General features: G+C 68.9%; 54 protein-coding genes (1 of these 54 cut by a window edge). 24 read left to right on the top strand and 30 right to left on the bottom strand.

All coding sequences use genetic code 11. The annotated features are described in order from the left end of the window. Positions 1–94 precede the first annotated feature (94 nt). The 3 genes from trpS to NGR01S_RS09060 are packed head-to-tail and all read left to right on the top strand — an operon-like array spanning position 95 to position 2,836. Positions 95–1,129, top strand: a complete 1,035-nt coding sequence (trpS, locus tag NGR01S_RS09050) for a tryptophan--tRNA ligase (protein ID WP_063035739.1) — start codon at positions 95–97, stop codon at positions 1,127–1,129. Positions 1,130–1,172: 43 nt separating this feature from the next. Next, the gene (gene yhjD / locus NGR01S_RS09055) at positions 1,173–2,201 is read left to right on the top strand and encodes an inner membrane protein YhjD (RefSeq protein WP_245664502.1); all 1,029 of its coding nucleotides are present in this window, start codon (positions 1,173–1,175) and stop codon (positions 2,199–2,201) included. Between the two features lie 35 nt (positions 2,202–2,236). After that, complete coding sequence (locus tag NGR01S_RS09060) at positions 2,237–2,836, top strand: MFS transporter (protein WP_063035740.1); 600 nt, start codon at positions 2,237–2,239, stop codon at positions 2,834–2,836. Between the two features lie 66 nt (positions 2,837–2,902). On the opposite strand, the gene NGR01S_RS09065 is transcribed toward NGR01S_RS09060, so the two are convergent. From NGR01S_RS09065 to NGR01S_RS09085, 5 genes are all read right to left on the bottom strand, one after another. Next, positions 2,903–4,204 carry a D-alanyl-D-alanine carboxypeptidase family protein gene (locus NGR01S_RS09065; RefSeq protein ID WP_063035741.1) on the bottom strand — a complete coding sequence of 434 codons (1,302 nt, stop codon included), beginning with the start codon at positions 4,202–4,204 and terminating at the stop codon, positions 2,903–2,905. 87 nt (positions 4,205–4,291) lie between these two features. Next, complete coding sequence (locus NGR01S_RS09070; protein WP_063035742.1) at positions 4,292–5,389, bottom strand: adenosine deaminase; 1,098 nt, start codon at positions 5,387–5,389, stop codon at positions 4,292–4,294. A 95-nt stretch (positions 5,390–5,484) separates the two neighbouring features. Beyond that, a complete protein-coding gene (locus tag NGR01S_RS09075; protein WP_063035743.1) occupies positions 5,485–6,837 on the bottom strand; it encodes a thymidine phosphorylase in 1,353 nt (450 codons plus the stop codon). 129 nt (positions 6,838–6,966) lie between these two features. Further along, positions 6,967–7,968 carry an LLM class flavin-dependent oxidoreductase gene (locus NGR01S_RS09080; RefSeq protein ID WP_063035744.1) on the bottom strand — a complete coding sequence of 334 codons (1,002 nt, stop codon included), beginning with the start codon at positions 7,966–7,968 and terminating at the stop codon, positions 6,967–6,969. 215 nt (positions 7,969–8,183) lie between these two features. Next, complete coding sequence (locus tag NGR01S_RS09085) at positions 8,184–8,594, bottom strand: cytidine deaminase (RefSeq protein ID WP_063035745.1); 411 nt, start codon at positions 8,592–8,594, stop codon at positions 8,184–8,186. A 180-nt stretch (positions 8,595–8,774) separates the two neighbouring features. On the opposite strand from NGR01S_RS09085, the gene NGR01S_RS09090 reads away from it, so the two are divergent. The 5 genes from NGR01S_RS09090 (at position 8,775) to NGR01S_RS09110 (ending at position 13,136) form a co-directional block, all read left to right on the top strand. Beyond that, on the top strand, positions 8,775–9,035 hold the full coding sequence (locus tag NGR01S_RS09090; protein ID WP_063035746.1) for a GreA/GreB family elongation factor: 261 nt from the start codon (positions 8,775–8,777) through the stop codon (positions 9,033–9,035). Positions 9,036–9,683: 648 nt separating this feature from the next. Beyond that, on the top strand, positions 9,684–10,082 hold the full coding sequence (gene sdhC, locus NGR01S_RS09095) for a succinate dehydrogenase, cytochrome b556 subunit (RefSeq protein ID WP_084480572.1): 399 nt from the start codon (positions 9,684–9,686) through the stop codon (positions 10,080–10,082). Positions 10,083–10,085: 3 nt separating this feature from the next. Then, positions 10,086–10,517: a succinate dehydrogenase hydrophobic membrane anchor subunit gene (locus NGR01S_RS09100; protein ID WP_063035748.1), complete on the top strand. Its 432-nt coding sequence runs from the start codon at positions 10,086–10,088 to the stop codon at positions 10,515–10,517. A gap of 16 nt (positions 10,518–10,533) precedes the next feature. Next, positions 10,534–12,363, top strand: a complete 1,830-nt coding sequence (gene sdhA, locus NGR01S_RS09105) for a succinate dehydrogenase flavoprotein subunit (RefSeq protein ID WP_084480575.1) — start codon at positions 10,534–10,536, stop codon at positions 12,361–12,363. Further along, positions 12,363–13,136, top strand: coding sequence for a succinate dehydrogenase iron-sulfur subunit (locus tag NGR01S_RS09110; protein ID WP_063035749.1), 774 nt, complete (start codon positions 12,363–12,365; stop codon positions 13,134–13,136). The genes sdhA and NGR01S_RS09110 overlap by 1 nt, the downstream gene beginning before the upstream one ends. Positions 13,137–13,258: 122 nt before the next feature. Here NGR01S_RS09110 and NGR01S_RS09115 read toward each other — a convergent pair whose 3' ends face one another. The 5 genes from NGR01S_RS09115 to NGR01S_RS09135 all read right to left on the bottom strand — a co-directional run bounded on the left by NGR01S_RS09115 (position 13,259) and on the right by NGR01S_RS09135 (position 18,023). Further along, positions 13,259–13,633, bottom strand: coding sequence for a HepT-like ribonuclease domain-containing protein (locus NGR01S_RS09115; RefSeq protein WP_063035750.1), 375 nt, complete (start codon positions 13,631–13,633; stop codon positions 13,259–13,261). Then, positions 13,630–14,160, bottom strand: coding sequence for an XRE family transcriptional regulator (locus tag NGR01S_RS09120; protein WP_084480577.1), 531 nt, complete (start codon positions 14,158–14,160; stop codon positions 13,630–13,632). Before NGR01S_RS09120 ends, NGR01S_RS09115 begins: the two co-directional genes overlap by 4 nt. 260 nt (positions 14,161–14,420) lie before the next feature. Continuing rightward, positions 14,421–15,719 (bottom strand): cytochrome P450 family protein, encoded by a 1,299-nt coding sequence (locus NGR01S_RS09125; RefSeq protein WP_063035751.1) that lies wholly within the window; start codon positions 15,717–15,719, stop codon positions 14,421–14,423. A gap of 277 nt (positions 15,720–15,996) precedes the next feature. Next, positions 15,997–17,601, bottom strand: coding sequence for an FAD-dependent monooxygenase (locus NGR01S_RS09130; protein WP_084480579.1), 1,605 nt, complete (start codon positions 17,599–17,601; stop codon positions 15,997–15,999). A 134-nt stretch (positions 17,602–17,735) separates the two neighbouring features. Then, positions 17,736–18,023 (bottom strand): hypothetical protein, encoded by a 288-nt coding sequence (locus tag NGR01S_RS09135; protein ID WP_063035753.1) that lies wholly within the window; start codon positions 18,021–18,023, stop codon positions 17,736–17,738. 519 nt (positions 18,024–18,542) lie between these two features. Between NGR01S_RS09135 and NGR01S_RS09140 the strand changes: the two genes are divergently transcribed. Next, positions 18,543–19,424 carry a helix-turn-helix domain-containing protein gene (locus NGR01S_RS09140; protein ID WP_063035754.1) on the top strand — a complete coding sequence of 294 codons (882 nt, stop codon included), beginning with the start codon at positions 18,543–18,545 and terminating at the stop codon, positions 19,422–19,424. After that, a complete protein-coding gene (locus NGR01S_RS09145) occupies positions 19,421–19,627 on the top strand; it encodes a DUF397 domain-containing protein (protein ID WP_063035755.1) in 207 nt (68 codons plus the stop codon). Before NGR01S_RS09140 ends, NGR01S_RS09145 begins: the two co-directional genes overlap by 4 nt. A gap of 181 nt (positions 19,628–19,808) precedes the next feature. Here NGR01S_RS09145 and NGR01S_RS09150 read toward each other — a convergent pair whose 3' ends face one another. Further along, a complete protein-coding gene (locus tag NGR01S_RS09150) occupies positions 19,809–20,258 on the bottom strand; it encodes an AAA family ATPase (protein ID WP_218020750.1) in 450 nt (149 codons plus the stop codon). A gap of 282 nt (positions 20,259–20,540) precedes the next feature. Between NGR01S_RS09150 and NGR01S_RS09155 the strand changes: the two genes are divergently transcribed. Genes NGR01S_RS09155 through NGR01S_RS09165 form a run of 3 tightly spaced genes read left to right on the top strand, consistent with a single transcriptional unit; the run spans position 20,541 to position 23,103 of the window. Continuing rightward, positions 20,541–21,458 carry a metal ABC transporter substrate-binding protein gene (locus NGR01S_RS09155; RefSeq protein WP_063035756.1) on the top strand — a complete coding sequence of 306 codons (918 nt, stop codon included), beginning with the start codon at positions 20,541–20,543 and terminating at the stop codon, positions 21,456–21,458. Then, entirely contained in the window at positions 21,455–22,189 is a 735-nt protein-coding gene (locus tag NGR01S_RS09160; RefSeq protein WP_063035757.1) for a metal ABC transporter ATP-binding protein, read from the top strand. Before NGR01S_RS09155 ends, NGR01S_RS09160 begins: the two co-directional genes overlap by 4 nt. Before the next feature lie 5 nt (positions 22,190–22,194). Then, the gene (locus tag NGR01S_RS09165; protein WP_063035758.1) at positions 22,195–23,103 is read left to right on the top strand and encodes a metal ABC transporter permease; all 909 of its coding nucleotides are present in this window, start codon (positions 22,195–22,197) and stop codon (positions 23,101–23,103) included. Positions 23,104–23,395: 292 nt separating this feature from the next. Here the strand turns inward: NGR01S_RS09165 and NGR01S_RS09170 are convergent, their stop codons facing one another. The 7 genes from NGR01S_RS09170 to NGR01S_RS09200 form a co-directional block, all read right to left on the bottom strand. Then, positions 23,396–24,079: a JAB domain-containing protein gene (locus NGR01S_RS09170; RefSeq protein ID WP_084480583.1), complete on the bottom strand. Its 684-nt coding sequence runs from the start codon at positions 24,077–24,079 to the stop codon at positions 23,396–23,398. Positions 24,080–24,170: 91 nt separating this feature from the next. Then, complete coding sequence (locus NGR01S_RS09175; protein WP_063035759.1) at positions 24,171–24,368, bottom strand: type II toxin-antitoxin system VapB family antitoxin; 198 nt, start codon at positions 24,366–24,368, stop codon at positions 24,171–24,173. Positions 24,369–24,543: 175 nt separating this feature from the next. Then, positions 24,544–25,791: a SatS C-terminal domain-containing protein gene (locus NGR01S_RS09180; protein WP_063035760.1), complete on the bottom strand. Its 1,248-nt coding sequence runs from the start codon at positions 25,789–25,791 to the stop codon at positions 24,544–24,546. Between the two features lie 129 nt (positions 25,792–25,920). Next, a complete protein-coding gene (locus tag NGR01S_RS09185) occupies positions 25,921–26,268 on the bottom strand; it encodes a YbaB/EbfC family nucleoid-associated protein (protein WP_063035761.1) in 348 nt (115 codons plus the stop codon). Positions 26,269–26,326: 58 nt separating this feature from the next. Next, the gene (locus NGR01S_RS09190; protein WP_063035762.1) at positions 26,327–26,677 is read right to left on the bottom strand and encodes a hypothetical protein; all 351 of its coding nucleotides are present in this window, start codon (positions 26,675–26,677) and stop codon (positions 26,327–26,329) included. 61 nt (positions 26,678–26,738) lie between these two features. Next, a complete protein-coding gene (locus tag NGR01S_RS09195; RefSeq protein WP_063035859.1) occupies positions 26,739–27,827 on the bottom strand; it encodes a C40 family peptidase in 1,089 nt (362 codons plus the stop codon). Positions 27,828–27,831: 4 nt separating this feature from the next. After that, complete coding sequence (locus NGR01S_RS09200; RefSeq protein WP_063035860.1) at positions 27,832–28,146, bottom strand: type VII secretion target; 315 nt, start codon at positions 28,144–28,146, stop codon at positions 27,832–27,834. A 152-nt stretch (positions 28,147–28,298) separates the two neighbouring features. Here NGR01S_RS09200 and upp point away from each other — a divergent pair, with 152 nt between their 5' ends. Further along, positions 28,299–28,922 (top strand): uracil phosphoribosyltransferase, encoded by a 624-nt coding sequence (upp, locus tag NGR01S_RS09205; RefSeq protein WP_063035763.1) that lies wholly within the window; start codon positions 28,299–28,301, stop codon positions 28,920–28,922. Positions 28,923–28,929: 7 nt separating this feature from the next. Here the strand turns inward: upp and NGR01S_RS09210 are convergent, their stop codons facing one another. Together NGR01S_RS09210 and NGR01S_RS09215 are read right to left on the bottom strand one after the other, a co-directional pair. Continuing rightward, positions 28,930–30,429 carry a phospho-sugar mutase gene (locus NGR01S_RS09210; protein ID WP_063035764.1) on the bottom strand — a complete coding sequence of 500 codons (1,500 nt, stop codon included), beginning with the start codon at positions 30,427–30,429 and terminating at the stop codon, positions 28,930–28,932. Further along, positions 30,430–31,209: a purine-nucleoside phosphorylase gene (locus NGR01S_RS09215; protein ID WP_063035765.1), complete on the bottom strand. Its 780-nt coding sequence runs from the start codon at positions 31,207–31,209 to the stop codon at positions 30,430–30,432. It lies immediately after the preceding gene. A 92-nt stretch (positions 31,210–31,301) separates the two neighbouring features. Between NGR01S_RS09215 and NGR01S_RS09220 the strand changes: the two genes are divergently transcribed. Together NGR01S_RS09220 and NGR01S_RS09225 are read left to right on the top strand one after the other, a co-directional pair. Continuing rightward, positions 31,302–32,006: an enoyl-CoA hydratase-related protein gene (locus tag NGR01S_RS09220; RefSeq protein ID WP_063035766.1), complete on the top strand. Its 705-nt coding sequence runs from the start codon at positions 31,302–31,304 to the stop codon at positions 32,004–32,006. Between the two features lie 247 nt (positions 32,007–32,253). Next, the gene (locus NGR01S_RS09225) at positions 32,254–33,441 is read left to right on the top strand and encodes a M20 family metallopeptidase (protein WP_245664503.1); all 1,188 of its coding nucleotides are present in this window, start codon (positions 32,254–32,256) and stop codon (positions 33,439–33,441) included. A 327-nt stretch (positions 33,442–33,768) separates the two neighbouring features. On the opposite strand, the gene NGR01S_RS09230 is transcribed toward NGR01S_RS09225, so the two are convergent. Beyond that, positions 33,769–34,248 carry a gamma-glutamylcyclotransferase family protein gene (locus NGR01S_RS09230; protein WP_030522513.1) on the bottom strand — a complete coding sequence of 160 codons (480 nt, stop codon included), beginning with the start codon at positions 34,246–34,248 and terminating at the stop codon, positions 33,769–33,771. Between the two features lie 265 nt (positions 34,249–34,513). Here NGR01S_RS09230 and NGR01S_RS09235 point away from each other — a divergent pair, with 265 nt between their 5' ends. The 4 genes from NGR01S_RS09235 to NGR01S_RS09250 all read left to right on the top strand — a co-directional run bounded on the left by NGR01S_RS09235 (position 34,514) and on the right by NGR01S_RS09250 (position 39,808). Further along, positions 34,514–35,917 carry an NAD(P)H-quinone dehydrogenase gene (locus NGR01S_RS09235; protein WP_063035768.1) on the top strand — a complete coding sequence of 468 codons (1,404 nt, stop codon included), beginning with the start codon at positions 34,514–34,516 and terminating at the stop codon, positions 35,915–35,917. 455 nt (positions 35,918–36,372) lie between these two features. Beyond that, a complete protein-coding gene (locus NGR01S_RS09240; RefSeq protein WP_063035769.1) occupies positions 36,373–37,344 on the top strand; it encodes a hypothetical protein in 972 nt (323 codons plus the stop codon). 361 nt (positions 37,345–37,705) lie between these two features. Continuing rightward, positions 37,706–38,518 (top strand): DUF8176 domain-containing protein, encoded by an 813-nt coding sequence (locus NGR01S_RS09245; protein ID WP_157107179.1) that lies wholly within the window; start codon positions 37,706–37,708, stop codon positions 38,516–38,518. A gap of 84 nt (positions 38,519–38,602) precedes the next feature. After that, the gene (locus tag NGR01S_RS09250) at positions 38,603–39,808 is read left to right on the top strand and encodes an aminotransferase-like domain-containing protein (protein WP_063035771.1); all 1,206 of its coding nucleotides are present in this window, start codon (positions 38,603–38,605) and stop codon (positions 39,806–39,808) included. On the opposite strand, the gene glpK is transcribed toward NGR01S_RS09250, so the two are convergent. Further along, positions 39,790–41,286, bottom strand: a complete 1,497-nt coding sequence (glpK, locus tag NGR01S_RS09255; protein ID WP_063035772.1) for a glycerol kinase GlpK — start codon at positions 41,284–41,286, stop codon at positions 39,790–39,792. The two genes, NGR01S_RS09250 and glpK, sit on opposite strands and share 19 nt — an antisense overlap. A gap of 211 nt (positions 41,287–41,497) precedes the next feature. On the opposite strand from glpK, the gene NGR01S_RS09260 reads away from it, so the two are divergent. After that, positions 41,498–43,228, top strand: a complete 1,731-nt coding sequence (locus NGR01S_RS09260) for a glycerol-3-phosphate dehydrogenase/oxidase (RefSeq protein WP_063035773.1) — start codon at positions 41,498–41,500, stop codon at positions 43,226–43,228. Positions 43,229–43,256: 28 nt separating this feature from the next. Here NGR01S_RS09260 and NGR01S_RS09265 read toward each other — a convergent pair whose 3' ends face one another. The 4 genes from NGR01S_RS09265 to vapB form a co-directional block, all read right to left on the bottom strand. Next, on the bottom strand, positions 43,257–43,445 hold the full coding sequence (locus NGR01S_RS09265) for a hypothetical protein (protein WP_063035774.1): 189 nt from the start codon (positions 43,443–43,445) through the stop codon (positions 43,257–43,259). 113 nt (positions 43,446–43,558) lie between these two features. Continuing rightward, positions 43,559–44,338 (bottom strand): DNA-formamidopyrimidine glycosylase family protein, encoded by a 780-nt coding sequence (locus NGR01S_RS09270; protein ID WP_063035775.1) that lies wholly within the window; start codon positions 44,336–44,338, stop codon positions 43,559–43,561. A 152-nt stretch (positions 44,339–44,490) separates the two neighbouring features. Continuing rightward, a complete protein-coding gene (locus NGR01S_RS09275; protein WP_157107180.1) occupies positions 44,491–49,038 on the bottom strand; it encodes an ATP-dependent helicase in 4,548 nt (1,515 codons plus the stop codon). A 79-nt stretch (positions 49,039–49,117) separates the two neighbouring features. After that, positions 49,118–49,396, bottom strand: coding sequence for a type II toxin-antitoxin system VapB family antitoxin (gene vapB, locus NGR01S_RS31765; protein WP_063035776.1), 279 nt, complete (start codon positions 49,394–49,396; stop codon positions 49,118–49,120). A gap of 107 nt (positions 49,397–49,503) precedes the next feature. Here vapB and NGR01S_RS09285 point away from each other — a divergent pair, with 107 nt between their 5' ends. Further along, complete coding sequence (locus NGR01S_RS09285; RefSeq protein ID WP_063035777.1) at positions 49,504–50,055, top strand: histidine phosphatase family protein; 552 nt, start codon at positions 49,504–49,506, stop codon at positions 50,053–50,055. A gap of 10 nt (positions 50,056–50,065) precedes the next feature. Here NGR01S_RS09285 and NGR01S_RS09290 read toward each other — a convergent pair whose 3' ends face one another. Beyond that, entirely contained in the window at positions 50,066–51,904 is a 1,839-nt protein-coding gene (locus tag NGR01S_RS09290; protein ID WP_063035778.1) for a serine/threonine-protein kinase, read from the bottom strand. Between the two features lie 202 nt (positions 51,905–52,106). On the opposite strand from NGR01S_RS09290, the gene NGR01S_RS09295 reads away from it, so the two are divergent. Beyond that, entirely contained in the window at positions 52,107–52,451 is a 345-nt protein-coding gene (locus NGR01S_RS09295; protein WP_063035779.1) for a hypothetical protein, read from the top strand. Positions 52,452–52,469: 18 nt separating this feature from the next. Here NGR01S_RS09295 and lat read toward each other — a convergent pair whose 3' ends face one another. Together lat and NGR01S_RS09305 are read right to left on the bottom strand one after the other, a co-directional pair. After that, on the bottom strand, positions 52,470–53,828 hold the full coding sequence (gene lat / locus NGR01S_RS09300) for an L-lysine 6-transaminase (RefSeq protein WP_063035780.1): 1,359 nt from the start codon (positions 53,826–53,828) through the stop codon (positions 52,470–52,472). 85 nt (positions 53,829–53,913) lie between these two features. Then, on the bottom strand, positions 53,914–54,366 hold the full coding sequence (locus tag NGR01S_RS09305) for an Lrp/AsnC family transcriptional regulator (RefSeq protein WP_030522498.1): 453 nt from the start codon (positions 54,364–54,366) through the stop codon (positions 53,914–53,916). A 112-nt stretch (positions 54,367–54,478) separates the two neighbouring features. Here NGR01S_RS09305 and amaB point away from each other — a divergent pair, with 112 nt between their 5' ends. Then, positions 54,479–56,014 (top strand): L-piperidine-6-carboxylate dehydrogenase, encoded by a 1,536-nt coding sequence (gene amaB, locus NGR01S_RS09310; RefSeq protein WP_063035781.1) that lies wholly within the window; start codon positions 54,479–54,481, stop codon positions 56,012–56,014. Here the strand turns inward: amaB and NGR01S_RS09315 are convergent. Then, a protein-coding gene (locus tag NGR01S_RS09315) for a patatin-like phospholipase family protein (protein WP_245664504.1) crosses the window boundary here: on the bottom strand, positions 55,982–56,335 show its 3' portion. The gene runs 636 nt beyond the window's last position; 354 of the gene's 990 nt are visible here — the last part of the coding sequence; the start codon falls outside the window, past its right edge — the gene reads right to left on this strand; it ends in the stop codon at positions 55,982–55,984. The genes amaB and NGR01S_RS09315 overlap by 33 nt on opposite strands.

Here is a 56,335-nt window from a genome sequence, read left to right on the forward strand (position 1 = left end):
TAGCGCAGCGTAACCATGGAGGGCTCTCGCTCGTGCTCGATGGATACTGCGGGCGGAGCGAAATTCGGCACGAGCCGCATGCGAAGATCGGGGCATGTCCAGTCCTGCGCAGACCCCGGCCACCGGGGAACGTAAACAGCGGGTGCTTTCCGGTATCCAGCCGACCAGTGCCTCGTTCCACCTCGGGAACTATCTCGGTGCTCTGCAGTACTGGGTGAACATGCAGGACGAATACGACACGCTGTACTTCATCCCGAATATGCACGCGATCACGGTGGCGCAGGATCCCAAGGAACTGCGCCGCCGCACCCGGGTCGCCGCGGCGCAGTTGCTGGCGCTGGGTATCGACCCCGAGCGCTCGACCCTGTTCGTGCAGTCCCAGGTGCCCGAGCACGCCGAACTGACCTGGGTGCTGAACTGCATCACCGGGTTCGGCGAGGCGAGCCGGATGACCCAGTTCAAGGACAAATCGGTGAAACAGGGGGCGGAGAACACCACTGTCGGCCTGTTCACCTATCCGGTGCTCATGGCGGCCGATATCCTGCTCTACCGGGCCAATCAGGTGCCGGTGGGGGAGGATCAGCGCCAGCATCTCGAGCTCACCCGTAACCTCGCCCAGCGGTTCAACACCCGGTTCAAGAAGACCTTCGTGGTCCCGGAAGCTCATATCGTCAAGGGCACCGCGAAGATCTACGACCTGCAGGATCCCACCGCGAAGATGAGCAAATCCGCGAGTTCGGACGCGGGGCTGATCAACCTTCTCGACGACCCCGGGGTGACGGCGAAGAAGGTGCGCTCGGCGGTTACCGATACCGAGCGTGAGATCCGCTACGACGTCGAGCACAAGCCGGGGGTCAGCAATCTGCTGGTGATCCTGTCGGCGCTGACCGAGACACCGATCGTGACGCTGGAGAAGGGGTATGCCGGTCGCGGGTACGGCGACCTGAAAGTCGACGTTGCCGACGCACTGGTCGAATTTGTCACGCCGCTGCGTGCGAAAGTGGAAGAGTACATGGCGGATCAGGGTGAACTCGATCGCATACTCGCCACGGGAGCCGAGCGTGCGCGCGAGATCGCCGGCAACACTCTCGCACAGGTTTACGACCGGGTCGGCTTCCTGACCCACTGATACCGGTCCGCGGCCGTGCGTGTGGCGATGAGGGGCGCGAACAGTGCAGGTGATCGACAACGGCAAGGCCGCAGTCCAGCGCATGATCGGACAGCGGCCGTGGCTCGACCACCTGGTGCGCGCGGCCGGTAGATATCAGAGCCAGCGCGGCGACTACTACGCGGCCGGGATCACCTATTTCACTGTGCTCTCGCTGTTCCCGCTGCTGATGATCGCCTTCGCCATCGCGGGTTTCGTGCTCGCGGGCAATGCCGACCTGCTGAGCCAACTGCAGGAGAAGGTTGTCGAGAACATCCCGGGTGAGATGGGCGATCAGCTCAACGACTTGATCGACCAGGCGGTGAATTCGCGCGGGACGGTCGGTGTGCTCGGCCTGCTCACCGGGCTGTACTCGGGTCTCGGCTGGATGGCGAACCTGCGCAAAGCGCTCACCGAACAGTGGGAGCAGCCCTCGGACGGGGACAACTGGCTGCGCACCAAATTCTCGGACCTGGGTGCGCTGCTGGGGCTTTTTCTCGCCCTGGTGGTGTCGCTCGGGTTGTCGGCGGTGGCGTCGAGCCGGCTCGGCGTGCAGTTGCTCGAACTGGTGGGGCTCGACGAGATGCCCGGGGTGCGCTTGCTGCTGTGGCTGCTGTCCACGGTGCTCGCCATGGTGGCCTCATGGGCGCTGTTCGCCTGGATCATCGCCCGGCTGCCCCGCGAACCGGTCACCCTGCGCAGCGCCCTGAAGGCCGCGGCGCTGGCGGCAGTGGGCTTCGAGATCTTCAAGAACATCGCCGGGATCTATATGAGGTCGGTGCTGAACAGCCCGGCCGGTGCCGCCTTCGGTTCGATCATCGGCATCATGGTGTTCAGTTATGTGGTCTATCGGATCATTCTGTTCGCCACGGCCTGGGCGGCGACCGCGCGGGAGAACGAGCAATCGGCCTCGGTTCCGGTCCCCGCCCCGGCGCTGATCCGGCCGCGAATGGACAGCGGCCGGCCGGGGATGGTCGGTGGTGCCGCGCTGTTCGGCGCGGGTGCGCTCGCCACACTGGGAATCACCCGGCTGCGCCGCCGCCGGCGCGGCTGAGCGGCGCCAGTAGCGGCGTCACGGTGGCTCCGATCATGGTTTCGGCGGTGGGCGAACACAACTTCTCGATGCTGTTCTTCCTGTCCGCGCTCGGGTCGGCGGGCACCGGCGCGTTCCTGTTCTCCGAACGCGCCAGACTCCGCGGTGCCGAGGCGCTGGCGGTGGCGCGGGAACGGAACGCGCCCGACCTCATCTCCGATTCCGCCGCGGCGGTGTCGTACGACCCGTCCCGCGTTTCGGGCCTGTGGGCGGTGATCGTGGTATTCGGCACGGCCATGGCGGTCTACGCGCAGAGTATGAGTGGGCTTCCCCTGTCGGTCGAGAAGGTATCCGACGGCGGCCGGCTCTACAGTGTCCTGCTCGTCATCAATTCGCTTTTCATCATCTTCTTCGAGCTGCCGATCAGTACGCTGACGGCCCGGCTGAAGTGGAATTACGCGCTGGGGTCGGGGATCTTCGTCACCGGGCCCGGGCCCGGGCTCGCGGTCTGCGGCGCCGGCTCGAGCTGGACCGTGCGCATTATCGGATTCGTCCTCTTCTCGCTCGGCGAGGCCATATTCATCCCGCAGGCCGAACTGGATTTCCGGTGCACCGAAGTGCGCAAGCGGGCCGGCGATTTCTTCACTGCGGACTGAGTTCGGGCCGGCCGGGGGACGGTGAGGGACCCCCGGCCGGCCGGTGTTATTCGTAGAAGACTCGGGTCAACGCTGACGGGTGCGTACATGCCAGGTGCCGAGGAGCAGGATCGGCACCAGGATCAGCCCTCCGACCATGAGCAGCATCCACAGTTCGTCGAAGTCACCGCCGCCCGGGCCCTGCGCCGAATACGCCACCGAGTCCTCCGCCGGCGGTACCGCGAGCCCCGGTGCGGCGACCACCGATTCGTCATCGTCACCGGGGATATCGCCGACCTGCGCGCCCGGGCCGAGCGCGAAGCCGTAGTCGAGCAACCGGGCCGCCTGCTCCCACGGGCGGATCGGCAGCACATCGGCCTGGAGCAGGGTGACCGCCAGCCTGCGGCCGTCGCGTTCGGCGGCGGCGACGAAGGTCTGGCGGGCGTCGTCGGTGTAACCGGTCTTTCCGCCCAGTGCCCCCGGATAGTTGTAGAGCAGTCCGTTGTCGTTCGCGATCGGGAAGCCGGGATGGTCCTGGTCGTCGGGGATGCGCGGGTCCGGTGGGTAGCCGGGAAAGTCGAACTGTTCGGTGCCGATCATCTCCGCGAACAGCGGGATCTGCATGGCTTCCCGGAACAGCAGCGACAGATCGTAGGCGGAGGTGCTCATGCCGGGCCCGTCCAGACCGGAGGGTGTGGCCGCGCGGGTGTCGTAGGCGTGCAGTGATTCGGCGAGGTCGTTCATCTTCACCACCGCCACCTCGTCGCCGCCCAGTTGAGCGGCCAGCGCGTGCGCGGCGTCGTTACCCGACGCCATCACCAGGGCGTGCAGCAACTGCCGGTTGCTGTAGCGGCCGCCGGGACCGACCCCGACCCTGGTGCCCTCGACATCGGCGTCGGCCTGGGTGCCCACGACGACCTTGTCGAGGTCCAGGGTGCGCAGCGCGACGATGGACAGCAGTACCTTGATGGTGCTGGCCGGGCGGTACCGGCCGTGTGGGTCCTTGGTGGCCAGGACGGCGCCGGTGTCCAGGTCGGAGACCATCCAGGCGGTCGCGGAGATATCGGCGGGCAGCGCCGGCGCGCCGGTGGGCAGAACCACGCCGCATTCGCCGAGTCGTTTCCCGCCGATCGGGGAGTCCGGGACCGACAGTGGTGTCGGCGCCGGTTTGCCGGGTTCCGGAACTTCCGAGGAGTCGATCGCCGGTGGTGGTTGTGTCTTCTGCGGGCACGTATCGGTGACCGGGGTGGTGAAGGGAGTAGTGGTGGGTGGCGCGGGCTGCGCTGCCGCGCTCCCGCAGACGGTGAGCGGTCCGGCCGCGAGAACCGCGGCGGTGAGCACCGAACCCAGGAGGCGGGTGGTGCGCTGGTGTAGCAACCTGTTGTACATATCGACGCCGAGCCTAGAATCCCGGCGCGCGAGACGTGCGGCACGGGCTCCCACCGCTGGTTTCCGGACCGACCGGTATTCGCCGGTTCAGCCCAGCAGTACCGCGTATCCCGGTTTGATGATGTCGTCGATGATCCGCAGCCGCTCCGGGAACGGGATGAACGCCGATTTCATCGCGTTGATGGTGAACCGTTCCAGATCGCTCCAGCCGTAGCCGAAGGTCTGGTGCAGTTTGAGCATCTCCCGGCTCATGCTGGTGTCGCTCATCAGTCGGTTGTCGGTGTTCACCGTGACCCGGAAGCGCAGCCGAGCGAGCAGGTCGAACGGGTGTTTGTCCAGTGAGGGCACCGCGCCGGTCTGCACGTTCGACGAGGGGCACAGTTCGAGCGGTACACGGGTGTCACGCACATAGGCCGCCAGCCGGCCGAGCCGGGCGTCCCCGACCGCACCCGGCACCTCGATATCGTCGACGATCCGGACACCGTGCCCGAGCCGGTCGCAGCCACAGAACGCCAGCGCCTCGTGAATGGACGGCAGACCGAAGGCCTCACCGGCGTGGATGGTGAAATGCGCGTTGTTGACCCGCATGTACTCGAAGGCGTCCAGATGTCGGGTGGGCGGGTATCCGGCCTCCGCGCCCGCGATATCGAAACCGCACACACCCCGGTCACGGAAGCGGATCGCCAGTTCCGCGATCTCCCGGGACCGCGCCGCGTGCCGCATGGCGGTCAGCAGACAGCGCACCACGATGGGCTGTCCGGCCGCGGCGGCGGCCGCCTCGCCCGCGGCGAACCCGGCCAATACGTGTTCGACCACCTCGTCGAGGGTGAGATCCTTTTCGAGGTGTTGTTCGGGCGCGAACCGCACCTCGGCATAGACGACCCCGTCCGCGGCCAGATCCTCGGCGCATTCGCGGGCCACCCGGTGCAATCCCCGCGGGGTCTGCATGACCGCGACCGTATGGGTGAAGGTCTCCAGATAGCGTTCCAGCGAGCCGCTGTCGGCCGCGTCCCGGAACCAGCGCGCCAGGGCTTCGGCATCGGTCGCGGGAAGCCGGTCGTATCCGCAGTCCGCGGCCAGTTCGAGCACGGTGGCGGGTCGTAGACCGCCGTCGAGATGATCGTGCAGCAGCGCCTTCGGTGCCCGGCGCAGTGTGGCGAGATCCAGCGGCAGAGGTCCGGTCATATGCCGACGGTATCGCCGAATGTCGCGGCGGTCAGCCGGACGGCCCGAAACGTTCCACCTCTTCGGCGGGCGCTCACCTCGAATTCCCTTCGTGGTCAGCGGCCGGATGCGGATGGTTGTGCGCGGCACCCGGGCCGGACCGGGCGGGGCGCGTCGCCGGCGACCCGGTCGAGGACGAGCGGGCCGAGGGCGGGCCGGTCGGTGGGTCCGGTCTCGACGGTGATCGCCTCGGCCAAGGCCTCGAATGCGCGCGGGAACGCTTCCGGGGTGTCGGTGTGCAGGGTGAGCAGCGGTTGTCCGGCGGTGACCCGATCGCCGGGGCCCGCATGCCACCGCACACCCGCGGCGGCCTGGACCGGGTCGCCCTGCCGGGCGCGGCCGGCGCCCAGTCGCCAGGTGGCGATACCGACCCCACGCGCATCGAGGTGGGTCAGGGTTCCCGAGGCCGGGGCGGACAGCGTTTCGGTGTGCGCGGCCTTCGGTAGTGGGGCGGCCGGGTCGCCACCCTGGGCACGGATCATCGCGGTCCAGTGGTCCATGGCGCGTCCGTCGACGAGTGCGTCGGCGGGATCGGTGTCCAGACCCGCCAGCACGACCATCTCGCGCGCCAGCGCCACCGTCAATTCGACGATATCGGCCGGTCCGCCACCCGCGAGGACTTCGACGGCCTCGGTGACCTCGAGCGCGTTGCCCGCGGTGCGGCCCAGCGGGGTGTCCATGGCGGTGAGCAGGGCCACGGTCCGCACGCCCGCGTCGGCGCCGAGTTCGACCATGGCGGTGGCCAGCGCATGGGCCTCGTCTCGGGTGCGCATGAACGCCCCGGACCCGACCTTCACATCCAGCACCAGGGCGGCGGTGCCCTCGGCGATCTTCTTGCTCATGATCGAACTGGCGATCAGCGGAATGGATTCGACCGTGCCGGTGGTGTCGCGCAGGGCGTAGAGGCGTTTGTCGGCGGGCGCGAGATCGGCGCCGGCCGCACAGACCACGCAGCCCGCGGCCGGGTCGGTGAGGATCTCGCGCATCCGGGCCGGGTCGATATCGGCCCGCCAGCCCGGGATCGATTCCAGTTTGTCCAGCGTGCCGCCGGTGTATCCCAGTCCACGGCCGGACAGCTGCGGTACCGCCGCGCCACAGGCGGCGACCAGCGGAGCCAGCGGCAGGGTGATCTTGTCACCCACGCCGCCGGTGGAATGCTTGTCGACCGTCGGCCGCGGGAGATCGGTGAAATCCAGTCGCCGGCCCGATCGCAGCATCGCCTCGGTCCAGCGCGCGGTCTCGCGCCGGTTCATCCCGCGCAGCACGATCGCCATGGCCAGCGCCGCCATCTGCTCGTCGGCCATCTCGCCGCGGGTGAAGGCGGCTATGGCCCAGTCGATCTGCGCGTCGGACAGTTCGCCGCCGTCGCGTTTGGCCCCGATGATCGATACCGCGTCGTGTGCCGTCACGCCACCAGTCTGGCACCGCCGCGGCGCTGGTGCCGGGTGCGCCGAGCCGGGCCCGCTGTGGTCCGCGGGCCTCGCCTACCCGACCGAGGTGCACCTCACGGCGGACCGGCCGCCCGGTGGGGCCGGGCATTAATCCTGGAGCGCCCGCAGGGTCTCGAGGCGGTGCTGCACCGTGGGCCCCGTGGGGGTCACGATGATCTCGTCCGCTCCGGTGTCCTTCACCAGCGTGTCGAGCCGGTCGAGGACCTGCTCGCGGGTGCCGATCGCCTGGTCGGCGTTGCGGTCGTCGACGAAGGCGTTCTCCGCATCCGACCAGGGATACTCCTCCGCCTCGGCCAGGGTCGGTATCCGCTGCGGCAGCTGACCGGTGCGCATCCGCAGCTGGACCAGGCTCTGCGGCAGGGTACGGCGGCGGGCCTCCGCGGCGGAGTCGGCGACCACGGTCGCCACGGCGAGCATCGAATGCGGTTCGCTGAGCACCTCGGAGGGTCGGAACTCGCTGCGGTACAGCTCGAACACCAGCGGGGTGTTGCGGCCCCCCGCGAAGTGATGGGCGAACGCGAACGGCAGGCCCATCATCGCCGCCAGACGGGCACTGAAATCACTGGAACCCAGCAGCCATATCTCGGGGACGTCGCCCTTACCGGGCACCGCCTGGATACGATCGCCCTGCCCGCCGCGCAACGGCGGAATCGTTCCGAAGTAGGCGAGCAGTTCCACCACCTGTTTCGGGAAGTCCTCCACCGCCTCGGCCGCCGCGCCGCGCCGGATGGTGGCCGAGATGAGCGGATCGGTACCGGCGGCCCGGCCCAGCCCCAGGTCGATGCGGTCACCGTAGAGCGCCACCAGGGTGCCGAACTGTTCGGCGACCACCAGCGAGGAATGGTTGGGCAGCATCACCCCGCCGGAACCCACCCGGATCCGCTCGGTCGCCGCGGCCACCCCGGCGATCAGCACCGGCGGCGCCGAGCTCGCGATACCCGGCATGCCGTGGTGCTCGGCCACCCAGAACCGGCGGTACCCCAATCGCTCGGCCTCGCGGGCGACGGTCAGGGTGTCGGCGAGCGCCTGCCGATGTGATCCATCGGCGGCGACGGCGGCCAGGTCGAGCACGGAGAGGGGAACTGTCATACCCGGACCAACCCGTTCGGGCCCGCCGGGATTCCACGGCCGTCCGGTACCGGCAGGGCGGCCGCGCGCTTCGTCGGCTACCGATCACCTCGCACGGCGACGGCCGCACCGGTGGCGCACGTCTGCCTGCCGACGGACACGCCCGGCCACCACCGGATCGGTCGTACGCCGGCCGAAGTGTGGGCCGGTATCGGCGCGCTCCCGGCCCGGCGGCGTCAACTCGATGCGGGGGGTGTCCGGCCGGCGGCGAGGTCGTCGGGGCCGAAGGCGTCCGCCAGCAGCCGGCCGAGGGGCACCGGCCCGTCGAGGTGGTCGACGAGCAGTTCCTTCCCGCCGAATTCGTGGAGCACCTGGCGGCAGCGGCCACAGGGCAGCAGGATCGCGCCCCGCGAATCGCAGACCGAGACAGCGAGCAACCGGCCGCCGCCCGCGGTTATGTTGTTGCCGGCCAGCACGCATTCCGCGCAGAGCCCCAGCCCGTAGGACACGTTCTCGACATTGCACCCGACCGAGATCGTGTTGCCGTCCCAACCGGCCGCGCCGACCGGAAAACGGGAGTAGGGGGCATAGGCGCGTCGCATGGCGGTGTGCGCGCTGGTGCGAAGAAGATTCCAGTCGATATCCATAGCTGCTCCCGCGTCCGTGGGCGACCCATCCGGGTCCCGGCCCAGCCTGCCGCATCACCGTGTCCGGCGCGCGCCTGCGCGCACGAGCTGTTCCGGGGGAATGTGAAACACGTCGTTGCGCTCGGAGATATGTAGAGTGCCCGGCCGCTCGGTCCGGCACCCCTCACCAGGAAGGTGCGAATGACGCTTCCGAAGTTCCTCATCGTCATGGTGTATTCGAAGTTGCTGCTGTCCAGGCTCGACGCCTTCGACCAGGTCGAGGTGCGGATGGAGTACCAGATCGTGCCCGATCACGAGGCCGATCCGGCCGTCGGCAAGTACCCGCAGAGCGCACTGGCGAGTCAGGCACTACTGGGCCGGGTGCCCGGCGATATCGTCGAGACCGTTTTCAACTACGAGGCCGTGCGGCTACGGGTCGATTCGATCCACGAGGGCGACTGACCCCGGCGTGGTTCCACCGGCGGCCCGCTCCGGGGCGCGGCGGCCGGTGGGCGGGCCCGGCTCCTCCGCGCGCGCGGGCGGGCCGGCCGGCGCGCGGTCTGCGCAATTCCGGGGAATCCTGGGAAGTCTTTCCCGTCGCGGCGATCCGTCCGCTACTCTTGAGTAACTTCGTCTCTGGTAATGAGACATTTTGCACATTGCCGCTGCGCGCAATGGCAAGGTCGGCATTGTGCGCCGGGGTGCGTGCCGAAAAACGCGCGGTGCGCGCGTGCGCTGCGGACCGGATGTGGAATCCGTTGCGCACCTTGGTTTTACGGAACAATTCGACGTCGCGGGAAGGTTCTGGAAGTAGGCGATCGAGGGCGCGACGAAGCCGCCGCGGAACCTCTTCACTGCCCTACGAAGGTAAACCTAACCTGTGTGATCTGGGCGAAACGCGCGGCACGCCGAATTAGTTCCCCGATTGTCAGAGGATTAGAGTCCAGAACAGATCGGTTCAGGTTCGGCGGCGGCGAGCCCTATCGACAGCGGCCCCGGAGTCGGTCCCTGTCGGCCGCGGGTTGGTACGCCACCGAATATCCGGCCCGCCACACCGGTGCCGGGATCTGCGACCGGGTCCATCAACGATGTTGGAGGCACCGAAACTCTATGGCCACGATAGAAGCTCCGGCTCAGCCGAAGCGCAAAACGCTGTACCGAGGCGACCCCGGAATGTGGTCCTGGGCCCTGCACCGGATCACCGGTGTCACGGTTTTCTTCTTCCTTTTCGTGCACGTCCTGGACACCGCGCTCGTACGGGTCAGCCCGCAGATGTACGACGAAGCGATCGAGATCTACAAGACGCCGATCGTCGCGCTCATGGAGATGGGACTCGTTTTCTGTGTGCTGTTCCACGCGCTCAACGGTGTGCGGGTGATCCTGGTGGACTTCTGGTCCCAGGGACCGCGCTACCAGAAGCAGATGCTCTGGGGCATCATCGGGCTCCTGGTGGTGCTCCTGGTGCCCGCGATCGGTCGCATGTTCTTCCTACTGTTGACGGAGCACTGAGCCATGTCTGCACCTGTTCTCGGTAAGTCCTACGACCGTCCGGCGAGCCTGGACCTGCCCCGTTCGCCGCGTTCGCACGCCAGCGGGAACTTCGAGAAGTACGCGTGGCTGTTCATGCGCTTCTCCGGCGTCGCGCTGATCCTGCTGGTCCTCGGCCATATGGCCATCATGCTGCTGCTCGACGGCGGCGTGAAACGACTGAACTTCGCCTTCGTCGCCGGCCGGTGGGCCAGCCCGTTCTGGCAGATCTGGGATCTGGCCATGCTGTGGCTGGCGCAGCTGCACGGCGGTAACGGTCTGCGCACCGTGATCGCCGACTACTCGCGCAAGGATTCGACCCGGTTCTGGCTGAACACGCTGCTGGTGCTGTCGATGATCCTGATCATGGGCGTGGGCACCTACGTCATCTTCACCTTCGACCCCAATATCAGTTAGGAACGGGCCACCTCGCATGAGTGAGCGCAGCGAACGAACCGACGCCGCAGGTGAGAGCAGCGAACGAACCAGCGGACCCGTTGAAGCCCGACCTGTTCAGGAGCACCGCTACGACGTCGTGATCGTCGGTGCCGGTGGCGCGGGCATGCGGGCGGCCATCGAGGCCGGCCCGCGGGCGCGGACCGCGGTGCTGACCAAGTTGTACCCCACCCGCAGCCATACCGGCGCGGCCCAGGGCGGTATGTGCGCGGCCCTGGCCAACGTCGAAGAGGACAACTGGGAGTGGCATACCTTCGACACGGTCAAGGGTGGCGACTACCTGGTCGACCAGGACGCGGCGGAGATCATGGCCAAGGAGGCCATCGACGCGGTGCTGGACCTGGAGAAGATGGGTCTGCCGTTCAACCGCACGCCCGAGGGCAAGATCGACCAGCGCCGCTTCGGCGGGCACACCCGTGACCACGGCAAGGCCCCGGTCCGGCGCGCCTGCTACGCCGCCGACCGGACCGGTCACATGATCCTGCAGACGCTGTACCAGAACTGCGTCAAGCACGACGTCGAGTTCTACAACGAGTTCTACGTGCTGGACCTGGTGCTGACCGATACCGATCGCGGCCAGGTCGCGACCGGGGTGGTCGCCTACGAGCTCGCCACCGGTGAACTGCACGTCTTCCACGCGAAGTCGATCGTCTTCGCCACCGGCGGTTCGGGCCGGATGTACAAGACCACCTCCAACGCGCACACGCTGACCGGTGACGGTATGGCGATCGTGTTCCGCAAGGGGCTGCCGCTCGAGGATATGGAATTCCACCAGTTCCATCCCACGGGCTTGGCCGGGCTGGGCATCCTCATCTCCGAGGCGGTCCGCGGTGAGGGCGGCATCCTGCGCAACGCCGACGGTGAGCGGTTCATGGAGCGCTACGCGCCCACCATCAAGGATCTCGCGCCGCGCGATATCGTCGCCCGCTCGATGGTGCTCGAGGTGCTCGAGGGTCGCGGCGCCGGACCGAACAAGGATTACGTCTACATCGACGTGACCCACCTCGGTGAGGACGTGCTCGAGGAGAAGTTGCCCGATATCACCGAGTTCGCCCGCACCTACCTCGGTGTGGACCCGGTGAAGGAACTGGTACCGGTCTTCCCCACCTGCCACTACGTGATGGGCGGTATCCCCACCCGCATCCAGGGCGAGGTGCTGAAGAACAACACCGATATCGTGCCCGGCCTGTACGCCGCCGGCGAATGCGCCTGCGTCTCGGTGCACGGCGCGAACCGGCTCGGCACCAACTCGCTGCTCGATATCAATGTGTTCGGCCGCCGCGCCGGTATCGCCGCCGCGGAGTACGCGCACCGTGCCGAGTTCGTCGATATGCCGGAGAACCCGGCGCAGATGGTGCAGGACTGGCTGGCGCTGATCCTGTCCGACCACGGCAACGAGCGGGTCGCCGATATCCGCACCGAACTGCAGCGGTCGATGGACAACAATGCCTCGGTGTTCCGCACCGAAGACACGCTCAAACAGGCCCTCACCGATATCCACGCGCTCAAGGAGCGCTACGCCCGGATCACGGTCCAGGACAAGGGCAAACGCTACAACAGCGATCTGCTCGAGGCCGTCGAACTCGGCTTCCTGCTGGAGTTGGCCGAAGTCACGGTGGTCGGGGCGCTCAACCGCAAGGAGTCGCGTGGCGGGCACGCGCGCGAGGATTACCCGGACCGCGACGACGTGAACTTCATGCGGCACACGATGGCTTACAAGGAGGGTGCGGATCTCCTCTCCGATATCCGCCTCGACTTCAAGCCGGTGGTGCAGACCCGTTACGAGCCGATGGAGCGTAAGTACTGATGACCGCTGTAGCCGAGAATCCGACGGCCGCGAACCCGGCGCCGGTCCCCGAGGGTTCGACCATGATCACCGTCAAGGTGGCGCGGTTCAACCCGGAGGACGGTCAGGGCCAGCGCTGGGAGTCGTTCCAGGTACCCGCGCTGCCGACGGACCGCTTCCTCAACCTCCTCATCTACATCAAGTCCTACCTGGACGGCACCCTCACCTTCCGGCGCTCCTGTGCCCACGGCGTGTGCGGGTCCGACGCCATGCGGATCAACGGGGTGAACCGGCTGGCCTGCAAGGTCCTGATGAAGGACATGCTGCCGAAGAGTGGTAAGCCGGTCACCATCAGCGTGGAACCCATCCGCGGGCTGCCGGTCGAGAAGGACCTGGTCGTGGACATGGAACCGTTCTTCGACGCGTTCCGGGCGGTGAAGCCGTACCTCATCACCTCCGGTAACGAGCCGACCTTCGAGCGGATCCAGAGCCAGGCCGACCGCGCCCGGTTCGACGACACCACCAAGTGCATCCTGTGTGCCTGCTGCACCACGTCCTGCCCGGTGTACTGGCACGACGGCAGCTACTTCGGCCCGGCCGCGATCGTGAACGCGCACCGCTTCATCTTCGACAGCCGTGACGAGGCCGCCCGGGAGCGCCTGGACATCCTCAACGAGGTCGACGGTGTGTGGCGCTGCCGCACCACCTTCAACTGCACGGATGCCTGCCCGCGTGGTATCGAGGTCACCAAGGCCATCCAGGAGGTCAAGCGGGCGTTGCTGTTCGCCCGCTGAGCTATTCGGAATACCGAGGGTTGTTCTCCTTATATCGGGGGAGCAGCCCTCGGTTTCGGTCCGGTCACCGGTGTCGTGGCCGAGGCCGATTGAGCAGAAACAACCTGAGGCGAGGAGTCGGGTCAACTCACTGGACCGACCTCGTCATCCAATCTGCGTCGCGCACCCTCGATCTCGGAAGCAAGCTGCCGATATAGCTCCGGCGCATGTGTTTCCACTACCGACCAGACGATCTCATCGTCGATCAACCAGTAGTCGTGTGCGATTCGATTGCGCATCCCTTTGATCAGCCGCATTGGGACCCTCGGGTGAGTTGACAGCCAATCGTCTCCCAGCCGCTCGAGACCGGCAGCCAAGCGGATCACGCTGAACTGACAAGCTCGGGCCACAGCGACGTCGGAGTCGTAAGCATCTCGCCCCCTGGCGCATAGATCAGCTATTTCGATGAGCGTCGCACCCAAATAGAGTAGCCGCTCGTCCACGCGCCGTTCGGTCATGCGGCGAAGGCCAGCGGGAGATTATCGCGGTCGATTCCGCGATGTAGTAGCCGATTCCCGTCCACTTCGGTGGTTGTCACCACATCAACTCGGCAACCGAGAACTTCGGCGATGTCTTCGTCCAATTCGAAGATATCGACGACCGAGGCGCTGGGGTCGAGCTCGACCAGCAGGTCCAGGTCGGACCCCGGACGATCCTCCCCGCGCGCGACCGAACCGAATACCCAAGCTCGAACGACCGGATACCGGTCCAACACCCGCACGAATTCCGCCCGGTACTGTTCCAGTAGCTCACTTGGGCGCACGGTGTTCACGAGTCCCGTATCCAGCTGGAATCCGGCAGCCCCGAGAATCTGTTCCAGCATCGCCACGGAGGGCTGTCTGCGACCGGACTCGATGTTGGCGATGCTCGATTGAGCGACCTTTGCGCGCTGTGCGAGTTCACGCTGGGAAAGTCCTCGACGGGTGCGTGCGTCGAGGACGAGTTTCGCCGCGGTTGTCAGCGGCACCTTGCGCGATGCGACCACGCACCGATGATAGCGAATCCGCTATCAACAGCACAACCGTCCCAACTATCCTGATACCTCCGCACCGCCCGAGCGTGGGTTTGTGTGGGCGGTGCGGGCCTCGAGGGCGTGGTCCATGGAATCGACGGCCGGGTCGGATGAGCAGTCGCCGCGGTGGTCAAGTCGAGGTCGGGGGTGGGGCGGTTCGGCATGCGGGCCGGCCTGACGGAGCTGTGACTCGTAGAGCGCGAGGGCTTGATGTACGGCCAGCGAGTACCGGATCATCCGCGGTCACCGGCGTCGTGGCGGAGGCCGGTCGGTGGGGTGGGCCGGAAGGTGACGGGTAGGGCGGTGAGCGCCCGGTGGAACGGTCCGGGCCGCCACGCCAACTCCGTGGGCGCGACCGCGAGCTCCATATCCGGGACCGCGTCCAGGAGCTGATCGACAGCGTCTTGCACGATCAGGTACGCGAGCGTGCGGGCGGGGCAGGCGTGTGGTCCCGCGCTCCAGGCGAGGTGTGCCCGATTACCGGTGGGGTCGCCGCCGGTCAGAGCAGGGTCGGTGTTGGCGGCGGCGAGGCTGATCACCACGGGTTGCTGCGCCGGCAGCCAGGTATCACCGATCAGCAGCGGGGTGCGGGGGTAGGTGGTGCAGAAATTTGCGATGGGTGGGTCGTGGAACAGCACCTCGTCGAGGGCGTCGCGGGTGGACAGGCTGCCACCGAGGAGACTGCCACCGAAGCGGGGGTCGGTGAGCATCAACAGGATGGTGTTGGTGATCAGGTTGGGCTGGGCTACGCCGCCCGCGCCGTAGAAGCTCATCAACTGTGCCAGTACTTCTTCGTCATCCAGGTGGTGGGGATGGGTGAGTAGGCGGGTGGTGGCGTCGTCACCGGGGCACCGGTGTTTGAGCGCGATCAGCTCGGCGAGTGCGGTGTGCAGGAGGTTCATGCCGTCGGCGGCCCGGACGGTGTCGAAGCGGGCGGCCGTGCCCGTGACGATTCGTTGCCCGATATCGGATGGGCAGCCGATGATCCGGTTGAGGACGGTGATGACGAGGGGCCGGGCGTAGTCGGTGACCAGTTCCGCGGATCCGGACGTAGCGAACGCGTCGATCAACGGGGTTGCCACGTGTTCCACCGTCGCGTGCATGGCGTGTCCGTCGATGGCGTCGATAGCGGCCGTGGACGCCTGCCGGTAGCGGGTGTGCGCGACCCCGGTGTTGTACCGGGCCGCGGGCTGCCAGCGCATCATCGGCAGCACCGGGCAGCCGGCTGGGACGGTGTGCTGCCAGGTGCGGGGGTCGGTGGGGAAATGGTCGGGGTCGTGCAGGATGCGGTGTGCGGTGTGGTAGCCGAGGACGAGGGTGGCCGGTACGCCCCGCGCGAGTTCGACGGGTGCGAGATCACCGAACTGTTTCCGCATTGTGCGGTAGGCGCCGTGGGGGTCGGCGGCGAATTCCGGGGTGTAGAGGGGTACCCGCGGACCGGTCTCGGCGGGGATGCCGTGTGTGACCGGGCAGCTGGTCGACGATCCGGTGCGGGGAAGCGAGACCGACGGTGGCGGAGGGAACGAGGGCATGGGAGTTTCCTTCCGGAGGACAGGGGCTACCGGGGTGGTGGTCCGGCAGCACGGGTTCGGCGCGGACCGGCCCGTGAACCGGACACCGACCTCGACAGGACAAGGCAGGCGGGTGCGGCACGTGCGGGAGTGACAGGTGGGAGCGGCAGGCGGGGGAGTGGCCAGTGGGAGCGGCAGGCGGGGATGCGGCAGGCGAGCGAAGTGGCGGTTCGAGGGCAGGCGCCGGAGGAGTGCCACGGCGAGGCAGGTTCTGCGGTGGCAGGTTCCGGGATGCGGATCAGGCGAAGGTCGCGCGTAGGGCGGCGTGCAGGCTGCGGTGCTCGGTTGTCCGGCAGGCCAGATAGCCGTCGGGCCGGATCAGGCACAGCGCGTCGGTGTCGGGCGCGCCGTAGAGTTCGTGGATCCGGCGGCTGTCGGCGGTGATCGCCTCGGCCGGGGCAGGCAGGTGGTGGCCGGGTGGAGTGATCACCACCGGTTGCACCCGGCGGCCGAATTGCGGATACAACCGGTGGACCAGCGCCGCGGTGTGTGCGGCCGCGTTCGGGTCGCGGTGGGTGATCAGCAGGGTATGCCCGGGATGCCGCAGCTTCTCGTACAGGCGCAGCCGCGGGGTGATCTCCACATCCGGCGCGCGGTCCCCGGCTCCGAGACCGTCCAATCGCGTGTGCCCGGATGATGCGTGTGCGGCTGCGACCGCCGGATACCGGTAGGCGAGGCCGGAGATCCGGGCGACCGCACGGTCGGTGAACCCGGGTTCGCGGGCCATGGCGAGACGTTCGGCGAGGGGCATCCCGTGGTTCATCAACACCGAATGCAATTCGTGGGTGCCCGCGTTCACCTGTTCGGCGATCGGGCGCCGCTCCGCTTCATACGAATCCAGCAGCGCGGCCGGGGAGTCGCCGTGGACCACCGCCGCGAGTTTCCACCCCAGATTGAAGGCATCCTGCATCGAGGTGTTCATCCCCTGCCCACCGGCCGGGGAGCGTTCGTGCCCGGCGTCCCCGCAGATCAGGACGCGGCCGTTTCGGTACCGGGACGTCAGCCGCCGCCGGGTCCGGAACACCGACGACCATTGCGGGGTGCCCAATCGCATTGCGCCACCGAAGTGTTCGTCGATAGCGGCCTGGAAGGCGGGCACCGACATATCGGCCTCCCGCGCGTCACCGGTCTCGCTGATCAACACTCGCCACACACCGCCCGGTAGTGCGGTCGTGAGCAGCATCCGATCACGGGTGATGTGGTAATCGATGCCCCCGGCCGCCAACGGCCGGTCCGGGCGGGCCCGGAGTGGGACATCCATCATCCGCATCGTGGTGCCGGCGTACTCGACCCGATCGGCCGGCGCACCGAGCGTGGCTGCGACGGTGCTGTGCACCCCGTCGCAGCCGATCAACCAGTGTGGTCGCACTGTTTCCAGGCGCCCGGACCGCGAATCCCGCACCGTCGCGGTGACCGCACCGCCGGGGCCGATATCGACGGCGACGAGCTCACGCTGCCAGTCGACGAGCCCGCCCAGCCCGGTGAACCGGCGCCGCAGGATCTCCTCGGTGTCCTGCTGGCTCAATGCCCGGTAGTACGGGTAGCGGCTGTCGAGACCGGTGAAATCCAGGCGCACCTTCTCCGCGGCACCCTGGAAGTGGTAGTCCATCCACTCACCCCGCAGGCCGCGGTCCTGGAACTCCTCGACCACCCCGGCCAATTCGAGGAGCTCCAGCGTGCGGGCGTGCACGGTGAACGACCGCGAGGTGGTGACCGGGCCGTCCAGCTTGTCGATGACACGGGCATCCACACCCCGGCGCAATAGTTCGATACCGAGGGTGAGCCCGGACGGACCGGCACCGACCACGAGAACGCGACGATCGGAGACATGGGAAGAAGACATGACGGAACACACTCCAGACAATCGAGATCGAGAAGTGGACTCGCGTACCCGCGGATTCGCGGGATAGGAACAGGGAAGTCCCCGGTAGCAGCCATCCGGTCGGCGCGGTATCGATTACCGCGACGAGGGATGGGTCAGGACCCGAATTCGAGCACCGCCGAGGCGGTGATCAGGTCCGCGATCCGGGTCACCGCCCGCCACGGCTGCGACCGGGCCGCGTCGGTGCCGAGATCCGGAACCAGGACGACGTCGGCGTCGTGTTCGATCGCATGGCGGGCGGCGATCACCGGCGCGTGCGCCGACCCTGCCCCGATGTACGCCGTGAACACGACACGGAGGGCGTGGATATCGCATAACCGGTCGATATCGCCGCTATCGCTGCCGTGGGCGCGCACGGCCACCGCGCGCCGCGGGGTACTCACGTGCGGACCCGCACGATATGGTCGCCGGCCGAAGTCCCAGGGCGATGGCCCGCGTGTACGCCGCGAACCGGACGGTGCCCGCGAGATATTCGTGCCGCGCCGGCACAAATACCCCACGGTATTCGTACCGCGCCGGTACGCGCCGGCCGACGGGCCGGCTTACTGGGTGGACCTGCTCCGTTGATCGTCATGGTTATGGCTCCCGGTCGACGGGTGTGGGTGGTGGGCCCGGCGGCCGGAGGCGACGTGCGGAATTACTGCCACTTGATTGCCTGAGAATTCGCGGTAATGTCTCGAACCAGTCGCACCGGAGATGGGGATCTTTTGGGCGGCTTGCTGATTCGATAAATTCCTGGCTGCCGAGTGAATCCAGCACACCACCGGACACGAGGCCAGCACAAGCGCAGCGCGCAATTGCTTCCCAGTATGTCCAAAAGGCCAGAGCGGTTGTCATAGGCTGCGTACAAGGGTTGCAGCGTGCAAACGGCCATCGCTCGAAATGCAAAGCGAGGAACCCCTGTGCCAGAAGACAGCTCGACCACCCTGCCCCGCCGCCAGCTCGGGCGCTACCTCCGGGAAGCCCGCGAAGCGGTGAATATGAACCTCGACGATGTGGCCCCGCTGATCCAGCTCTCGGTGAGCACGCTCTCGCGGATCGAGCGGGGACTCGCCGGTATCCGGGTGCCGTATGTGGAGGCGCTCTGCCGGATCTACGGTATCGACGACGCCGGAGTCATTGCCGCCTTGACCAGCCTGGCGAGGCAGGCGGCAGTCAAGAATTGGTGGCAGGAGTTCGACGATGTCATGTTTCGCGGCTTCAACGTGTACGTCGGACTCGAATCCTCGGCCAAGCAGCTGACCATCTTCCGGCCGGATATGCTGTCCGGCCTGTTTCAAACCCCCGACTATGCTCGCGCGATCGAACGCGCGCACTTGCCGGACGAAACCGAGGAGGTGCGAGAAAGGCGCATCGAACTCAGGAGGAAGCGTCAGGCGCTCATCACCCGTAAGACTCAGCCTGCTGGAGTGGAACTGGTGATCCACGAATCGGTCCTGCGAACAGTGGTCGGTGACGCCAAGGTGATGCGCGCGCAGTTGAATCACTTGGCGAACATGCCCGTCAACGTGACGGTATCCGTGCTCCCCTTTGCAGTGGGGTTTCCCACCGGCATTCCGACCGGACCGTTCACGATCCTGGAATTCGGTCGGAACGCCAAGGGACGTGAGAACTCGCCAACAGTCGTCTATATCGAATCCTACGCAGGTGATATGTACCTAGAGCGCGCCAAGGATGTGAGCCGGTATCGTCAGGCGTACGAGGCCATCCGGCAATCGTCGCTTGATGTTGCAGCCAGCAAACGCCTGATAAGGCAGATAGCAGCCAGGGAGTACCGAGCATGACCGCAGACCTGTCCACGGCCCGGTGGTTCAAATCGAGTCGCAGCGGCGGCGGCAAGGACTGCGTGGAGGCCGCCTTCCTCGACGGTGGCATGGTCGGTGTCCGCGATTCGAAGAACCCGGCCGGCCCCGCCCTCGTCTTCACCCCCGCCGAATGGGACGCCTTCACCGCAACCCTGCGAACCGGCGAACTCGACCGCCCATAGGACGCGCTGTACCGGCGGCCCTGCATCTTGTCCTGCGAGGCCGCCGCACCACGCCGGATACATGCGGTGGCTGCCACACCACCCTTCGGGCGAACCGATGCCGGCCCGAGTGGTCGCAGCGGTCAAGGCCATCCGGGAGTCGAGCGCGAGGCTGTCCTCGTCGACAACCGTGCGGTACCGATCAGCGGCGTCTCGCACGGGCGAGTCTCCCCAGGTCGCTTTCGATTTGGTCGAAGAAGCCGCTGGGCCAATGGTCCAGCTCGCCCTTGTCGTTGATCTGGATCGGCGCGACGCCGTCCCGATCGAAATAGTGCACCACCATATCGCCGGCCTGTAGCGACTCGGCTTCTGCTACGGCCAGACGTGCTCCGTTCAGCACATGGTCGCTGTGTGTCTCGATTACTACCTGTACCCCGCTGCCCGCCACCCTTGACAAGAACTGGCCGAGGCGCGACTGACCCGCCGGGTGCGGATGGGCTTCGGGATTCTCGAGCAGCAGCATATCCCCGGGCTGTGTCAGCAGACCAGCCACGATCACCGGAAGTGCGTAGGAGACACCGAAACCCGTGTTGATCGGTCGAATTTCCGCCCCGTAGCTGCCGGTTTCCTGGAATCTGATAGTGCTGGCCATGATTCCGGCGGCCCACTGTGCGGTGATACGAATCGGCCGGATGATCTCCGAGGCCCACGCCTCGGCCTGGAGCCTCGGCAGTGGACTTCCGGCACAGCGGGTGATCAATAACTCAGAGCGCTGCCCGGGTTGTGCGGCGCGGTCGGATCAGTGCTGGTAGGAATGTTTTGCGCCGCTGCCCGTGGCCGTTACGGGTGCCCCCTGAACCTTCTTTTCGTAAGCGAAGTTGTAAATTAGGGTTACCGAACTTATCATCAGAGCGCGGAAGGCGGGTGGTTCGGTATGCAGGTGTTTCCCCGGATCGCCGCCGTGCTCGCGGCCTGCGGCCTCACCGTCGTGCTCGCCGCCTGCGATACCTTCCATCTGCCGCGTACCGGTGAACCGGTCGTCGCCACCACCTTCAGCGTGCTGGCCGATATCGCGTCGAATATCGCGGGCGAGCACCTCGAGGTGCAGTCGCTCACCAAGCCCGGTGCCGAGATCCACAGCTACGAGCCCACTCCGGGCGATATCAAACGCGCCGCCAAAGCGGATCTGATCCTCGACAACGGCATGAACCTGGAAGCCTGGTTCGGTCGGTTCGTCGCCGACCTGGACGCCGAGCACATCACCGTGAGCGAAGGGGTCGCGTCGGTCCCGATAACCTCCGACGCCTACGCCGGGAAGCCCAATCCGCACGCCTGGATGTCACCGCTCAACGTGCGCGTCTATGTGGACAATATGGTCGCGGCCTTTTCTCGCCTCGTGCCCGAACACGCGGCGGACTTCCACGCCAACGGCGAGGCCTACAAGCAGCGGTTGCAGCAGGTCCACGACGAACTCGTCACCGACCTCGCGAACCTGCCCCGCCGCCGGCGCGCGCTGGTGACCTGCGAGGGTGCCTTCTCCTACCTGGCCCGTGACGCGGGCCTGTCGGAGTACTATCTCTGGCCGGTCAATGCCGAGCAGCAGGCCACCCCGCAGCAGATCACCCGGGTCATCGAATATGTCCGAGACCATGAGGTCCCGGCGGTGTTCTGCGAATCCACCGTTTCCGACGCCCCGATGCGCCGGGTCGTCGAGGCCACCGGGACGAGATTCGGCGGGGTGCTCTACGTGGATTCGCTGTCGGCGGCCGACGGTCCGGTGCCGACCTATCTCGACCTGATCCGGCACGACGCCGAAACCATAGCCGCAGCACTCACCGGGAGCAGGCCATGACAGTCCCCGCCATCGACGTCGACGGCGTCACCGTCTACTACCGAGAGGTCCAGGCACTCGACCAGGTCCGGCTGACGGTGGACGCCGGCCGCGTCTGCGCGCTCATCGGGATGAACGGGTCCGGGAAATCGACCCTGTTCAAAACCCTCATGGGAATGATCACTCCCGACCGCGGCACCGTCCGGATCGGCGGGGCCGCACCGGTCGCGGCCAGGCGGGCCGGGCTCCTCGGTTATGTCCCACAGAACGAGGCCGTGGACTGGTCGTTCCCGCTGTCGGTGCGCGATGTGGTGACCACCGGCCGCTACGGCCGGATGGGGTTCACCCGTCGGGCGAGCCGGGCCGACCGGGCGGCCGTGGACGAGGCGCTGGAACGGGTCGAACTGACCGAGCTGGCCGACCGCCAGATCGGTCGGCTCTCGGGTGGCCAGCGCAAACGCGCGTTCGTGGCCCGCGGTATCGCGCAGGGCGCCCGGATCCTATTGCTCGACGAACCGTTCGCCGGGGTGGACAAACGCTCCGAGGCGACGATCACCGGGCTACTCCGCGAACTCGCGGCCGACGGGGCCACCGTCTTGATCTCCACCCACGACCTGCACGCCCTACCCGGCCTGGCCGACGAGGCCGTACTGCTGATGCGACGGGTGCTCGTCCACGGCGCCCCGGAGGAGGCGCTGCGGCCGGAGAACCTCGCCCTCGCCTTCGGTCTCGACGTCATCGGACAGCGGTGAACGGGATGGACCTGATCGAATTCCTGCTCGAGCCGATGCGCTACGCGTTCATGGTGCGCGCGCTCACCGCCGGCCTAGTCGCGGCCGTCGTCTGTGGACTGCTGTCCTGCTGGCTGGTCCTGGTGGGCTGGTCACTGATGGGAGACGCGGTTTCGCACGCGGTGCTGCCGGGCGTGGTACTGGCCTATATCGCGGGGGCGCCGTTCGCCGTCGGGGCGGTGATCTTCGGATTCCTGGCGGTCGGGTTGATCGGCGTGGTCCGCGACACCAGCCGCGTCAAGGAGGACGCCGCCATCGGCATCGTGTTCACCACGCTGTTCTCCTTCGGCCTGGTACTCGTCTCGGTGACGCCCAGCAATACCGACCTCAACCACATCATCTTCGGCAATCTGCTGGGCGTGAGCCAGGGGGAACTGGCCCAGATCGCGGGGCTGGCCGCGCTGGTCTTCGTCGTGCTCGTGCTCAAACGCCGCGATTTCACGCTGTACGCGTTCGACCCCACCCACGCCTACGCCCTCGGCCTGAACCCGCGCGTCCTGGGCGCGGCACTGCTTGGCCTGCTCGCGCTGACCTCGGTGGTGGCTCTGCAGGCGGTCGGGGTGATCCTGGTGGTGGCCATGCTGATCATTCCCGGTGCCTCCGCCTACCTGCTCACCGATCGGTTCGGGCGGATGCTGGTGATCGCCCCGGCGCTCGCCGCGGTCTGCGCGGTCACCGGCCTGTACGTGAGCTACTACGCCGATACCGCACCCGGAGCCACCATTGTGCTGGCCCAGGGCATCGTCTTCACCGCGGTGTATCTGTTCGCGCCCCGGCAGGGCTTGATCGGCTCGCGGCTGGCGGCCGGTCGCCGCCGGGACCGCGAGGAGCCCGGAGCGCCGGCGGCTGCCGTGGCCGTCGAACCGCCCACCTGACCGGCCGTGGTTCACACACGGGTGTCCGTAGCCGTGGCCCGGTGACCAGGTCCGCGGATCCCCGGCAGGCGCGTCCCGGCCCGGGTGGAGACAACCGAGGCCGGGTGTGCCCACGCTGTGGGGCGTCGTCGGCGGAATCGGCCGTCGCGGTGTACGGGCGGTCGTAGCGGCTCGTGTGACCCGACGACGCTCTACGGCAGGGGGAGCGCGGAGAAGCCGGCGCCGGGCGAGAGCCGATCGATTCGACACGGTCGGGATCCTCGTGCGTTACCGATCGGGCCGTGGGGCGGCTTCACGGGAAGGCATCCTCGAACGGGGCCGCCCGCCGCCAGCTGTCACCCGCGATCACCACATGGTCCAGGAACCGCAGGCCGACCGTTTGTGCCGCCGCGGCGAGCAGCGTACTGGCCCGGCGATCATCCGGGCTGGGAGTCGGGTCGCCGGAGGGATGGTTGTGCGCCAGTGCGAAGGCGCGACCGTCGTGGCGCAGGACCGTGTTCAGGATCTCGCGCACCGGTACCGCGACCTCGTCGATGGCGCCCTCGGCGACGAAGATCCGCTGCCGTGGCCGGTTGCGCGCATCGCAGATCAGCACCAGCAGTCGCTCCACCCGGGCCCCGGCGAACAGCGGGGCGGCCTCCTGGGCCACATCGTCGGGGCGCAGCAGCGGTGCCGGGGCCTGCGTGCTGCTGCGGGCCCGGGCGGCGAGCTGGAACGCGGCGGCGATGGCCGTGGCCTTGGCCACTCCCACGCCGGGCCGGCGCAGCAGTTCCTCGGGCCGGGCCGAGGCCAGCCCACCGACTCCGCCGAACTCGGTGAGCAGGGCGAGGGCGAGCTCGACCGCGCTCTCGCCCCGGCGGCCCTGGCCGAGCAGCAGGGCGAGCAGTTCACCGTCGTTCAACGCCTGGGGACCGAGTGCGCACAGGCGTTCCCGCGGCCGCTGTGTCCTGGGCAGATCGGTGATCGGTACCGGCATGATTCCCCCTCCAGATTCCGGGGTCATCATGCCAGCGGGTACCGACAGTTCCGGAGGGCCCGGCCGGGCCCGGGGCGGAGGCCCGGCCGGATCAGCCGTCGACCACCGCGGGCTGCGGGGAACGGTTCAGCGCCGACGCCGCCAGCCGCTCGAAATGCCGTAGCTGCCGCTCGTGCACCACGATCCGGCGCAGTGCCTCGTGAATGGTCGCCTTGTTCGACGCCGTGCCCATGATGGCCCCGGCGGCCGCCAGCAGATCCTGGTCCAGCTCGATCCGCACTGTCGGCATGCGTCCTCCTTAGTACATCCGCCCTGATGCGGCGGCGTGGCGTCGGCATCCGGGCAATGACCACGCAAACAAACGCCGCTGGCCAGTCAGTTTGCCCAGTCGCCGCCGGTTTATCGACCGAATGTCACGCCGTGTGTCCACATCGAGACCTACGGGCCCGGCCGCCGCGGGCAGGTCAGCGTGGCGACAGGCGTGACTCGAAATTGCGTTCGAGTTCGCGCCAGGCACGCGCTTCCGCGTCGAACGGCGGGTTGGGCGCCATCCGGGTCGGGTCCGGGTGCAGCAGGTAGGACACATACCAGCCGAGCGGGGTCGATTTGGCCAGCGCCTGTTCCACCGCGTCGTCGTCGGCGTAGTCGGCGGCATCGGAGAACAACTCCAGGACCAGGTCGAGCTGCTCGGTATCGACCGCTTCCGGCCCCTCGGCCAGGTCATCGGCCAGGCCGGGAAGCACGTAGACGTTCTCCTCGGTGACCTCCACCTCGAGCGATCCGTCGATGGCTGCGGTCTGCACCTCGGCGAAGGTACTGATGCGTACCAGATCGTGTTCGTGGTCGTCGGCGAGATACCGTGCGAGTGCACGCTCACTGGCGAACACCGAGATGGCGTTCTTGGCGCCGAGGAAAATCGGTTCGTCGTCGAGATAGCAACGCAGGGTGAAGTATTCGGTATCGGCCGTCACGATCTTGACCGGGTCGATCCCGACTTCTTCCCAGAAGGTGAGCTCCGCGTCGTCGTCGTCTTCGTCGTCCAGGTCGACCGGCTCGAAATCGCTGTCGTCGTCGGTGTCGGCCGCGTCGTCGGCATCGACCACGTTCTCCTCGGCGGCCAGCAGCTCGGCCTCGGCCAGGGCGACCGCCTCGGCGTCGACCTCGGGTACCCGCACCACCGAGTCGATGGCGTCGAGCACGTCGTCCCAGCTCTTGGCCACCGCGGCGCCGATCTGGTCCCACAGTTCCTCGCCGTCGCGACCCACGAACATATTGGTGCCGCCGGCCAGGGCACCCAGCGACGGGTGCGAACCGAAGAATTTGGTGACCGTTTCGAGCTCGCAGACCTCGCCGATATTGCGCACCATGGCCAAGGTGTCCTCCAACTCGGCGACGGTGTCCACATCCGGGTCACCGGCGGCCAGTTCCGGTACACCGACCAGATCGAAGGAGTAGTTGTCGCCGGGCTCGAGTTCGGCGGCCGATAGGCCCGCGACCACCTTCCACGCCGGGTGATCGATCAGGTCGTTGTCGGAGTCGGTCCGGATGAAGGCCGCTAGTTCGGCCACGGACTCGAAGCCGTAGAGGGCGTCCTCATGTCCTAGGAACGCCTCCCACTCGTCGTCACCGTCACGCCAGCGCGGTGCCCACAGGGTGACAAGATCGCCGTCGGTCAGACCGAGCTCGATCGGGACGATGTCTCCAGAAGCCATACGCGGAAGCCTAATAGGTCCGGCGGAGCGGAGCCCACCCCTGGCCTATGCACAGTTGCGGCGGGCGGGGGAGTCTCCGGAGCCAGACGGTCCGCACGGTATCGGCAGGCGGGCGGGCGGGCTGCCCGATCAGATGCCGTCCGGCCCGGTTCCGGTCGGGTCGACCACTCCCGGGGGCGCCGGTGCGAACGACTCGTTCAGCGCGGTAACGACCTCCGAACGCTGCCCACCGGCATCCTCGGCGGCCTGCCGGCAGGCCCAGATGATGAGCTGGGCGGCTTCGGCGGGCGGTAGCGCGGTCACTGCCTCGGTGAGCTGCAAACTCACCAGGGCGCCGTCGCTGTCGACCTCGGCGGTCACCATCCCGTCCTCGGTGCCGAACCGGCCGCGGACCTGTTTGAGTCCGTACAGCGCCGCTTCCAGTGCTTCCAGCTTCCGCGTGGCACCGGCGACCAGGGCGTCCATCTCCGCGCTCATACATCTCTCCTGGGTCCGAGCGGGCATCCGCTGTGGTGGTGGCGCACGTGCGGGCCGCTCATACCGGCCTCATCCAGCTGGTCGGGCCGGTATCGGCATCGTCCATCCGGTCCAGTTCGTCGACCGCCTGCTGGCGGGTGGGCAGACCGAGCTGATCCAGGATGTCGGCCGGCATTCCGTTCTCCGCCAGCAGTTCCCGGCGCTTGGCCTTGGCCGCGATGGTGGAGCGGCGGGTCAGCCGCAGGATTTCGTCGGCGAGAGCCTGGGCGCCGTAACGGTATTCGCTGCGCTCGAATTTGATCTCCACCGGCATCCCCTGGTCGGTGGCGCGTACCGACAGCGTGCCGGCCCGATTCCGGCTGACCGCCATCGTGACATTCGGTACCTCGGGAAGCTGTTGCTCACTCATAATTCTGTCCAGTCGTCATGATCGGATGTCCGTCCCCAGCGGGTGCCGGTGCTGCCGCGGTTCATTCCGTGGGCCGGTAGAACCCGAGGAATTCCATCCCGCTGTTCTCCGTCCGGACCGAGCTGATCTGCACCGGATCACCGGCCTCGATCAACTGGCCGTTGCCGACCACCATCGCCACATGGCCGTCCCATACCGCGAGATCGCCGGGCATGAGATCGCCCGGCGATACCGGGGTGGCGCCGTTGGCCTGCTCATGGGCCAGCCGGGGCAGTTCCACGCCGGCCTCGCCGTAGGCGTATTTGGTCATCCCACTGCAGTCCAGCCCGGCACCGGGAGTGTTGCCGCCCCAGACGTAGGGGGTGCCGAGCGTGCCCAGGGCCGATTTCACCGCGGTGGCCGCTTTCTCGTTCGGCGCCTCCACCACACTGCCGTCCGGCAGGGTGATCTTCACGCCCTCACCTGTGGCGGTACCGGTCGAGGTAGCGGTTTTCTGCGGGGTCCCGGAGGTGGTGGTGCCGCCCGGGCTCGACGACATGGCGGTGCTCATCATCGAACCGGCCATCCCGGCCGCGGAGCTCAGCCCCGACGTCGCCGTCGACACGGCCTGGGCGCTCACCGGCGCGGTACTCGCCGCCGACGGGGTGGGCGGTGGCGGGGTGAGCTCGTTCATCGAGGAGGTCTGGGTCTGCAGTTCGTTCTGCACCCGGCCCACCACGCCCAGCGCCTGGCCCAGATGGTCGATCGCGGAACCCACCAGCAACGACATACCCGCCGGGGTGCCCAGGGCGGGTGCGGCCGCGGCGGCGGTGTTCACGAACGACTGCGCGATGGCGGTGAGGTCCTTGTTGCCGGTCTCCACATGGGCCGCGGCCTGGCCCATCACGGTCGCCATCTCGTTGCCGCGGTCGGAGATGCTCGCGGCCGAGGTCTGCACGCGCAGCGCCTTCGCGGTCGCGGCATCCGCGCCGGTGCCGTCCCAGGCGGTATTCATCTGATTGATGCCGCCGCGGCCCAGCGCATGGACCTGGTCGATGGCCGTGGACGCGGTACGCAGCGCGTCGCCGGGGCCGCCGGTGGCCAGCACACCGGTGCCGAAGCCGGCGAGCAGGTCGAGAATCGGCCTGGCCAGTGTATTGATATCGATCACCGGGTCACTCCCCGGCAGCACCGCGCAGGGCGGCCGCAGTGCTGATGTCGGCCTCGGTGTAACTCACCGCGGCCACGCCGGCCGCCCCGCTCATCGTGCCCAGCACCGCGGACAACTGGCCGATCGTCGCCACATGGCCGGCGTGCGCGGCCGCGTACGCCGCGAGGAAATCGCCACCGATCAGACCGAAGATCGGCCCCAGCACCGTGGGCGCCGCGCCCGCGGCCCCGGTCCCCGCCGCCGCCAGTTCGGAGGCCATCACCCCGGCGGTGGTGCCGTAGGCCGCGATGCCCTCGGCATCGGCTGAGATGTTCACCATCAGAGGTTCCCCCATCGACTTCGTTAACGGGCAGAGTATGTCATCTACCGGTTTCGACGCGTCGGCTTCCCGCACGGTTCCGCGGAATTCGATTCCCGCGGAAAGTCACGGCGCGACGGCCGCCGCTATCAGGTCGACTTTATCGTTCCCTCATGCGCACGCACACGCTGGATCATCCGCTCGTGGCCATACTGCTCACCACGCTCCGCGACGAACGCACCCCAGATCCCGCCTTCCGGGCCGCCCTGCGGGACCTGTCCAGACTCCTGGTCTACGAGGCGCTGCGGGACGCGCCCGTGGCACATTTCGATATCACCACGCCGGTCGCGGCCACCCGCGGCGTACGACTGGCCCGGCCGCCGCTGCTGGTCCCGGTCCTGCGGGCCGGGCTCGGTATGGTCGACGCCGCCACCGATCTCATTCCGGACTCCCAGGTGGGTTTCGTCGGTGTCGCCCGGAACGAGGAGACCCACCGGCCGGTGCCGTATCTGGAATCGCTGCCCGACGACCTGTCCACCACACCGGTGATGGTGCTGGACCCGATGCTGGCCACCGGCGGCTCCATGCTGCACACGCTCGGGTTGCTCGCCGACCGGGGCGCGCTCGACATCACCGCCGTCTGTGTGGTGGCGGCGCCGGAAGGTATCGCGGCGCTGGCGGGCTCGGGATATCCGGTCCGGCTGGTGACCGGCGTGATCGACGACCGGCTCAACGACGACGCCTATATCGTGCCCGGACTCGGCGACGCCGGGGATCGTCAGTTCGGTCCGCGCTGAACCCGGCTCAGCCGGCCAGGGTGCGGCAGTAGTCGCGCAACTCCGAAAGCCGTTCCTGCGCAGCATCTCTGGCGGACCGCAAGCCGGCCGGGCCGGCAACCGGGTGCACCACCTCCAGATAGCATTTGAGCTTCGGTTCGGTGCCCGAGGGTCGGACGACCAACCGCACACCGTCACCGGTGAAGACCAGTGCGTCGGTGCGCATCCGGCCTCGCAGTGTGGCCATATCGGTGTAGTCGACCATGGTCCCGGCCAGTGTTCCCGGCGGTGCGGCCCGTAGTGCCGCCACGACCGTGGCGGCGGCCCGCTGATCGGGCAGGCGCAGCGAGACCTGATCGCCGGCGTGCACACCGAATTCGACGGCCAGATCGTCGAGCTCGTCGTTCAAGGTGCGGCCGCGGGTACCCAGCCGGGACACCAGGTCGGCGGCCAGCACGGCCGCGGAGACACCGTCCTTGTCGCGGACGGTGGCCGGGTCCACACAGTGCCCGATCGCCTCCTCGTACGCGTAGACCAGGCCGTCGCCCGCGCGGGCCAGCCATTTGAACCCGGTGAGGGTTTCGGCGTAGCGGGCGCCCCGCGCCGGCGCCAGCCGGGAGAGCAGACGCGACGAGACGATCGTGGTGGCGACCAGTGGGTCCGCGGTCGCCGTACGCAGCACATCGTCGGCCAGCAGCACGCCGGTCTCGTCCCCGCGCAGCATGCGCCAGCCGTCCGGCGTGGGGACACCCAGCGCGCAGCGGTCGGCGTCGGGATCCAGCGCCACGGCCAGATCGGCATCCACCCGCTCGGCCAGTCGCAGCAGCAGATCCGCCGCACCCGGCTCCTCCGGGTTCGGGAAGGCCACCGTAGGAAAATCGGGGTCGGGCGCGAACTGTTCGGTGACCGCGTGGATATCGGTGAAACCGGCGGCGGTGAGCGCGTGTACGGCGGTGGCGCCGCCGACACCGTGCATCGGCGTGAACGCGATCCGGATCGCGGAGCGTTCCCCGTCGCCGCCGATCAGCCGGGGTAGCTGCGCTACCCGCGCCAGGTAATGCGACAGGACGGCACCCCCCGACGCGGCGACGGGTTCGCGTCCGATCGGTTCGGTGACCGCCGTGATCCGCTGCTCGATCTCGGTATCGGCGGGCGGCGCCAGCTGGGTGCCGCCGTCGACGAAGACCTTGTAGCCGTTGTCGCCGGGCGGATTGTGTGACGCGGTGATCTGCACACCTGCCACCGCACCCGATTCACGTACGGCGAAGGCGGTGACCGGGGTCGGCAGCGGTTCGGGTAGCCGGGTCACCGCGAAACCGGCCGCGGCCAGTACCTCGGCGGTGACCGCCGCGAATTCCGCGGACCCGTGCCGGGCGTCCCGGCCGACGACCACCGTGCCGCCGCCGAGGCAGCGGTCCCGCAACCAGGCCGCGAGCCCGGCGCTCGCCCGCGCCACCGTGGTCTCGTTCATCCCGTCCGGGCCGGGAGCCAGCGGCCCGCGCAGACCCGCCGTGCCGAAGGTCAGCATCTACAGCTGCTCCAGCACACCGCGCAGCAATTTGCCCAGACGCGGTGCCGCCGCGCGACCCTCCGCGAGCACCTCGGCGTGGGCCAGCGGCGCACCCGTCACCCCGGCCGCCAGGTTCGTGACCAGGGAGATGCCGAGCAGTCGGACACCGAGGGCGCGCGCCGCGATGGCTTCCAGCACCGTCGACATCCCCACCAGATCGGCCCCGATCGTGGCCAGCATGCGGATCTCGGCGGGCGTCTCGTACTGCGGCCCGGTGAGTCCGGCGTACACGCCCTCGGTCAGGTCCGGATCGACGCGGCGCGCGAGATCACGCAGCCCCGGGTCCCAGGCGTCGACCAGATCGACGAAGGCGGGTCCGGTCAACGGCGTCGTACCGGTGAGGTTCAGGTGATCGCGTACCAGCACGGCCTCCCCGACCCGCATACCCGGGCGGATTCCGCCGGCGGCGTTGGTGAGGATCACCGTCTCCGCGCCCGCCGCTACCGCGGTCCGCACCGGATGCACGACCTCCTCGGCGGAATGACCCTCGTACAGGTGCTGGCGCCCCATGAGCACGAGGGCATGGGTAGCACCGACCGATACCGACACCACCCGCCCCACATGACCCTGCGCGGTGGGCGCGGCGAATCCGGGCAGCTCCGGCATCGGTATCTCGGCGTTGGGGGTCCCGAGTTCGGCGGCGGCGTCCTGCCAGCCCGAACCCAGCACCACCGCGACCCGGTGTCGATCCACGGACGACCGGACCGCGATCTCCTCGGCGGCCTCTTCGGCAAGCATGGCGGCCAGTGTATGGCCTCCCGCGCGGTCGGCCCGCCCGAACCGCCTGCGTCGGTGAGGTCTCCGGCGCCCATCGCCGATACGCTGCACAGATGCCGTACCTGGAACGTGATGGGAACGTTTTCGTGCTGTCGCTGGGCAACGAGGGCCAGACCGACAGCGAGAACCGCTTCAGCCACGAATGGATAGACGAGACGCACGCGCTGCTGGACACCGTGGTGGCCGTCGAGGGTCCCGCCGCGCTGGTGACAACCGCCACCGGCAAGTTCTTCAGCAACGGACTCGACACCGACTGGCTGTTCGCGAACCTCGACCGGATGCACGGCTACCTCGACCGCGTGCACAGCGTGTTCAGCCGGCTCCTCGCGTTTCCACTGCCCACCGTCGCGGCCGTCAACGGTCACGCCTTCGGTGCCGGTGCCATGCTCGCCACATCCCACGATTTCCGGGTGATGCGCGCCGATCGCGGTTTCTGGTGCCTACCCGAGGTACATCTGGGGATGCCGTTCACCGTCGGGATGAACGCCCTGCTCGGCAGCCGGTTGACCAATCAGGTGGCGGTCGCCGCGATGACCACCGGCCACCGGTTCGGCGCGGCGGAAGCCCGGGCGGCGGGTATCGTGGACGACGTCGCCGAGGCCGGGGCGCTACGCGCCGCCGCGGTGGAGCGGGCCGCCGGACTGGCCGCCAATCGGACGCCCAGCCTGCCCGTCATCAAACGCGCCCTACACGCCACGGCGCTGGCCGGCCTCGCGGTGCCGACCACTCCCGATAACCTGGCATTCGCCTCGAACTAGCCGCGAGCGAGCCGGCCGGGCGGCGACCGGGACGCTCATACCTCCGCCGGATGCGCGGGTACGGCCGGGATGCCGCCGCGCACGGATCGGGCAGCGGTGCGAAACTGGTGGATACGGCCGTTCCCCGGGGGATAGCGGAACCGCCGGTATGTACCGCGGTCCCGGCCGCGGACGATACGTGTACGGGCGATCCGCGCACGTGGAGAAGCGGTTCACAGCTGCTCGTTCTACGACAGGAGGACATTCGGTGAGCACAACCGGCCGTACGGTGCGAGACGGACAGGACGCGGTGACGGCGTGGCTGGCCGAGCACACGGTCGATCTCGTCCAGTGGCGCCGGCACATCCACGCCAACCCGGAATTATCCCGCACCGAGTTCGCGACCACCGAATTCGTCGGCACCTGGCTGACGAAGGCCGGACTCTCGTTCCGGGTGCTGCCGACCGGTACCGGTCTGATCTGCGATATCGGTCCCGAGGACGCGCCGCGGATCGCTTTGCGCGCCGATATGGACGCACTGGCGCTCCAGGAGTTCACCGGCCGGCCCTTCGCCTCGGCGGTGCCCGGCGTCTCGCATGCCTGCGGCCACGACGCGCACACCAGCATCCTGCTCGGGACCGCCCTGGCCCTGGCCGACCTCGATCTACCGGTCGGGGTCCGGCTGATCTTCCAGCACGCCGAGGAGGTCATGCCCGGCGGCGCCATCGATATGGTCGGGGCGGGCGCGATGACCGGCGTGGACCGGGTCTTCGCCCTGCACTGCGATCCGCGGCTGGAAGCCGGCAAGGTCGGTATCCGGGTCGGTGCCATCACCTCCGCCGCCGATACCGTCGAACTGGTGTTGGATTCGCCCGGCGGGCACACCTCCCGCCCGCACCTCACCAGCGACCTCGTGTACGCGATCGGCACTGTCATCACCGGTCTGCCCGGCCTGCTCACCCGCCGGATCGACCCCCGTACCAGCACGGTCATGGTGTGGGGCGCGGTCAGCGCCGGCAAGGCCCCGAACGCGATCCCGCAGACCGGCATGCTCACCGGCACCGTCCGCACCGGCGACCACGCCACCTGGTCACTGCTCGAACCGATGGTGCGCGAGATCGTCGAGGGCCTGCTCGCGCCGACCGGCGTGCGCTACCAGCTCGACTACCGGCGCGGTGTGCCCCCGGTGGTCAACGACGAACACTCGGTCCGCATGCTCAGTGACGCGGTCCGCGCCATCGGCCCCGACGCTCTCGCCGACACCCCGCAATCCGGCGGCGGCGAGGATTTCTCCTGGTACCTGGAGGAAGTCCCCGGCGCCATGGCCCGGCTCGGTGTCTGGCCCGGCGAAGGCCCCCAGCTCGACCTGCACCAGCCGACATTCGATCTCGACGAGCGGGCGCTGCCGGTGGGAGTGCGGACGTTCACCAATATCGTCCTGCAAGCGGGGCTGTAATCCGGCGCCGCCTGCGGCGTCGCGGGGTTGAGGCCCCCTTGACGGGCCTAAACCCTTTGAGGTGTCTCGCAAACTCGACGCATGTGGGTTGCGTCGGCATTCGATGTCCGGGTCGGATGCCGACTCGACTGCCCGAGCCGGCTGGCGTGTGATCGCCTTCGCGAACAAGGTCACCCTTTCGGTGCCGAGTCTTACGAGGCCCTGAAAGGGTCGAGGCCCGTCCCGCCGTTCAGGCCTCGAAGTGCACGCGGCGTAGCCGCGAGTCTCGAGGCCTGAACGGCGGGACCGAGGGGGCCTCGACCCCGCGGCGCCGGAGGCGCCGCCAATTCAACTGAAGTTGTTGCCCGGGCCCACGTTCCGGCTGTTGCGGGTGCGCAGGGCGTGTACATACTCCTCCGGGGCGCCCGCCTTCTCGGCGGCGTCGGCCATCACGCCGATATAACGCGCCGACGGGAGCCCGCCTTCGTAGGCGTCGAGAACGTACAGCCAGGCGAGGATCGGGTCGCTGCCGCTGCCGGGGCTGGGGGTCACGCGGAGCCGGATCTTGCGGTGGATTCCGAAATCGGAGCCCTCCCAACGGTCGAGCCGCTGCTCGTCCTCGGGGGAGACGTCGTAGAGCACGACGAAGACCCGGGAACCGGGTTCCTCCACCACGGTGGCGAGCGGACCTTCCCAGCCGATATCGTCCCCGCTGAAGGTGAGGCGCCAGCCCTCCAGCCAGCCCGTCCCGGACATGGGGGAGTGCGGACAGCGCTCGAGCATCTGGGTCGAGTCCATATTGGACCCGTAGGCAGCGTAGATCGGCACACCGGCAGCTTAGTTGTGTGTTCGCTCTCACCGGTACGGGGCGTCGTAAATCGCGTTCCGGGACGTGCTTCGGGCCGCCGGCGAGCCGGTGCGACCAGGCCGGGAGCGTGCGCGGGGCGCGCGCCGGGGCTGCCTCCGGCTGCGCCGCGGCCCGCACGGAATGCCGCTGGGGTGCGGTAGGCAGCACCTACTAGGCTGGTCTCGGCGAGTGAAGGCCGCGAAGCCGCCGCGCGCCGCGCGCGGGTGATTAGGACAAGGGGAATGTATGACCCGCATTGCGATCATCGGTGGCGGACCGGCAGGCTACGAAGCGGCGCTGGTCGCGGCCCAGCACGGGGCGCAGGTTGTGCTGATCGATTCCGACGGTATCGGCGGGGCGTGTGTGCTCTGGGATTGCGTACCGTCCAAGACCTTCATCGCCTCCACCGGTGTTCGGACCGATCTGCGGCGCTCCCGGGACCTGGGGATCACGCTCGACCCGAGCCAGGCCGAGGTGCGATTGCCGGAGGTCAACGAGCGGGTGAAGGCACTGGCGCTGGCGCAGTCCTCGGATATCCGGTCCAAGCTGCAGGCGGCGGGCGTGCGGGTGCTGCCGGGGCGGGGGCGGCTGGCGGGTCCGGGATCGGGCCGGGCGACGCATCGGGTCGTCGTATCGTTCCCGGACGCGACCGAAGAGACCGTCGAGGCGGAAGTGGTGCTGATCGCCACCGGCGCCTCCCCTCGGGTGCTGCCCGGGGCCGAGCCGGACGGGGAGCGGATCCTGAACTGGCGGCAGCTCTACGATCTGGCGGAACTGCCGGAGACGCTGGTGGTGGTCGGTTCCGGTGTGACGGGCGCCGAATTCGTCTCCGCGTACACGGAAATGGGCGTGCGGGTGATCCTGGTGTCCAGCCGGGACCGGGTGTTGCCCGGGGAGGATGCCGATGCCGCGCTGGTGCTCGAGGACGCCTTCGCCGAACGCGGCGTGGAACTGGTGAAGCACGCGCGGGCCGACAAGGTGGAGCGCACGGGTGATTCGGTACTGGTCACCCTGGCCGATGGCCGTACGGTGTCGGGAACGCATGCGCTGATGACCGTCGGGTCCACGCCGAACACCGGGGGGCTGGGCCTGGAACAGGTCGGTATCGAACTGGACCGGGGCGGATACCTGCGGGTGGACCGGGTCTCGCGGACCGGGGTGCCCGGTATCTACGCCGCGGGTGACTGCACCGGTCTGTTGCCACTGGCCTCGGTGGCCGCCATGCAGGGCCGGATCGCCATGTACCACGCGCTGGGCGAAGGAGTCAGCCCGATCCGGCTGAAAACTGTGGCCTCGGCGGTGTTCACCCGCCCCGAGATCGCGACCGTGGGGGTGAGCCAGACCGCTATCGACAACGGGGAGACCCCGGCGCGCACGGTGATGCTGCCGCTGAACACCAATCCGCGGGCGAAGATGTCGGGTCTGCGCCGCGGTTTCGTCAAGATCTTCTGCCGTCCGGCTACCGGTGTGGTCATCGGCGGTGTGGTGGTCGCCCCGATCGCCTCGGAGCTGATCCTGCCGATCGCGCTGGCGGTCCAGAACAACCTGACGGTCAATGATCTGGCACAGACCTTTTCGGTGTACCCGTCGCTCACCGGCTCGGTCATGGAGGCCGCCCGCCAGCTCATGCGCCACGACGACCTGGGCTGATTCGCCGGCCGCGTCTCGCGCCCGGCGGATTATGAATGCCGACCCGTTCCGGGAATACGACCGTGCACGAATTCCGGTACCGAAATGGGCCCGAGTTCCTGGTCACGTCACTGCTTTTCCACCCGCGTTTCACCCGTGAGTGTTCCTGCCCGTGGTGAGTTTTCGTCATATTGCCGGAATTGCTCGAGTGTGGTTCACTTCCGAGGCAGAGATGCGATCGACGGGCGGTCGTGGAGTTTGGTGCCGGGGGGTTCGTCCTTTCGGACTCGGACAGCGAACGGCCCACTTCGGGTGAACCGCTGGAGTTCGCGTCTCGAATGAGACGGAACTGGACGCGGACCGCAGGTGGCGCCGCATCCGGGAAAGGGATTGGGCGAATAGTGAAACATCGTAAGCCGAACCGGGCGGGCCGGGCGGTGGCGAGCACTTCGCTGCCTCTTGCGACTGCCGCGGCCATGGCCATTTTCGCGTCGCCGGCGGGGGCCGTTCCGAGCGACCAGCCGGCTACGCCGACCACACCGGCGCCCGCGCCTTCGCAGCCGGGCACCAATAATCAGCAGCAGCCCGGCACCGATGGCCAGCAGAACGCGCCGGAGACCACGCCGAGCCAGCCCGGTGTGCAGAACAATGAGCAAAAGCCGGAGAGCAGCCCGACTCCGAGCCCGAGCCAGCCCGGTGTCACCACCCCGGAGCAGGGCCGGGAAGATCAGGGTCTCACCGGCCCGACCCAGCCCGGTGTCACCACACCGCGTGTGGCGCCGCTGCCCGTCCCGGGGCAGCCCGCCCCGGCACAGCCGGCCATCTCACCGAATACGCCGCAGGGACAGCAGCCGCCCGCACAGCCGGGTGACGCGCCGGCGGTGGCGCCGGAGGCCGAGGGGGAGAACGCGCAGCCCAGTGCTCCGCAGACCGATACGCTGGTCGAGCCGCAGGCTCCGCAGTGGCAGGCGCCGAGTCTGGACGAGGCACCGGTCGCGCCGGTCGTCGAGATGCAGGGTCCGCATATGGAGATCGGTGCCGCCCTCGACGGTGGTTCCCTGGCTCCCGGGCATTTCGCCAACACCCACCACTTCTCCAACCAGTCCGGATATGTCGGTACCGCCGGCTTCCGTACCCCGACGGGTACGGGCGAGGCCGGTATCTCGGTGGAATTCGTCGACGAGAACACCATCAACGTTTCGACGTTCACCGGTGGGAACGGATTGCCGGACAACCGGGTCGACCACGTGATCGACACCACCCCGGTGAATACGGCGAAGGCCGCCGTGGAGCACTGGATCGCGCAGCAGCCGGGTGGCGCCGCCGCGCTGGACGCCGCGGCCAAGATTCCTCCGCCGCCGCCGCTGTTGCCGCCGGGCAACTACCCGGAGCAGGCGCTGAACCTCGGTGGCGTCAACACCCAGTGGGGTGGTTCACTCCAGTACTGACGCGAGTGAAATCTTGCCGGGTGGGGCGGCCGTGCACGGCCGCCCCACCCGCGTGTCTCGGAAGGGATGGGCTGTGACCGGCGAGGGCGAAGGTAGAGAGCGCGAACCCGAACGGGCGGATTTCGGACCCCCTACCGGCGATTTCGGTCCGCCGGTATCGGAGTTCGGGCCGCCGACGGGCGAGCTATCGATGCCGGGCTGGCAGCCGAATACGCGTCCGGAGGATTCCGGCCTGGCCTGGCGTCCGGCCCCCGGCGTCGGCCCGGCCGAGTCGTCGGCTGTTCCTCCTCCGCCGCCTCAGTATCGCGCGCCGGACAGTTCCACCCCGGTCCAGCGACCGTCTTCGCCCGAGTCCCGGCCGGTGCCGCGGCCCGCGCCCGACGCGGACTCCACCACGATCCGCCACCAGATTCCACCGGACCCGGCCCCGCGCGCCTCGTCGACGGGCGAACGCGCCCCGGAATCCGACCAGGGCGCTGTTCGCCACACCGGTCCGGACCTGCGCTGGCCGGTGCCGGGTCAGCCGAACCAGTCCGGCGGGCCGGAGCCGGCCGCGGGTTCGGCCAGGCCTCGGGCGGGTGGTCTGTCCTGGGACAGCGACCCGATCGCGCAGAAGCTCACGCCGCAGTCGGTGGCCGGGGCGCTGGCCGCGAAACCGCGGCGCGGGATTCCGGCAGGCCGGACCGTGACGGTGGTCGCGGTGCTGGTGGCGTTGATCGCGGTGGGGGTGACGATCGTCATGGTGAGCGGCGGTGAGGACGCGCCGGCGGGGCCGCCGGTCGCCGATTCCGGGTCTGCGCTGAGCTGCCCGGCGAGTGCGGAGGACGGGGTGATCGTCGGCGACGGGGTCGGGGATACGACCAGCGGCGCGGGCGCCATTCTCGGTTTTCAGCACCAGTTCTATGTGGAGCGCAGCGGGGTGGGGGCCCGTCGGTTCGTCGCGGCGGATTCGCCTGCCATTTCCACTGCGGAGACGATCCAGGCGGCGATCGATACGCACATACCGGCGGGTACCGAGCATTGTGTGCGGATCACCGAGCGGGCGCCGGCCTCCTTCGATGTCGACCTGACCGAACTGCAACCGGACGGTACGAGGACGGTGTACAAGCAGACGGTGACTACGGTGGATCGGGACGGGAAAACTGTGCTCTGGGTGATCGCGGATCGGCGCTGATCCCAGTATGTGAAATCACAATGTCATATGGTGGTAAGTCATGGGATGATCGGGTTTATCGGCAGGTAATTCCCGGAGGCCCCCATGTCGCATTACGAACCGCCGTTGGCCGGCAAGCTGGCCGGCCTCACCAGCTCCGCCATTCGTGACCTGCTCAAACTCACCGCCGACCCGAATATCCTCAGCCTGGCCGGCGGTTTGCCCGATGCCGAACTCATGCCCGGTACCCGCATCGCCGCCGCCGCCGAATCGGCGTTGCGGGACAGCGCCGCGCTGCAGTACACGGAGTCTCCGGGATGGGGTCCGTTGCGCGAAGTCCTCGCCGGCCGGGAAACGGACCGGCTCGGTCGCCGGGTGGATATCGCCGAGATCTTCGTGACCCATGGTTCACAGCAGGCGCTGTCGCTGCTCGCGGAGGTGTTGCTCGACCCGGGTGCACTGGTGGTGGTCGAGGATCCGGCCTACGTCGGCGCGCTACAGGTGTTCCGGGCGGCCGGTGCGCGGATCGTGGCCGTGCCACTGGACAGCGAGGGTCTGCGGGTGGACCGGCTCAGGGAGTTGCTCGCCGCGGGGGAGCGTCCCGCGCTGGTGCACACCGTGAGCAATTTCCACAATCCCGGTGGCGTGACCATGAGCCCCCGCCGCAGGCAGGCGCTTGCCGCGCTGGCCGAGGAACACGGTTTCTGGGTGGTCGAGGACGATCCGTATGGCGAACTGTGGTTCGACCGGCCCGCGCCCGCGCCGGTGGCCTCCTATTCGCCGTCGGTCATCCGGCTCTCCTCGGCATCGAAGATCATCGCGCCCACACTGCGGGTGGGCTGGATGGTGGCTCCGCCGCGAGTGTGCCGGGCGGTCGAACTGTTGAAACAGGGGGCCGATCTCTGCGGTTCGGCGCTCACCCAGCAGATCGCCGCCGAACTGCTCGCCGACAACGCCTGGTTCACCGGCCATATCGACACGGTCCGCGGGGTGTACGCCACCCGCGCCACCGCCCTGGTCGACGCGGCCCGCGACCACTTCGGTGACCGCCTGCGCTGTACGGAGGCGTCCGGGGGAATGTTCGTCTGGGCGGAGTTCACCGACGGCACCGACACCGGTGAACTGTTGCCCCGGGCACTCGAGACGGGGGTCGCCTTCGTCCCGGGCGGGGCGTTCGCGGTGAGCAACCCGTACTCGAACGCCATGCGGATGTGCTTCACCACCGCCGCGCCGGAGGCGCTCACCGAGGCGATGTCACGGTTGGCCCGGGCCGCCGGCGACCGGGCACCGGTTCATTCCGCCCAGTTGTAGGTGCGTTCGACCGCCTTGTTCCAGTCGGCGAGGCGGGAGTCGCGGTCGGCGGCGGACATACTCGGATTCCAGGTCTTGTCGGCGGTCCAGTTGGCCCGGATATCCTCGGTACCCGACCAGTACTCGACCGCCAGCCCGGCCGCGTAGGCGGCCCCGAGCGCCGTGGTCTCGTTGACCAGTGGCCGGACGACCGGTAGGTCGAGGATATCGGCCTGGAACTGCATCAGCAGATCGTTGGCGACCATACCGCCGTCCACCTTGAGGGCCGTCGCCTCGAGATCCAGCGAACGGGATTCGGCGTCCGCGCGCATGGCATCCATCACCTCTCGGGTCTGGAAGGCGGTCGATTCCAGGATCGCGCGGGCCAGGTGGGCCTTGGTGACGAAGCGGGTGAGTCCGGCGATCACGCCCCGGGCGTCGGGCCGCCAGCGCGGGGCGAACAGCCCGGAGAAGGCCGGGACGATATAGGCCCCGCCGTTGTCGTCCACGGTGCGCGCCAGATCCTCGATCTCCGGCGCCGCGGAAATGATGCCGAGGTTGTCGCGGAACCACTGCACCAGGGCGCCGGTGACGGCGATCGACCCCTCCAGCGCGTACACCGGTGGCTGGTCGCCGAGCCGATAACACACCGTGGTCAGCAGCCCGTGCTCACTGACGACAGGGGTGGTGCCGGTGTTGAGCAGCATGAAGTTGCCGGTGCCGTAGGTGTTCTTGGCCTCGCCCGGAGCCAGGCAGGCCTGTCCGAACATCGCGGCCTGCTGGTCGCCGAGGATGCCCGCGACCGGCACTCCCGCCAGCGGACCCGCGCCGATCTCCGCGTAGACCTCCGAGGAGCTCCGGATCTCCGGCAGCATCGACGTCGGCACCCCGATCTCCGCGCAGATCTGTTCGTCCCAGGTCAGCGTGCGCAGATCCATGAGCAGGGTGCGCGAGGCATTGGTGGCATCGGTGATGTGCCGGCCGGTCAGCTTCCACAGCAGCCAGCTGTCCACGGTGCCGAAGCACAGTTCCCCCGCCTCCGCCCGCTCCCGCGCGCCCGGCACGTTGTCCAGGATCCAGCGCACCTTGGGCCCGGAGAAATAGGTCGACAACGGCAGCCCGGTACGTTCGGCGTAGCGCGCCGCGCCCGAAGAACCGGCGAGTTCGGTACACAACCGATCGGTACGCGTGTCCTGCCAGACGATCGCATTGTGCACCGGCTGCCCGGTGTCGCGCTCCCAGACGACGGTGGTCTCGCGCTGGTTGGTGACGCCCACCGCCGCGATATCGCCCGCGGTGATCCCGGCCTTGTCCAGGACCGCGCCGAGTACGAATTCGGTATTGCGCCAAAGGGTTTCCGGATCGTGCTCGACCCAGCCCGGCTTCGGGAAGATCTGGTCGTGCTCGCGCTGGGCGACCCCCGCGAGCTTTCCCTGCCGGTCGAACAGTATGCATCTGCTCGAGGTCGTGCCCTGGTCGATGGCGGCCACATAGCGCATGGCAGGAGGCTAGCGCAATCGGGCCGATCGGTGACGGGTGTCTCCCTGCCGACGTTTGCCAGGGGTTCCCCCGTAGGCTTGGAGACCGAACGCGCAAACCCACAGCCGACCCCGATCGCGTATCCGAGGAGTCGATACCGATGATGCGATACCTACGCCAACGCTTCGGTCGCCGCGGACCGCATGCCCCCGCGCCGGAGGGGGGACGGTGATGTTACAGCCGGGATCGCAGTTTCTCGGACCCGAGCAGCGTCGTTCCGCATGGGAACGCTTGAACAAGGATCACTTCGACGTGATCGTGGTGGGCGGCGGTGTGGTGGGGGCCGGGATCGCACTCGACGCCGCCACCCGCGGCCTGACGGTGGCGCTGGTGGAGGCGCGTGATCTGGCCTCGGGGACCTCCAGCCGATCCTCCAAGATGTTCCACGGTGGCCTGCGGTATCTGGAACAGCTCGAATTCGGCTTGGTTCGTGAGGCGTTGAAGGAACGCGAACTGTCCATGTCGCGTCTGGCGCCGCACCTGGTGAAACCCCTGCGGTTCCTCTATCCACTCACCCGGCGGGCGTGGGAGCGGCCCTATGTCGCGGCGGGGCTGTTCCTCTACGACACCATGGGCGGGGCGAGATCCGTTCCGGGACAGCGGCATCTGTCGCGGCACGGCGCGCTGCGCCTGGCGCCGGGGATGCGGCGCAACTCGATGATCGGCGGGATCAGCTACTACGACACGGTGGTGGACGATGCCCGGCACACCATGACCGTCGCCCGTACCGCCGCCCACTACGGCGCGGTGCTCCGGACCTCCACCCAGGTCGTGGGGTTCCTGCGCGAAGCCGACCGGGTGGTCGGCGTGCAGGTACGCGACAGCGAGGACGGAACCACCGGCGAGGTGCGTGGTCACGTGGTGATCAACGCGGCCGGTGTGTGGACCGACGAGGTGCAGGCGCTGTCGCTGCAGCGCGGCCGGTTCCATGTCCGGGCCTCCAAGGGCGTGCACATCGTGGTCCCGCGCGATCGTATCGTCAGCGACGCCGCGATCATCCTACGCACCGCCACCTCGGTGCTGTTCGTGATCCCGTGGGGCGCGCACTGGATCGTCGGCACCACCGACACCGAGTGGAATCTGGACCTGGCCCATCCGGCCGCCACCAAGGCCGATATCGACTATCTGCTGGAACGGGTGAACGAGGTGCTGGTCACCCCGCTCACCCACGCGGATATCGACGGGGTGTACGCGGGCCTGCGGCCGCTGCTGGCGGGGGAGAGCGACGAGACCTCGAAACTGTCGCGGGAGCATGCCGTCGCGCGTATCGCGCCGGGACTCGTCGCCATCGCGGGCGGCAAGTACACGACCTACCGGGTGATGGCCTACGACGCGGTGGACGAGGCCGCCCAGGACATCCCCGCCCGGGTCTCGCCCTCGATCACCGAGAAGGTGCCGCTGCTCGGCGCCGACGGCTATTTCGCGCTGGTCAACCAGACCGTGCAGCTGGCCGAGGACTACGGGATACACCCGTACCGGGTGAAACATCTATTGGACCGCTACGGTTCGCTGGTCGACGAGGTCATGGCGCTGGCCGCCGACCGGCCCGACCTGAAACAACCGATCGCCGCGGCGCCCTCCTATCTGCGGGTGGAAGCGGTGTACGCCGTGGCCGCGGAGGGTGCGCTGCACCTCGACGATGTGCTCGCCCGGCGCACCCGGATCTCCATCGAGTACCCGCATCGCGGCGCCGAGTGCGCCGAAGAGGTCGCCGGGCTCATCGCCCCGGTGCTCGGCTGGAGCGACGCGGAGGCCGATCGCGAGGTCCGGACCTATCTGGCCCGGGTGGACGCCGAGGTGCGCTCGCAGACCCAGCCCGACGACGCCTCCGCCGATGCGTTGCGGATCGCCGCGCCCGAACCCCGGCCGGAAATCCTGGAGCCCGTGCCCACCGAGGGCTGAGCCGTACCGGGCTGCGGGAACCTGCCGCTCAGTGGGCGGCCGGGTGGTGGCCCGGCGTCGTGGTGGTCGCCGGTCCGAGCGGTACCGGGGCCGGTGCCTGCGGGGTCGCGGCGGGATGCAGCAGGAAGTAGCAGAACGCCGCGGTCGCCACGATGGCCAGCACCGCGGAGAGCAGTTTGCCGGTGAGGGCGGCCAGTCGGACGGTTCGGGTGTTCATTGGACCTGCTTCCGGTGCGGTACCCGTGTGTCGTCGGAAAGCGGCCGATCATTACTGCGCTCATGGTGGCCGTCACAGCGGAGGCAACGGCCGGTCTGCGACAGCGTACGTGCTCAGACGGGCGGAACCTGGCATTTGGGGCAGTAGTAGATACCGCGTTCCCGATAGCTCACCCTGTCGTTGCGCGGCATCTTCTCGCCCAGCATGTCGACCCGCAACGAGGTCCCGCACCGCCGGCAGGGCCGGTGGGCCAGGCCGTAGACCAGCGGACGCCAGGGCGGTCCGTGCGCGGCCCGATACATCACTCGCTGCGCTTCGTTCACCAGCGCCGGCAGGTCTTCCACCTCACCCACCGGACGTGCCGGATGGACCCGGCGCAGAAAACAGATCTCGCTGCGGTAGATATTGCCGATCCCGGCCAGATTGCGCTGATCGAGCAGGGCGACCCCGATCGGGACCTCCGGGGCGCGGGCGATCCGGTCCAACGCCTCGGCGGGATCCCAATCGAGCCCGAGCAGGTCCGGTCCCAGATGATCGATGGCGGTGTGCTCGTCCCGGCGGCGCAGCACCTCCACCAGGCCGAGATCGAATCCGACGGCCTCCGCCTCCGCGGTGCCGAGCACGACCCGGGCGGCGACCCGCGGTTTGGTCCAGCGCTGCCCGCAGTGGAAGACCCGCCAGCTGCCCTCCATCTTCAGATGGGTGTGCACACTGACGGTGCCGGTGCGGATGAACAGGTGCTTCCCGTAACTGCCCACGCTCTCCACGACCTGACCACGCAGGTCTACGGTCGCGTAGCGGGGCACGCGGAAATCGCTGCGGGTCAGCGCCGCGCCCTCGAGTGCGGCGCGCAGCCGCCGCGCGGCGCGGAAAACGGCGTCACCCTCGGGCATGTGTGCCAGTATCCATCGCCGTCACCTCCGGCGCCGCGGGGCCGGGGCGGTCTTCATGGACCCACCCCGGGCAGCCTCATTCTGAGTGTTCGACGGTCGCCGGTCTGTGGACGGTCGACCGCACACCACTGTCGGTGTTCAACGGTCGCCGATCACGGCCGGCCGACCGCACGCCGAAGACGGAGGCCCTGCGGGGTGCTGGCGAAACCGGCCTCGGTGAGGAAGTCGGCGAAGGTGTTGCCGTGTACCGATTCGCCGTCGACCCGGTCGATGACCAGTGAATCCGCCCGGCCCGCCCGGACGAGATCTGCCAGGGCGCCCGCTGCCGCCTGCCGGGCGGCGGGATCCTCGGTACAGGTGAGCAGGGTTTTCCCGCCGCGTTCCAGATAGAGGACCAGTTCGCCGTCGACCAGTACGACCAGCGCGCCCGCCTTGCGGCCCGGCCGGTGACCGGCCCCGCCCTCGGTTTTGGGCCAGGGTAGGGCGGCGCCGTAGGGGTTGGCCGGATCGCAGGCCGCCAGGGCCAGCGCGGCCTCGGCGGGCCGCCGGTCGCCGTCGAACGAGCGCAGGCGGTCCACCACGTCGGTCGTGGAGAACTGCGCACCGCCCAGCGAGTCGACGAAGTAGCCGCGGCGGCAGCGGCCGCGGTCCTCGAATTCGCTGAGCACGCGGTACACCAGCGCGAAACCGCCGGGCACACCCTCGCTCTGTACCGACCCCTTGGTGAGCACGCCGTAGCGCTCGAGTAGTAGGTCGGCGGTGGCGTGCGCGCGGACCGTGTTGTCGGTTGTGCGCTCGGGTAGCAGCGACCAGCGCCCCGCCACGGTGGGCGGGCCCGACCGGCTCGGCATCGCCGGCCGGGGGAGGTAGGTGCGCCCGCGGGGTGCGCGCCGCGGGGTGCGATGCGCGGTCGGGGTCCGGGTGGAGCCGGAGAGTCGGGCACGCACCGGGGCGAATGTATCGCCGGAGACGAGGCCCGCCCACACCAGGTCCCACAGGGCGGCCGTGACCGCGGCGTCGTCCAGCAGGCCTGTTGTATCCGATAGTTGGCGGAAGAAATACGCGCCCGCACTGTGCGGCACCGATGCCGCGGCATCGACTCCGGCTCGCTGCTCCGCGGGCGCCGTGCGCGCCGGGCCGGCGCCGAGCGCGGTGAGCAGCGCCAGGTGGGTTTCGGTGAACTCCGGTTCGTCGGCCGGCGGCAGGCTGAGCGGAGCCTGATCGGCCGGATGCAGCGCGATCCAGCCATCCTTGGCGTTGATGGCGCCGTGGCCGGACCAGCGCACCTCGCCGGTGGCCATGAGCTCGTCGAGGAAGGCGGGGGAGTAATCGCGGACCCGTGCCGGGAACACCAGCGATTCCCACGCCGAAGCGGGCACCGGGACGCCGGCGAGTTGCTCCACCACCATCGCCACGCCGTCGATTCCGCGCAGCTCGCCGGTCCCGATGTGCTGCCAATCGGGCAGGAACCGGCCGAAGGCGCCGGTGGACACCGGTTCGACCTCGTGCCGGGCGGCGGCGAGGCTACGCCGCCGCAGCCGCCGCAGCACCTGGGCGTCACACCACTCCGAACCGCCGGTCTCCGGGGTGAACTCACCTTCCACCACGCGCTTCTCGAGGCCGAGCCGGTGCAGCGCGGCCGCCGCGACCGCCGGGCCCAGACCGAACCGGTGCGCGACCGACTCGGTGGCGAACGGCCCGTGCGTGCGGGCGTAGCGGGCCACCAGATCGCCGAGCGGATCGGGTACCGGTTCGATGAAGGCGGCCGGGGTGCCGATCGGCAGGGGCACCCCGAGCGCATCGCGCAGGCGCGCCGCGTCCTCGATGGCGGCCCACCATGTCTGCCCCGCGTAGGAGACCTCGAGCGCGCGCCGGGCGCCGGCGAGTTCGGCGAACCAGTCCGCGGGGTCCGCGCGGCAGCGCTCCCGGGCCTCGGCGGGGGTCAGCGGGCCGAGTAACCGCAGGAGATCGGCCAGGCCCTCCATATCCCGCGCGTGGCGTTCCGGTGTGCGGCGCTGGAGCTCCAGTTCGACCTGCGCGATGACCTCGCTGTCCAGCAGTTCCCGCAACTCCACCCGGCCGAGCAGTTCGGCGAGCAGGGCGGAGTCCAGGGACAGGGCCGCGGCACGCCGTTCGGCCAGCGGACTGTCGCCGTCGTACATGAACTGGCCGATGTAATCGAAGAGCAGCGCGTTGGCGAACGGGGACGGGGTGGCCGTCTCCACCTCGACCAGCCGCACCTGGCGGCGCGCCACCGCGGTGAGCAGATCCCGGAGCGCGGGCAGATCGTACACATCGCGCAGGCATTCGCGCACCGTCTCCAGCAGGATCGGGAAGGCCGGGAATTTCCTTGCCACATCTAGTAATTGGGCCGAGCGCTGCCGCTGCTGCCACAGTGGTGCGCGCCGTCCGGGATCGCGGCGCGGCAGCAGCAGCGCCCGGGCCGCGCACTCCCGGAAACGGGACGCGAACAGTGCCGACCCGCCGACCTGCTCGGTGACCAGGTCATCGATCTCGTCGGGTTCGAACACGAACAGCTCCGCGCCCGGCGGCTCGTCGGTGGTGTCGGGCAGCCGCACCACGATGCCGTCGTCGGAGGCATTCGGGGCGGCGTCGACGCCGAAGCGTTCGCGCAGACGGGCGCCCACCGCCAGTGCCCAGGCCGCGTGGACCGGCATTCCGTACGGCGAGTGCAGGACCAGCCGCCAGTCACCGAGTTCGTCGCGGAAACGTTCGACCACCAGGGTGCGATCGGTGGGCAACCGGCCGGTCGCACTGCGCTGGTCTTCCAGCAGCGCGCGCAGATTCGCGGTCGCGTTCTCGTCGAGACCGGCCGCGGTGGTCTGTTCGGTGAGGGTTTCCGGGGAGGTCTGCGCACCCGCCCGGCGAACGAATTCGCCCAGCGCGGCGCCGAGTTCGGCCGGGCGGCCGAGTGAATCACCGTGCCAGAACGGCAAGCGACCGGGGTGGCCGAAGGCGGGGGTCACCAGGACCCGGTCGTAGGTGATCTCCTCGATGCGCCAGCTGGTGGCGCCGAGGGCGAAGACATCGCCGACCCGTGACTCGTAGACCATCTCCTCGTCGAGTTCGCCCACCCGCGAAGCCTTCTCGCCGACCATGTACACCGCGAACATGCCGCGATCGGGGATCGCGCCGCCCGAGGTCACCGCCAGTCGCTGGGCACCGGGCCGGCCGGTGAGGGTGCCGGCGTCGCGGTCCCAGACCAGGCGCGGCCGGAGTTCGGCGAACTCGTCGGAGGGGTAGCGACCGGCCAGCAGATCCAGGACCGCCTCGTAGGAGGAACGGGGAAGCGCGGCATAGCTGCCCGTGCCGCGCACGGTCTCGAACCAGGTATCGACGTCCAGCGGTTCCAGGGCGCAGGCCGCGACCGTCTGCTGGGCGAGGATGTCCAGCGGATGCGCGGGGATCTTCAGCGCCTCGATCTGCCCGGCCAGCATTCGCTGCGCGGCCACCGCGCAGTGCACCACGTCGGTGCGGTGCTTGGGGAAGAGCACGCCGCGCGATATCTCGCCCACCTGATGCCCGGCCCGGCCGATGCGCTGCAGCCCGCTCGCCACCGAGGGCGGCGCCTCGACCTGCACCACCAGGTCCACCGCGCCCATATCGATACCGAGTTCGAGGCTGCTGGTGGCCACCACACAGCGCAGCCGGCCGCTCTTGAGGTCGTCCTCGATGAGGGCCCGCTGTTCCTTGCTCACCGAACCGTGATGCGCCCGGGCCAGCAGCGGTTCGGCGCCGTGGTTGACCTCGGTCGACGGGCCGAGCTGGGCGGGCGGGGCGTGGGCGATTTCCACCGATTCGCCCAGCCGGCCGGCGTAGGCCTCGTTCAGCCGGGCGGTCAACCGTTCGGCGAGCCGCCGCGAATTGGCGAACACGATCGACGAACGGTGTTCGAGTACGAGTTCGACGATCGCCTCGTCCACATGCGGCCACAGTGATCCGGGCTGATCCGACTCGCCCGGCTCGGTCATATCCGGGACCGGGACCCGTACCGAGAGGTCGAAGGTTTTGGGTGCGGGTGGGTTGACCACGGTGATCGGCGCCGAACCCACCAGGTACCGGCCCACCTCCGCGGGCGGCCGGACGGTCGCGGACAGGCCGATCCGCTGCGCGGGCCGCTCGGTGAGGGTGTCCAGCCGGGCCAGCGACAGCGCCAGATGCGACCCCCGCTTCGAACCGGCGATGGCGTGCACCTCGTCCACGATCACCGTGCGCACGCCGCGGAGGGTTTCCCGGGCCGCGGAGGTGAGCATGAGGAACAGCGATTCCGGGGTGGTGATGAGGATATCGGGTGGGGTGCGTTGCAACCGGCGGCGCTCCTGGGCGGTGGTGTCCCCGGAACGGACGCCGACGCTGATCTCCGGCGCCGGCAGACCGAGACGGCGGGCCGTCTGGCGCACGCCGACCAGCGGCGCGCGCAGATTGCGCTCCACGTCCACGGCCAGGGCCTTGAGCGGGGAGATGTAGAGCACCGAGGTACCCGATTCCGGCGGATCGCCCGCGGCCAGCCGGTCGATGGCCCACAGGAACGCCGACAGGGTCTTGCCGGACCCTGTCGGCGCGATCACCAGGGTGTGCTCACCGGCCGCGATCGCCTGCCACGCGCCCAGCTGGGCGGCCGTCGGCGCGGGAAACGCACCATCGAACCACTGCTGGGTGGCGGCGGAGAACTCGGTCACGGAAACCAGTGTGCACCGGAGCACCGACACCGGTGCGGGCGTGACCCGGCCGACGCGGGCCGGCCGGGCGGCCGACCGGTCAGGCGGGGGCTCCGCCGACCATCTCGGGACCGGTGATTCCCGGGTCGGTGAATTCTGTTTCGGCGAGGTCGGCAGAGAGTAGGTCGGGGGTCCGGGCCTCGCCGCCGAGTCCGGCCAGCCGGATCAGATCCTCGGTGGTCACGCCGCCGACCCGCCGGAACTCCCGGCTGAGTCGGCGGCGGAGGAATTCGGTACGGGATATACCCAGGCCATTGGCTTGCCGGTCGATCTCGTCGATGACCGCACCGGGCACGGCGCGGATGAGTATGTCTGTCATTCCTCGATCACCTCCTGGCTGGCAGCGGGGCACGATGGACCGGGAGCCGGAATGGTGTTTCTTCGAGCCGGCTACCGGTGACAGTCCGGCGTTTCTATGCTTCGACGGTGCCTGGTGTTCGGAAACTCGATCTGATCTCCCACGGTGTCACCGAGGCGTTACGGGCGGCGCGTTTCCCGGCCGATGAACCGCTCACCCCGGCGGGGCGGGCGGCGCTGGCGGACCGGGCGGTCGAACCACCGGCAGGCGCACGGATAGTCGCGGGCCCGGAGCGGCGGACCAGAGAGACTGCCCGGCTACTGGGCTTGGATGCCGCACCACTGTCGAGATTACGCGATCTCGACGCGGGCGCCTGGCGTGGTGCGGAACCGGGCCTGTTGCCGCCGGAAGACGTGGGTCGCTGGCTCACCGATCCCGCATACCGCGGCCACGGCGGAGAGTCCGTCCTGGATCTGCTGGACCGGGTCCGCGGGTGGCTCGGCGAGCCGGCCGGTGGCGAGGCGCCGCATACCATCGCGGTGACCCACCCGGCGGTGATCCGGGCGGCGCTGGTCGTGGCGCTGGCGGCCGCCCCGGAATCGTTCTGGCGTTTCGATGTGGCGCCGGGCGCTCGGGTCCGGCTGCAGCACCGGACCGCGTGGACACTCCGGTTGAACTGACCCGCCGAGGTTACCGGGCGTCCAAGGCGACCGTGGTGCCGAACGAGAGCGGGAAATCGCGGAAGGTCATGCGCGCGGGCACCGATCCGATGGGTATCTCGTAGACCAGGTGGGTGCCCAGCGACTCATCCGGTTGCAGGGTGCGCGGCGCGGCCGCGGCGGCCGCGCGCTGCGCGGTGGCGGTCACATCGGGGGCGTATTTCGCGCCCGCCGTATCGTGGAGTTCCTGCCCGAGCGGCAGGTAGGTCTTCGGTTGGGCGGCGATATTGCGCACGGTGAAGCTGACCACCACGAATGTCCCCTCGGCACGTTCGATACCGACCGCGCTCACCCCCGACACCACATCGCGGACCGCGAATTCGAAGTTGCCGTCCCGGACCGGGACGCCGGGATCGGCGACGCTCCCGGCTGCCGGCGTGCCGTCGCCACCGAAGAACCGGATCGACCCGGCACCTCCGGCGAGCGCGGCCACACAGCCGCCGATCAGTAGGAGCGGAACTACCACGAGCACGATCGGCCACAGCAGCAACCGGCGCATGAGGCTTTTGCGGCGCCGCGGCGGTTTGGTCCGGGGGCGCGCCGGGCGGCGGCGGGGCGGGGGGCCGGGAGCGTGCGGTGCGGGCCGGTTCGGCGCGACCGCCGGGCCCGCATTGCCGCGGCCGTGCGGCGCGGGTCCGGGGATCTGCGCGGGACCGGGTCGCGGCCTGGTCTCCAGACGTGTGTATGCCCGGGTCGAGGGATGGGCCGCGGGAGGCACCGGTCCCGGGTCGCCGGGAGTGTGTCCGGTGTAGGCCCGGGTGGCCGGATGCGACGGGGACTGCCGGACTGCCGAATCACCGGGCGCGTACTCGGTGTAGGCCCGGGTGCCCGGGTACGCCGGGGACTGCTCGGCCGCCGGGCTGCCGGGTTCGTATGCCGTGTAGGCCCGGGTGCCCGGATGGGCAGCGACCGCCGCGGCGGGCCGGTCGTCCAGTTCGTAGTGACGGGTCCCGGGATGTTCCACCGCGCCGGGGTCCGGCGCCGTCGCCGCACCGAGAGCGCCCCGCGCGGCCCGCGCGAACTCGCCGGCGGTGCGGTAACGGTCATCCGGGTTCTTGGCCAGCGCCCGGGCGATCACCCGATCCAGTTCCACGGGGACCCCTGGAACCAGCATGCGCACGCTGGGCGGCGGGGTCGTGAGATGGTCGTGCATCTGCCGCGCCGGATCGGTATCGCCGAACGGGCGGGTACCGGCCAGGCATTCGTAGAGCACACAACCCAGGGAGTAGATATCGGCGCGGGCGTCGGTGCTCCCGGTGAACCGTTCCGGGGCCATGTACGCCCAGGTCCCGACCGCCAGTCCGGAGGCGGTGAGGGCGGTACTGCCGACGCCGTGGGCGATACCGAAGTCGATAAGGTACACGAAGCCGTCGCGCCGGACGACGATATTGGACGGTTTCACATCCCGGTGCACCAGTCCGGCCCGGTGCGCGGCATCCAGCGCCGCCGCGGTCTGGGCGACGATATCGACCGCGCGCCGCGGCGGCAGTGGGCCGTTCGAACGCAGGACACGACCCAGATCGTCGCCCTCGACGTATTCCATTTCGATGAACAGGCGGCCGTCCAGCGCACCATGGGCGTGGATCGGCACGATATGGCTGTCGTGCAGACGGGCGGCGAGTTCGGCTTCGCGCTCGAACCGGCTGCGGTAGGTCTGGTCGGCGGCGAGTTCGACGGGGAGCAGCTTGAGCGCGACCCGCCCGCCCGGGCGGCCGCCCGCGGGCTCGGCGTGGGCGAGCCACACCTGGCCCATCCCACCCTGGCCGAGCAATCGCTCGAGCCGGTAGCGGCCCAATCGCTGCCCGCTCATGACGCATCCTTCCCTGTCCCGGCCCACGGTCCTTGCGGTCGCGGGGATCCGGGACCTGCCCGGGGCCGGACTGTACCCCGACCCTATCCACGGTCGGCGGCACGGCACAGTGTGAGGTCACCGACCGATAAGTCCGCGACCGTGACCCCGCGAAGCCGCACCGGCGTCGGCCGGGCCCGCCGGTCTGTGCGAGGGTGACCGGATGGAGGCGATCGAGATCAACGCGGGCGCATGGTATCTGCGGGCGCTGCGGGCCGATGACCGGATCGATGACCGGCCCGCGCTGGCCTCGGGCGGGATCACCGACCCGGATTACGTGGCCCGCCGCGGCGCCGAGTGGGCGGCGGAAACCCATTACTCCTGGGCGGTGTGCCAGCCGGCCACCGCGGAACTGGTCGCGGAGATCGGGGTGACCCCGCGACCGGATGGGACCGCCGCGGTCGAGGGCTGGGCCCGGCCCGGTCAGCAGGCGGCGCTGATCGCCGCGGCGGAGGCGGTGCGCCGGTTCGCCGCGGGGGCGTTGGGGCTGCGCCCCGACGCGGTGTGATCGCCGGCCGGGCCGGTGTCAGCCGAGGTCGCTGAGCACGCGGTCCAGCGCGGTTACCGCCGCGATGAGCTCGCCGGGTTCCACCGTCAGCGGTGGCCGGAAACGGATGCCGCGTTCGCCGGAGCCGATCATGAGCACCCGTTCGCGTTCCCACAGTGTGGTGAGGACGGCATCACGGAAGGTGTTGTCCGACAGCGTGACAGCACACATCAGACCGCGCCCGCGTGGTTCGGTGACCGCGGGCTGCCGCTCGGCGAGGTCACGCAGCAGGTCGAGCAGCAGCACACCCAGATCGGCGGCCCGGGCGATCAGATCTTCGCGTTCGATGACTTCGAGGATCCGGGTGGCCCGCACCATATCGGTGAGATTGCCACCCCAGGTGGAGTTCAGCCGCGAGGGCACGGTGAAGACATTGTCGTCGAGCTCGTCCACCCGGCCGCCGGCCATGATCCCGCACACCTGCGTCTTCTTCCCGAATGCCACCACGTCCGGTTCCAGGCCGAGTTGCCGGTAGGCCCATGTGCTTCCGGTGATGCCGACGCCGGTCTGCACCTCGTCGAGGACGAACAGCGCGTCGTTGGCGTGGCACAGTTCCTGGACCGCGCGCAGGAATTCCGGGCGCATATGCCGGTCGCCGCCTTCGCCCTGGATCGGTTCGGCGATGAAGCAGGCGATTCCGTGGGGCCGCTCGGCGAAGGCGCGGGCGGCCTGCTCGAGGGCGCGTCGCTCCGCCGCCTCGATATCGGTATCCGGACCGAGCCAGGGTGTTTCGATCCGCGGCCAGTCGAAGGCCGGGAAGCGCTCGGTTTTGACCGGGTCGGTGTTGGTCAGCGACAGGGTGTATCCGCTGCGGCCGTGGAACGCGCCCGTCAGGTGCAGCACCCCGCCCTCGTAGCCGGGTCGGGGTGTGCGCCCGTGGAGTTCGTTGTGCCGGCTCTTCCAGTCGAAGGCGGTTTTGAGCGCGTTCTCCACCGCGAGCGCGCCGCCGTCGATGAGGAACAGGTGCGGTAGGCGCGGATCGCCGAGCACCCGGACGAAGGTGTCCACGAAACGCGCCATCTCGACCGTGTAGATATCGGAGTTGCTCGGCTTGTTCAGTGCGGCCGTGGTCAATTCGGCGCGGAACCCGGCGTCCTCGGTCAGCGCGGGATGGTTCATCCCGAGCGCGCTGGAGGCGAAGAAACCGAACATATCGAGGTAGTCGCTGCCGTCGCGGGCGTCCACCAGATGGCGGCCGCGGGATGCGCGCAGGTCGAGTACCAGGTCGAAACCGTCGGCGAGCATACTGGCCGACAGGGTCTCGAACACGCGAGAGGCGGGGATGCGGCCATCTGTCCTGCCATCACCCGTGCCGGAGTGCTCCAGTTCGATGGTCACACTCCGACGGTACGGGACTGGATACCGGCTTGTCAGGAAGATTTACTGACAAGTCCGTAACTAATGAGAGTTGTTACGGTCTCGACTACTTTTCGTAGAATGTCTGAAGGATTATGGTGCTTCGGGTTCGGACATTGGCCGTCGCCCGGATCTGCTGCAGCAACTGTTCCAGATGCCGTGGCGAGGCCACCCGGACCAGCAGGATGTAGCTCTCGTCGCCCGCCACCGAATGGCAGGCCTCGATGCCCGGCATGTTCTGCAGCGCCGCCGGGGCATCGTCGGGCTGGGAAGGGTCGAGAGGAGTGATCGCCACAAATGCCGACAGCAGCTGTCCCAGCGCTTCGGGATCGACATTCGCGGTATAGCCACGGATCACGCCGCGCGCCTCGAGCCTGCGCACCCGTGACTGCACGGCGGATACCGAAAGACTCGCCTTCTCGGCCAGATTGGACAGGGTCGCCCGTCCATCGGCCATCAGTTCCCGGATCAGCAGGCGATCGATCTCGTCCAGGGTTGGTTTTGCCGGTGTTTCCGCCATCAGCGAAGGCTAACGTAGCGGGCACACCGCCGGAACACTGTTGTGAACGTTCATTCTCCGGCTGTGCCATTCGCACAGCGTATTTCGTCCGGCCGAACCCGAGGAGTTCGCGATGACCGAGACCGAACAGCAGACCGTCCCCGCCGGATACGCCGACCGGATCGGCGCGCTGCTACGCGCACTGGAGATCCCGCACCCGGCACCCGGCGATATGCTCGTGCGCTGCCCGATCGACGGCGGAGTGCTGGTCGCCCTGCGGCCCGACGGCCCCGCCGACATCGATACCGCGATAACCGAAGCGGCCGCCGCCTTCGCTTCCTGGCGGCTGGTCCCGGCGCCGCAGCGGGCGGGCGTAGTGCGCGAACTCGCCGTACTGCTGCGCCGCCATCAGGACGAACTCGCCGAACTCGTCACTCTCGAAGTGGGCAAGATCCCCGCCGAGGCACGCGGCGAGGTACAGGAGATGATCGATATCTGCGAGTTCGCGGTGGGGCTGTCGCGCCAGCTCTACGGGTACACGATGGCCTCGGAGCGACCGGGCCACCGGCTCATGGAGACCTGGCATCCGCTCGGTGTCGTCGGGGTGATCTCGGCCTTCAACTTCCCGGTCGCTGTCTGGGCCTGGAATACCGCCGTCGCGCTGGTCTGCGGCGACACCGTGGTGTGGAAGCCCTCGGACCGCACCCCGCTCACCGCCCTCGCCTGCCATACGCTGCTGCGCCGCGCCGCCGCCACCGCCGGGGCGGACGGCCGGATCCACCAGCTGATCCTGGGTTCCGCGGATGCCGGTGTGCGGCTGACCGACGACGAGCGGATCGCGTTGGTCAGCGCGACGGGGTCGGTGGCGATGGGTCGCGCGGTCGGTCCGCGCGTGGCCGCCCGATTCGGGCGTTGCCTGCTGGAACTGGGCGGGAACAACGCGGCCGTGGTCGGCCCGTCCGCCGATCTGGATCTGGCGGTCCGGGCCATCGTCTTCGCGGCCGTCGGTACCGCCGGACAGCGCTGTACCAGTCTGCGCCGGCTCATCGTGCACTCCTCGGTCGCCGACGAACTGCTGGACCGGCTGGTGCGGGCGTACCGGCAGCTGCGGGTGGGCAACCCGTTGGACCCGGGTATCCAGGTGGGGCCGCTGCACGGGTCCGGCGCGTGGGCCGGCATGCGGGACGCGCTGGCGCGCGCCCGCCGCGACGGTGGCACGGTGCTGTGCGGGGGCGAGCGGGTCGAACCAGAGGGGGTGGGACCCGCCGCGTACTACGCCGACCCGGCGATCGTCCGGATGCCCGACCAGACCGCGGTGGTGCGCGAGGAAACCTTCGCGCCGATCCTCTACGTCCTCACCTACGACGATTTCGACACCGCCCTGACCCTGCACAACGCTGTACCGCAGGGATTGTCCTCGGCGATCTTCACCACCGACCAGCGGGAGGCCGAACGCTTCCTCGCCGCCGACGGTTCGGACTGCGGTATCGCCAATGTCAACATCGGCACCTCCGGCGCGGAGATCGGCGGCGCGTTCGGCGGCGAGAAGCACACCGGCGGCGGCCGCGAATCGGGCTCGGACGCGTGGAAGGCCTATATGCGGCGCGCCACCAACACCATCAACTACTCGACCGATCTACCCCTGGCCCAGGGCATCCGCTTCGACTGACGGCGGCGTCGGTCGGCAGGGTTCGGCGGATAAGGGACGGAACTCGGAGAAGAACTCGGCCGCCACGCGGCGGCCGATCTCCATACCGCGCGCCAAGACGCCGGGATCGGTTTCGACGCTGCTGATATCCGGTGACCCGGCCGGCGGATGGATCTGGCAGGCCGCCGCACCCATCCCGGCGATCACCCCGTCCTCCAGCGCCTGCTGGCCGGGCCGCAGTTTCCAGGCCCGGTAGGCGCCGGGGGCGGTGAACCGCATATAGGTGCCGCCGACCACGTCGTGCAACCAGGGCGGCGGTGGGCGGCGTTCGTCGGCGCGCCG

Source organism: Nocardia grenadensis NBRC 108939 (assembly GCF_001613445.1).
Classification (GTDB): Bacteria; Actinomycetota; Actinomycetes; order Mycobacteriales; family Mycobacteriaceae; genus Nocardia; species Nocardia grenadensis.

Bases quoted from the DNA above. Each gene is read 5' to 3' on its own strand.
- trpS (WP_063035739.1), top strand. From the start codon at position 95: ATGTCCAGTCCTGCGCAGACCCCGGCCACCGGGGAACGTAAACAGCGG.
- NGR01S_RS09060 (WP_063035740.1), top strand. From the start codon at position 2,237: ATGGTTTCGGCGGTGGGCGAACACAACTTCTCGATGCTGTTCTTCCTG.
- NGR01S_RS09065 (WP_063035741.1), bottom strand. From the start codon at position 4,204: ATGTACAACAGGTTGCTACACCAGCGCACCACCCGCCTCCTGGGTTCG.
- NGR01S_RS09070 (WP_063035742.1), bottom strand. From the start codon at position 5,389: ATGACCGGACCTCTGCCGCTGGATCTCGCCACACTGCGCCGGGCACCG.
- NGR01S_RS09080 (WP_063035744.1), bottom strand. From the start codon at position 7,968: ATGACAGTTCCCCTCTCCGTGCTCGACCTGGCCGCCGTCGCCGCCGAT.
- NGR01S_RS09085 (WP_063035745.1), bottom strand. From the start codon at position 8,594: ATGGATATCGACTGGAATCTTCTTCGCACCAGCGCGCACACCGCCATG.
- NGR01S_RS09090 (WP_063035746.1), top strand. From the start codon at position 8,775: ATGACGCTTCCGAAGTTCCTCATCGTCATGGTGTATTCGAAGTTGCTG.
- sdhC (WP_084480572.1), top strand. From the start codon at position 9,684: ATGGCCACGATAGAAGCTCCGGCTCAGCCGAAGCGCAAAACGCTGTAC.
- NGR01S_RS09100 (WP_063035748.1), top strand. From the start codon at position 10,086: ATGTCTGCACCTGTTCTCGGTAAGTCCTACGACCGTCCGGCGAGCCTG.
- sdhA (WP_084480575.1), top strand. From the start codon at position 10,534: ATGAGTGAGCGCAGCGAACGAACCGACGCCGCAGGTGAGAGCAGCGAA.
- NGR01S_RS09110 (WP_063035749.1), top strand. From the start codon at position 12,363: ATGACCGCTGTAGCCGAGAATCCGACGGCCGCGAACCCGGCGCCGGTC.
- NGR01S_RS09115 (WP_063035750.1), bottom strand. From the start codon at position 13,633: ATGACCGAACGGCGCGTGGACGAGCGGCTACTCTATTTGGGTGCGACG.
- NGR01S_RS09125 (WP_063035751.1), bottom strand. From the start codon at position 15,719: ATGCCCTCGTTCCCTCCGCCACCGTCGGTCTCGCTTCCCCGCACCGGA.
- NGR01S_RS09130 (WP_084480579.1), bottom strand. From the start codon at position 17,601: ATGTCTTCTTCCCATGTCTCCGATCGTCGCGTTCTCGTGGTCGGTGCC.
- NGR01S_RS09145 (WP_063035755.1), top strand. From the start codon at position 19,421: ATGACCGCAGACCTGTCCACGGCCCGGTGGTTCAAATCGAGTCGCAGC.
- NGR01S_RS09150 (WP_218020750.1), bottom strand. From the start codon at position 20,258: ATGGCCAGCACTATCAGATTCCAGGAAACCGGCAGCTACGGGGCGGAA.
- NGR01S_RS09155 (WP_063035756.1), top strand. From the start codon at position 20,541: ATGCAGGTGTTTCCCCGGATCGCCGCCGTGCTCGCGGCCTGCGGCCTC.
- NGR01S_RS09160 (WP_063035757.1), top strand. From the start codon at position 21,455: ATGACAGTCCCCGCCATCGACGTCGACGGCGTCACCGTCTACTACCGA.
- NGR01S_RS09165 (WP_063035758.1), top strand. From the start codon at position 22,195: ATGGACCTGATCGAATTCCTGCTCGAGCCGATGCGCTACGCGTTCATG.
- NGR01S_RS09170 (WP_084480583.1), bottom strand. From the start codon at position 24,079: ATGCCGGTACCGATCACCGATCTGCCCAGGACACAGCGGCCGCGGGAA.
- NGR01S_RS09175 (WP_063035759.1), bottom strand. From the start codon at position 24,368: ATGCCGACAGTGCGGATCGAGCTGGACCAGGATCTGCTGGCGGCCGCC.
- NGR01S_RS09180 (WP_063035760.1), bottom strand. From the start codon at position 25,791: ATGGCTTCTGGAGACATCGTCCCGATCGAGCTCGGTCTGACCGACGGC.
- NGR01S_RS09185 (WP_063035761.1), bottom strand. From the start codon at position 26,268: ATGAGCGCGGAGATGGACGCCCTGGTCGCCGGTGCCACGCGGAAGCTG.
- NGR01S_RS09190 (WP_063035762.1), bottom strand. From the start codon at position 26,677: ATGAGTGAGCAACAGCTTCCCGAGGTACCGAATGTCACGATGGCGGTC.
- NGR01S_RS09200 (WP_063035860.1), bottom strand. From the start codon at position 28,146: ATGGTGAACATCTCAGCCGATGCCGAGGGCATCGCGGCCTACGGCACC.
- upp (WP_063035763.1), top strand. From the start codon at position 28,299: ATGCGCACGCACACGCTGGATCATCCGCTCGTGGCCATACTGCTCACC.
- NGR01S_RS09210 (WP_063035764.1), bottom strand. From the start codon at position 30,429: ATGCTGACCTTCGGCACGGCGGGTCTGCGCGGGCCGCTGGCTCCCGGC.
- NGR01S_RS09215 (WP_063035765.1), bottom strand. From the start codon at position 31,209: ATGCTTGCCGAAGAGGCCGCCGAGGAGATCGCGGTCCGGTCGTCCGTG.
- NGR01S_RS09220 (WP_063035766.1), top strand. From the start codon at position 31,302: ATGCCGTACCTGGAACGTGATGGGAACGTTTTCGTGCTGTCGCTGGGC.
- NGR01S_RS09235 (WP_063035768.1), top strand. From the start codon at position 34,514: ATGACCCGCATTGCGATCATCGGTGGCGGACCGGCAGGCTACGAAGCG.
- NGR01S_RS09240 (WP_063035769.1), top strand. From the start codon at position 36,373: ATGGCCATTTTCGCGTCGCCGGCGGGGGCCGTTCCGAGCGACCAGCCG.
- NGR01S_RS09250 (WP_063035771.1), top strand. From the start codon at position 38,603: ATGTCGCATTACGAACCGCCGTTGGCCGGCAAGCTGGCCGGCCTCACC.
- glpK (WP_063035772.1), bottom strand. From the start codon at position 41,286: ATGCGCTATGTGGCCGCCATCGACCAGGGCACGACCTCGAGCAGATGC.
- NGR01S_RS09260 (WP_063035773.1), top strand. From the start codon at position 41,498: ATGTTACAGCCGGGATCGCAGTTTCTCGGACCCGAGCAGCGTCGTTCC.
- NGR01S_RS09265 (WP_063035774.1), bottom strand. From the start codon at position 43,445: ATGAACACCCGAACCGTCCGACTGGCCGCCCTCACCGGCAAACTGCTC.
- NGR01S_RS09270 (WP_063035775.1), bottom strand. From the start codon at position 44,338: ATGCCCGAGGGTGACGCCGTTTTCCGCGCCGCGCGGCGGCTGCGCGCC.
- vapB (WP_063035776.1), bottom strand. From the start codon at position 49,396: ATGACAGACATACTCATCCGCGCCGTGCCCGGTGCGGTCATCGACGAG.
- NGR01S_RS09290 (WP_063035778.1), bottom strand. From the start codon at position 51,904: ATGAGCGGGCAGCGATTGGGCCGCTACCGGCTCGAGCGATTGCTCGGC.
- NGR01S_RS09295 (WP_063035779.1), top strand. From the start codon at position 52,107: ATGGAGGCGATCGAGATCAACGCGGGCGCATGGTATCTGCGGGCGCTG.
- NGR01S_RS09305 (WP_030522498.1), bottom strand. From the start codon at position 54,366: ATGGCGGAAACACCGGCAAAACCAACCCTGGACGAGATCGATCGCCTG.
- amaB (WP_063035781.1), top strand. From the start codon at position 54,479: ATGACCGAGACCGAACAGCAGACCGTCCCCGCCGGATACGCCGACCGG.